This window comes from Aeribacillus sp. FSL K6-2848 (assembly GCF_038004325.1).
Taxonomy (GTDB): Bacteria; Bacillota; Bacilli; order Bacillales; family Aeribacillaceae; genus Aeribacillus; species Aeribacillus composti.
The window spans coordinates 3,926,371-3,984,041 of the sequence record NZ_JBBOQQ010000001.1; the positions used below are offsets into that span (position 1 = coordinate 3,926,371).

The window sequence follows — 57,671 nt, forward strand, 5'->3', positions numbered from 1 at the left end:
GGGCAGCTGAAAACTTACCTGTGCCCGAATCAAGTCCCAATGGGGTGAAAACAATTTCTGTTGATAAAGTTATGCAAATTGCAGAAAAAAACAACGTCCAACCGGGATATAGAATTGCATTTCCTGATGGAGAAACCGGTGTATATACGATCTTTCTAGATCCTGCTGACGTCTATCCTAACCGCCCACTGCCTTGGGCACAACAAACGCTGCATATAGATCAATACAGCGGAAAAGTTTTAGCTAAATTCGGATGGAACGACTATGGTGCATTGGGAAAATTAATTTCACTAGGCATTGCATTTCATCAAGGAGAATTTGGATTCATTAGCCAGCTGTTCATGCTTGCATTAACTATTGGCATTATAATGATTGTTGTAAGTAGCGTTATAATGTGGTGGAAGCGAAAACCGAAAGGCAAATTGGGTGCTCCGGCTTTGCCAGAAAACTTTAAAATGTTAAAGGGAGTAGCCGTCATTGTCATTGTTCTAGGTCTTTTCTTCCCATTAGTAGGCGCGTCACTATTGATAGTGTGGGTTTTGGATTATTTCGTCATTAAAAGAATTCCCATTGCGGAACAGTAGATCGGGTAGAAAGCTAAATGGGAGCATCACACGAATAATGAATAAATTGTTATCAACCATTTACTGGCATCAGAGCCAATAAATCATTTCGCCTGTCAGCTCATCGATTGCATACGTCTGATTCCGTGAATCCCCGTCAAGGGAGGAAAGTTTTCAAGTTCGTGCGCGCTGGCAGGCGCCTTCAATGTTGGTACATGCTTTGCAGCACTCCCATTTTACTGGAATAACAAGTATAACTCCTCTATCTCGTCCACAAAATTCAGGTAACTTCCTTTTTACAAAATTGACCTGAACAGCTGGCAATAGTTAGTCATGTAATGAGAGTCTCGTTCCTTCCCGCTTAAAAGGAGTTGGAGGATAGTTTCTTTTTCAGTTCATCTAGCTCTTCTTCAGTTATTTTTGTAACCGACATAATAACTTCCTCTTCTAGCCCTGAACGAAGCATTTCTATGGCTACCTGTCGAACTCCTTCTTCCCGGCCTTGCTTTAACCCTTTTTTCAGCCCTTCCTCCCATCCTGCCCGCCGTTCGCCTTGGAGGTTTGACAATTGGTCCCGAAGCCATTTCAAACGCATTTCGTATTCATAACGGTTTACCGGGTTGACGCTTAAGCTTTCCCATTCTTCCAGCGCTTCACGAATTTCCTGCTCATTCATCGCCAACACCTCCAGTTTCGATTTTTCACTTTTCGCCATCCACTGGAGACATGAAAAAAAAGAATTTAGTTCATACCTCTTTTCACATAAAATGAACTATTCTACTCATGGTCAAAAAAGTCATTCATCCAATAGTTTCTTCTTCAGCTCATCGAGCTCTTCTTCAGTTAATTTTGTAACCGACATAATAACTTCCTGTTCTAATCCGGAACGAAGCATTTCTATGGCTACCTGTCGAACTCCTTCTTCCCGGCCTTGCTTTAACCCTTTTTTCAGCCCTTCCTCCCATCCTGCCCGTCGTTCGCCTTGAAGGTTTGACAATTGGTCCCGCAGCCATTTCAAACGCATTTCATATTCATAACGGTTTACCGGGTTGACGCTTAAGCTTTCCCATTCTTCCAGTGCTTCACGAATTTCCTGCTCATTCATCGCAAACACCTCCAGTTCACTGAGCATAAACTCATCGATTTTCCCCTTTTTGGCGTCTATTGCTGACAGCATCATCAGCCACGGATACTCTGGCAATCGTTTTATTTCTCTGTTATATTTCTTCCATTTTACCATAAACTGCTGTAAATCAATGACGTGAAATTCAAGGTGCGGACTCCAAAGAAAATGTTCTTCATCTTCTCGTATATGGAAAACCGTATGAAATCGCTCCGTTTCATGAGGAAAAAGCCGATAATTAAGGATGGTAATCATAAAGGTAGGGGGAAGCATGCTGTACGGCTGTCCTTTTGCTAATGACCGGGAGAAAACCCTCGCCCAGTAATACAAAATTCGTTCCGGTAAATCGTGCTGATTAACGATTTGAATTTCCACATTAATGCGCTCGCCTCGATCCGTCAGCACCAGTATATCAAGCCGGTTCATTTTTCCATCTTCTGTCTCTTTCGTCAGCTCTGTGCTTTCAAACTGAACATCGACAATGCGATCTGCTTCGCTCCGATGTAAAATCGCATTCAAAAAAGCTATGGTAAGCGACTTGCGGTTCGGGTTGCCGAACAGCTGCTTAAACATGAAATCCATCTTCAAATCGAGGTATTCTTTCATAATGTAGATCGTCCTTTCGATGGAGAATAAAAATGAGAGGAAAACATAAGAGGGGGAAAGATTAAAAATCGTAACAGCTAGGGACAAGTATTAATATTCTTACCAAACAGAACATATGTTCTGTAAATAATATAAAACTACCTATAAGAAATGTCAACCTAAAATTTCAAACTTATTAATAGGAATTTAAATAATGAAGTTTTTTACTAGATTTTTGAACGCTTCCAGCCGCTACAATTCAAAACAGCAGAGAAAGGCATTTTTTTCAGTTTTACTGTAAACGCTCAAGTAATGCTGTTAAAGCCTCACTGCATCATATAACAATAATGAAGATAAAAGAGGAAAAACATTTAGATGAAGAAAAAAACAGAAATGACGGAAACCTTCATCGTTCCGCTTGATACAGGTGTCCAAAAGTAATGCACTTCAATAAAAAAGACCTTGCCAGCCTCCTGAAATGTCCACCTTAAACCATATAGCGTAGGTAGAAAAAAAATACTGGCAAAGTCCAAGATTCATCGTCTTAAAGTTTTCGAATCCCATAAACTGAATAGCCGATACTAAAATTGTTCTAATGAGATTGATTGTCTTAAAGTTTCGAGCCCCTCTCGATCAATCAAATTTCAAAATGGTAGGGATTTATAGAAATCAGTCAAAAAATAGGCAGATAAAAATCAGAAGGTATAGCGGCATGATGTTTCTGATTGCTTGCCGAAGCTCTAAAAAATGAATGTAAATCGTATCAGACTGTCTGTTATTTTATCGAGTCTGGAGGAAGGAAAATCAGAAGAAGGAAGCAACCCCGCGAATTCCTGCTTCATCGATCTCCAGCCCGCTATCAGCAAGATCGTGCTTTGTCCGCTATCGCTTGGCTTATATAAGATCAACAAGCTTTTCCTGCTTCATTCTGTAAATGATGAATATCGTACTGATCGCGATCAATACAAGAAAGGTGCCGATTGTAAGCATAAGCGGATGAAGAATCGCAAACAGTTCGCCAACAAGGTATTTTAAAGTACAATAGCTTAGCAGCACAACGATCGGGACAAGCGAGCCGATCAATGTGATGTAGTTTTGTGCGATCCGTGAGAAAAATACTGAAAAGAGCGCCGCAACAATGGCAACAATATAAATAGCAATCACCGTTGTGATGATATAGCCTTCAAATGTAAAGTCAAACCAAAAATAGTAAAAATTATAGAACGAATTGATGGAAAGCGGAAAAAAAGTTTGCGTACCATTCCCAAGATAGAAAAACCAAAAAATGACGATCTGCACAGTTGTGATCAATGCTGTGGCTGCTAAAGCAGCAAGAAGTTTTGCAGAAAACAAATTCCGGCCGGTTTTCGTCGTGTATTGCAGACTGATCGCATTGTTTAGTCTGTCTGTAATATGAACGCGGCTTGTTACCATGACAACGCTTATAATAATCAAAACCGCCCAAAAGCGGATGAGCTCATTGTAATTTTCATAGACAAGATATGGAAGAATAGAATTGACATCATTGTTTGCCATGATTTGTTTTACACGTTCTTGCTGATCTTCATCGGTATAAGATTCAATATCCCTCCCTTTCGATTCATATTGTTCAATGATATTTTCGAATGCTTGCAGCTCCCAAAAAACATCTGCTTGATCAGCAAACACGACTTTTTCATGAAAATCTGCATACTGTTTATTTGTTAAATCCAATTGTCGAAACTGTTCATATGTTGTAATGCCTAGTTTTTCCGCATCTTGTTGTGATTTTAAATAGGCATTGGCCTCGTCTTTTTTTTGCTTATACCAGTTTTTAAAATGTTGAAACTCTTTTTCGTCCATTTCATGCCCATATTTATTGATCATTTCTTTCGTAATCATAAACTCATCTTTTGCAGGCCGTCCATTAGGGAAATTTTCAAAATAAAAGCTTAAAAACAGCTTGTAAAACAGAAAACTGATGAACAAAATAAGCAGCAGCACCTTCCAATTGAACAATTTTCTTAGTTCGTATAAAAAAACTCTCAATATTCTTCCCCCTAATTTAATGGTTGCCGTTTAAATTTGTACATGCTGAAGAATCCTAATAGAACAAATATGACCGCCCACGCTGCTATCGTTACAGCTTCAAAATATGGAAACATCGTAAAAATGTTGTTTCCCATAAACCATACATGCGGATTCATAATTAAATAAAAAGGATTCACATGCATGATCAAGATAAAGTTACTATTCAGTGAAACAACGCTTGGAAGCCATAAACTAACACCAGCAAACAGAGCAAATGTAAAGAAAACAAGATAGCTGTTTTTCAGCCATATAGATAAGCTGAAGGTGAGCAGCATGTACAGCAGCTGGCTTAATAGTAAACAGCCGACAAATAAACAAACATACTGCAAGAATGATAGATTCCACCACGATATGTAAGGAAAAGGCGTTTCGCTATTAAAATAGCTGCTAATCGGCACAAACAGAAGATTAGAATAATCATAGACAGAAAAGTAAATGATCAATGTCGCTGCGATTAACAACATAACAGCACACACATTAGCGATTACACTTGCAGCAAGCTTGTCCCATAGCAAATTTCTCCCGCGTTTGCTCGTAAATGCAACAAAGAATGTACGGTGTTCAAATTCATAATTAGTTAGCAATGCTGTGATTAAAACGACGAGGATCATTCCTTCAAAAGCGATCGCCCGGCCAAGCTTTTTAAATAGCAAGGAGTGCATTTCATAGACTGATCCTAAATAAAAGAAATGGCGATGTTCACCGTTTTTCACTAGCTGCTGCAGCCGCTTTTCTAAAAGATTGGCTTGGTTCAGCACCGTTTCTTCTGCCTCCCCGCTTAATCCGTATTTCTTGATTTGTTGCCGGGCAAACTCTGTCGCATCCAGCTCGCTGTAAATATCATCGACGCTTTTAGCGGTTTCATAATATTGAGTGAACAAGTTGAGATTGAATAGCCTGTTTAATTCACGATCCGTAAGATGTTGGTACAGAAACGCTTCATGGCCTTTTATAAACTCATATGGAAACTGATACTGCTTCCCGCTTTTTGGATTCAGCTCATTCACCCATACCATTTCATGATCGATTTCTTTTTTCATACCTGCCAATGCTTCATCATCGATTTTCGTCCCGTATTGCTCAACTATGTTTTGTAAAACAGGTAAATTTTTCCGTTCATTTTTATGGTCGAAAATAATCAAACCATTCAACGCCACAAAAAATAATAGTAAAATGATAAAAATCGGCGACTTGACAACTTTTATTAATTCGTATTTGATCATTATGCCAGCGCTCCTTCTCCATATACATGAAGAAATACGTCCTCTAATGTCGGCTCAACACTTTTCCAATTTTCATTTGGCTGTTCGTCGCTAACAAACCGAAAGATCATCTGGCCATTTTCTTGCTTTTCCGAAATTGTTGCAAATCGCTTCCGAAAGATTTCTGCATCCTGAAAATCAGCTGCGGTCTCATAAATGCGGCCGGACAATAATTGGCATAATTCACGTATCGGCTTTTTATATAAAATCGTTTTATCTTTAATCATAATGATTTCATTGGCAATCGATTCGACATCAGACACAATATGCGTTGATAAAATAATGATCCGATTGTTTGCTAATTGGGTTAAAAGCTTGCGGAAACGGGCGCGTTCGGTCGGATCAAGACCTGCAGTGGGCTCATCAAGAATCAAAATTTTTGGATCGTTCAGCAATGCCTGGGCGATGCCGACCCGCTGAATCATCCCGCCGGAAAACTTCCTCATTTTTTTATGCATGACATCTTCAAGTCCAACGAGCTTTAAAAGCTTCGGTATTTTTTCTTTTGCTTCATGCTTTGAAATCCCTTTTAATGCTGAAAGGTAAAGCAAATATTTTGCAGGGGTGTAATGCTTGTAATATCCGAACTGCTGCGGCAAATAACCGAGAAGCTCGCGGTATTTGCTGCCGAGATGGATGATATTTTCTCCGTTGTAACGAATTTCTCCTTTTGTCGGAAAGATGAGTGTGACAAGCATTTTCATCAATGTTGTCTTCCCAGCGCCATTTGGAGCTAATAGTCCGTAAATTCCGTTGTCAAACTGTAAATGAACATTTTCAAGAGCAATAAAATTGCCGTAATATTTGGAAACATGGTCGACAATTAGCATCTTTACAAAACTCCTTTTATATTGGTTTTGACGAAAAACAGCTTAAGCTGATGAACATATATATACATCGCAGCCATCCCGATGATGATGTAAATAAAATACGGAACGTTTAACAAAAAGGCTTGATAAACATAGCTGTTCATGTAAGAAAGAAACAAGTTTGCGGCAATCCAGCTGATAAATAAAGCAATTTTCCCACTTTTTGTCGGTACATAAAGCAATACATACAAAAAAGCAGCAGCAAAAAGAAATAAAGATGCAACAGATAATAAAAAGGCAAAAGGAAAATGAATGGAAAACTCTGTTGCCAGCCAGAAAATGATGACTCCATTGGCGAGCATAGCGAAAATGCTGAACATGAACATACGGAATGCTGCTAATTGATACACATTGTATTTACAAGTCATTTCCACCTCAAACGCCGGCTTTTGCTTTTGGCAAATAAAAAAGAAAAAAACGATGACAAAATAAATAACTGGTGAAAAACAAAAGATGAATGTATATACATCCAAGGCTATCCATGAAAAATATTTTGCGGTTGAAAGAACAAACATAGCGAAAACAGCGATAGTTAAAACAATCGTAAAAGCGATTTCCGTCAGATCACGAAAGACGTTGCGGAAACCGACTTCGCGATACATAGTGAACATATATTGCCAAAAGGAAGGCTTTTTGTTCATGCCTTTTGCAATAATCTTCTGAATTTCTTGTTTGATCTCCTTATCGCTAGGAAAAGGAATTTTTTCGTTATCAATGGCCATGGACATCCTCCTTTAACTGCTCATTGATTTTTCGCAATGTAGAATAATATTTCGTTTTTACGGTTGATTCTTTTATCTGGAGCTTTGCGGCAATCTCGGCAAATGTTTGTCCTGCAAAAATTTTCATTTGCACAATTCGTCGATTCTCATGATCAAATCGTTCAAGCAGGTTTAAAACCTGTTTTACCTCGTCCTTTTGTTCGATTGTAAAAAGCACATCATCACTTTCCCGCTGATCTGTTAACAAATTGACCGTTTTCTTCTGCTGTTTATATTCTTTCGAGCGATAGTAATCGATGATTCTCGCCTTTGCGATTTTATACAGCCATGTCCGGAACGCCGCTTTCCCCTCATAATGGTGAATGCCGCGCAGCATGCTGATGAAAATCTCCTGCGTCAAATCTTTCGCTAATTCTTGATCAAACGTTTGTTTAAATACGAACGCATAAATCTCTTTGTAATAATAAGAGATCAGCTTATTTGCCGCTTTTTCACTTGCTCGCTTCTGTATTGCTTTTATCCATTTCTTCTCTTGATCCATCGTGAAGCTTCACTTCCAATCCCAAAGCTCAAAACTTCTATCACTACCTATATATTCGCAAATAATAAATAAAAAGTTTTGCGAAAATCAAAAAAATTATCCAGCCGCTAGCCTCTCGATTGTTCGAAGCTTTGCAGGCGACGCTTAACGACATATCCTTACTGATTGGACCGGTCTGCTTTATGCACACTAGCGAAAAAACGTTTCTTTTAGAACGGAAGCTTACATTACGAATAAGCGATTGTGATATAATGTGTATTCCGGCATGCAGATGAACGATATGTTTGCTTCAAAATAATGAAACGACTGCGGTTTAAAGGAAAAGCTGCTAAAAAGAATTATTAAAGTCTTCTTTATCTGGAAGCAGTAGTTTCATATTTTTTCAATTTTCCGGATAGACCCAATATATGTGCTTAAAAATCCCATAAAAGTCATTTAACATTTTGTTCCACATACATACAATTTAAATAGAGATTGTTACTAGAAAAAGGAGATCTTTATGAGCAAGATTTTATTATCGAATATGACGGTATATGCTGAAGAACGAGTTTTCAAAAATGGATATGTATTAATAGAAAATGGGAAAATTCTCGAAATTGGTCCTCAAGAAAAGCTGGCTGTTACAGACGAACGGGTTGAAAAAGTTGAAAGCAAAAACAAATATGCAGTTATTCCTGGTTTTATCGATTTGCATATTCATGGAGCAGCAGGCGCTGATACGATGGATGGGACCGATGAGGCAATTCGCAAAATGGCAGCGGCACTCCCCCGGGAAGGAACGACGAGTTTTTTAGCAACAACGATGACAAGCTCTGAACAGCGGATTGAAGAAGCTCTGATCAATATAAGAAAGTACATGGAAACAGCGAATGAACCCGGATATGCAGAAGTTTTAGGAGTCCACTTGGAAGGTCCGTTTATTTCCCCTAAAAGAGCAGGGGCACAGCACTCAGAAAATATTCTCGAACCGAACTTGCAGTTATTTAAAAAATGGCAGCATATGTCCGGCGGAGCGATAAAGCTTGTGACATTGGCGCCTGAAAGAAAAGGTGGAATAGAATTAACCGATTATTTAAAACAAACAGGAGTTGTCGCCTCCATCGGGCATTCAGATGCTTCTTATGCTGAAGCTGCTAAAAGCATACAAGCTGGCATTACCCATGCAACCCATTTATTTAATGGAATGAGCGGATTGCACCATCGCAAGCCGGGAGCTGCTCTAGCAGTGCTCATGCATGATGAGGTGTTGTGCGAAATTATCGCAGATGGCATTCATGTGTGTCCGGAAATGGTGAAATTTGCTTATCAAAACAAAGGAAATGACGGGCTTATTTTAATCACGGATGCAATGAGAGCGAAATGTCTCGGTAAAGGAATCTATGAACTTGGAGGCCAAGAAGTCCGAGTGAATGAAGATCGGGCAGTTTTGCGGGATGGGACGCTGGCAGGAAGTATTTTGAAGCTGAACGATGCAGCCAAATACATGATGGCTTACACCGGATGTACGCTTCAAGACATTATTCAAATGGCAGCCGTTAACCCTGCTAAACAAATAAACGTTTATGATCGCAAAGGAAGCATTGCAAAAGGAAAAGATGCTGACTTAGTTGTTTTAAATGACCGCCTTGAAGTAGTAATGACATTTTGCCGCGGAAAACTTGCCTATTCACAACAAGAAATGTGAATGATGCTATTGCTGCCAGCGAAAGATTACGGTGATACGAGCATGAAAGCAGCACAAATGATTAGGTAAACAAGAACTGAATTTTGCTAAAATGATCCGTTTTTAAAACAGCTTCCTTTTCCATCGTTTCAATAGTTTGATTTAAAGCATCTTGATCTAAACATATATAAGCTCTGAACCCCTTGTTTCAGCAATAATCAGTCAGTCTGGATTATTCCGTAATGACGCTTTGATCTATTTTTCATAGGATTATCTTGTTTTCCCTTGATTTTCGGTTAGAGTTCTCCCAACTGATTATATTTTACTGGATTCAATTCTTTTAAATGGCTATCACAGTGTAAATGTCAAACCCGAGTTCGACAGTCACTAGGCAAATCGAGTAGGAGGGGGTGACTAACCCCCGACCTCTCACACCACCGTACGTACCGTTCGGTATACGGCGGTTCAATTAAGTATGACGTAGTGCTTGATATCTTTCGAATAGACTTCTTAACCCTCGACGCTTCCAATAGGAGTTGTCGAGGGTTTTGTGTAGAATGGGACTGCAGGCAATCCGCCAATATTTCTTGCGTGTATTGCCCCATTCGAATGCTTTATGGCTTGGAACTTCTAATCCTCTGAGTTTCCGAATTCTTGTTTTCGGGGTTTTCCATTCTTTCCACAAACACATCCGAAGCCTTCGTCTAATCCATTCATCAAATTCTTTGAACTTACTTGGTGTTTCTGCCAAGGCAAAATATCCGCACCATCCCATTAAATACTTGTTCAGTTTCTCAATCCTTTTCTCCATTGGATACGGTTTCGACCTTGATGTAATTTCACGGATCTTGTTCTTCAAACGTTTCACACTTTCGTTCGCAATCCGTACCTTTGGAGTCTTATTGAGTGTGAAGCTGAAACCGAGAAACTTCCGTTTCCAAGGACGGTCTACCGCCGATTTCTCTTTATTTACCTTGAGCTTTAACTCCTTCTCGATAAAGTTCGTAATGGAATTCATGACACGAATTCCTGCTTTCTTTGTTTTCACATAGATGTTACAGTCATCCGCATACCGAACAAACTTATGTCCACGTTTCTCAAGCTCTTTATCCAATTCATGAAGCATGATGTTTGATAAAAGTGGACTAAGCGGGCCGCCTTGAGGCGTTCCCATGTCCGTTTCCATTACCACTCCATTGATCATCACGCCTGATTGAAGATACCGGCGAATTACCTTCAGTAGAATTCGATCTTTGATCGTTTTCGCCAAGATCCCCATCAGTTTGTCGTGATTCACCTTGTCAAAGAATTTCTCTAGGTCTATATCGACTACCCAACGATATCCTTCTTTGATATAACCCTTTGCTTCCCTAACCGCATCATGTCCCCTTCTACCTGGTCGGAAACCATAGCTATGGTTCGAGAAGGTCGGATCAAAGATTTTCGTCAACACTTGGGCAATCGCTTGTTGGATGAAACGATCCGTCACGGTAGGGATCCCTAGAAGCCTTACTCCACCGTTCGGTTTCGGGATTTCGACTCGACGGACGGGTAAGGGCTTGTAGGTTCCTTCTCTCAACGACTGTCGAATGGAGTCCCAATTTTCGTAGAGGTGTCTTCGTAGGTCTTTTACGGACATGCCATCTACTCCGTGACCTCCTTTATTCTGTTCGACTCGTTTCAGTGCCGCCAGGAGATTTTCCCGTGACAAAATCATTTCCATCAACATTGATATCCTCTCCACGTGAACGAATTCTTCTATTTGTGCCATCTTCTGCTCCACCCTCTTGAAGTCCCCCGTGGGATTCACCACTTCCTCCTTCAAGTAAGTCCTATCGGATTGTCTGCTTCCACACAGAAGATGAACGCCTAGCGATTCGTTCTCCTTAATTGTTCAGTCCTTCCTCTTCCATCTCGAGCTTGAAAGAGTACTATGACTTCTGCTGACTTCTGACTGTTCAGCTATCTATCACTAGATAGGTTACCAAGGTTACTTGGCGTGCCAGCCAGACCTCCCCGGGTAAGAGTGTAATCTTTCCTTCCATCCATCTGCTTCATTTACTCTGTATCACCTTCGGCAGAAAGGGCTTTGTTTTGTTGTGCAAACTCACCCAGTGATACCTAGCCTCATATGAAGTTCGTGTTCCGAGAGACCTTAAAGTTTGCCGCTCGCTTCCTTCAGATTCCGCGTCACCACAGACACCCTTGCGTTAAGCTAACTGCTACTTCTGCCTTCGCAGCTCGGGACTTTCACCCTATAGATTACACCCATGCCGGGCGCACACAAAAGAAAGCTTGTCGTCTTTTTCACGCAAGCTTTCTTTTACAATAGTAAAGTATTCTCTGATAAACTGTTGTAACCGCCTGATAACTTTGAACATTTTTTGCTAATTAGTAGTGGACACTTTACTGAAAGTTAGTGCTGGCATTTTGTCACTTTACTTGGAGCCTCTGCGGACAAGATTATTAGCCAGGAAGCCAGATATATCAATGAATCTGGCTCAGCCGACAAAGGCTATCATGCCCACCTCTCCAAATAAAGTGCACGTCTCTACTGGAAAAAAGTGTTCAATCTTATTCAGCATTTTTAGGTAAGAAAGTGTTCATTTCTATTTGGCGGTTACAACTGTCGGATCTCAATATTAATTGTATAAATTAATCTTTGTTTTCTGCTATTTCTTTATAATATTTTTTGAAACTATACCCTTTAAAATTAAAATTCCGTATTTTATCTGTATGTTACTTTTAATACCATTACGATTACATAATGTCTTCTTTTTTCTTTACCCACCTTGTGAGTTATTCATTTTATAGTGCATACCAATATTTTATAAAAGCGGCTATCAACTTTGACGAAAACCTGAATTATCTAAAAAGAATTCTCAAAATCTTCTTTATCCGGAAGCAGTAGTTTAATGTTTTTTTCTTCCAGTTGTTTTTTCCAATTTTTAGGGCAGTCCCAATCTGATATTATGATAGACACTTTGTCAAGTGGGCATATATGTGCGAAAGTGGATTCACCTAATTTCGTATGATCTGCTAATACGATGAGTTCTTCTGATCGTTCTATCATAATGTTTGAAATATGTGCTTGGTTCAAGTCATAGTCTGTGATGCCTTCTTTGAGAGAAACTCCGCCTGCCGAAATAAACGCTTTATTTGCTTTTAGTTTATATAATGCTGTTTCTGCAAGCGGCCCCGTTGTTGACTTCTGGTTTATATCAACTTCTCCGCCTATAAAAATAATTTTGCCTTTAAAAACTTCAGTCGCCAACAACATTGCCGGCCCTGAATGTGTAATAAGAGTAACGTTTTTTTTGTTTCCTAAATACCGTATCATTTCCAACGGAGTTGTTCCATTCCCGACCATTATGATATCTCCATCATTAACAAGAGAAGCAGCCATTTTGCCGATCACTCTTTTTTGCTTCGAGTTAATGGCAGACTTTTCATCAAATGGAGGCTCCCACGGAAAAGAAGCAGCTAGAACAGCTCCGCCGTATACTTTTTTCAACCTCCCCTCCTTTTCTAATCGGTCCAAGTCCCGTCTAATCGTTTCAGTTGATACATCGAGTGTTTCTGCTAACTCAGAAACATGTAATTTTTCTTCATCTGCCAACTTTTTTAGTATAAATTTTTTTCTTCGTTCAAACGCCAGTGACACAAAAAATCCCTCCAAATTTTCAGCATTCAGGAGCTGTCCCGTGAGTGATTATTCCGCTTATGAATACCTCTTTTAATTTCAAAAACTTGAAATAAAACATTTCTTAATTTTTAATGTCCTATTGGGACTTCCTCCTATCTACCATTCATAAAATTAGATGCTTCCATTAAGCCATAGCATCTAAGCTTTCAGGAATCGTTTGCCCTCCATCTACTATAATCGATTGTCCAGTAATGTAGCCTGCCTCTTTTGAAGCGAGAAAACATGCAGCATAAGCAATATCGTCAACATGTCCAAGTCTTTTTAATGGAATAGAAGCAGCCATTTCATTAAGATAATTTTCACCTAAATTCTCTAAACCTTCAGTAACGATATTCCCTGGCAGTACAGCGTTAATGGTAATATTGTATTTAGCTAGTTCTAGCGCAGCTGATTTCATAAATCCTAGTTGTGCTGCTTTGCTCGCTCCATAGTGAGACCATCCTTTGTAACCTGTTAAAGGGCCTGTAATGGAAGATGTCAGAATAATTCTTCCGTATTCTGCATTTTTAAGATAAGGGAGGGAGGCCTGTATCGCGTACAAACTCCCTTTGGCGTTTGTATTCATTACAGTATCCCATTCTTCACCCGTCATCTCCTCAATTGCTGCACTTGGGAAAATTCCTGCATTTGAACATAGTATATCTATTCCACCAAACATATCTGCTACAGACTGTGCAACTTTTTTCATCGAATCCAGATCTGCAACATCTCCTTGAAAGCTATTTGCACTTCCACCGTCTTTTCTAATCTGTTCAGCACATCTCTCTGCCGCTTCGGCATTTCTAGCTACGACCGCTACATTTGCACCTTGTTTTGCGAAAACGACTGAGATTCCTTTTCCAATACCTTTGCTTCCTCCAGTTACCATAACGGTCTTTCCTGCCAATGACGTAAACATGGTTCAATCCCCCTCTATTTTCAATAATCATACTTTTCAGACATCTAAATGCGGAGGCAATTTCTTAAATCCTTTTGTCTTAATTATTAAGTAAATGACTCCTATTGCCAGCCAAATTGTTCCAATGAGTTGGGCAACTGGATCCATACTGATCCAAACATAAACTATTACGAAAAAACCTAATAATGGAAGAACCAAATAGCGAAGATGCCTCCACCCTGTCGGTTTCCAATTTGGCACACTTCCTAAACTTAAAGGTGCTTCTCCTTTTTTCTTCACATAATATAGCCAAATGACTGATAAATTCAGTGTTGCAAATCCAAACAATGCTCCGTAGTTCACCAAATTAGATAGTGTCGCTATATTGGAAGAAAGACCTAAAATAAACTCAACTGCAACGATAATCACAATGCTCCAGTGAGGCGTTTTCCACCTTTTGTTGACTTTAGCGAAGATGGACTTCGGCAAAAGTGTATCTCTTCCCATTCCATATAATAGTCTTGCACCCGCAGCAGTAGCTACCAAGTTAAAAACTGCCAACTCAGTTAAATATCCTGCTGTAAAAAAGATAGCAAATCCTTCTCCTCCGGTCATTTTTGAAACTTGAAACAAAACAGTGTTCATCCATGTTTCATCGCTAATATGCTCTTTCCAATCGGGAATAGCTAACATCCCGACATACCCACACATAAACATTGTTAATGTTCCAATTCCAATACACCAATAGATGGCTCTTGGAATATCCCTTTTCGGTCTCCGTGTTTCTTCTGACAGCGTTGTGATCGCATCAAAACCAAGAAAGCTGAATACTGCAAGAGATGTAGCTGCTATTAAACTTGACAAGCTTTCAAATTGAAAAGGCTGTGTGCTGAACAATGTCCCTGTTCCAAATCCGTCAAGGTGAACAGCTTTTGCCCATACTAAAATAGAAGCCCATACGACAAATTCTCCAAGAACTAACAGCCAAAGACCCATTTTAGAAAGAAGTTCCACACCAAATAAGTTTAATAATCCTGTTCCAATGGAGAAAATCGCAAGCAGAACCCAATAAGGAACGTCAGGAAAATACTGCTGGGCGAAAAAAGCTGAGCTAGATGCCGTCACGGTTGGAATTAAAATATAGTCTAATGTTAAAACCCATCCAGCTATAAACCCAAAATACGCATTCCATCCCCTGCCGACATAGCTGTAAACCGATCCGGCAAGCGGGAAATTCCGAACCATAACAGAATAACTAAGAGCTGTTAAAAGCATTGCAATACCTGCAAGCAGATATGGAAGAGCTACCGTCCCGCCCGAAGTTTGCAATAGTATTCCAAAAATAATGGCAGGAGCAATGGGAACCATATAATTCAGCCCAAATGCTGTAAGTTGCCAAACATTCATAGTTCGTTCGAGTTCTTGTTTATAGCCGAATTTAGATAAATCGGCTGTATAATCCAACAATCCTTTTTCTTTTTCTTGGGCAAGCATATCGTTGCACCTCCAAATACTTCGTAAAATAAATTAGTAAAGTAGTTAACCGTTTTTTATCCATAGCGGTATAAATATTTTTCTGCCAATGGTACTGTTTGGAAAGTAAATTCTGCACCCATTTTTTGGGCAGTTTCATTATCTGAATGACTGCTGATCCAGCCGATTAGCATTAACCTGCGAAGCATTATAAATGTTGGAATCTCTTCTTCCTCTTCCTTTGAAAGAGTTCGAACTTTTTTATATCCTTTCAACCAGGACTGTATTAAATCAGGTACATAATCCTTATGTTCTATAAAACTTAAAGCAGCGGCCAAATCATATAAATACCAGCCAAATCCACAATCATCAAAATCAATGACTTTTAATTGATCGCTCTCTACAAGAAGATTGGCAAGCCGCAAATCTGCATGGATCAATCCGAAACGGTCCGGCGTTTTTCCAAAACGGTTCAATCTGTGATATATCGTATTAGATACTTTTTCAAACAGCTGCACAAGTTGGGGAGTGATTCCTAACCCGTCCTGCCATCTCCCCCATTTTGCTTTTTTACCTAACATTGTTTCATATTCCCATGTAGGACGGCAGATTATTTTGGATTCTTTCCAATTTTCAACATGGTTGTGCAAATGAGCCGTTATTTCACCAAGGTTTTCAAAATGAAAGAGTAATTCATTCTCATTCATTTCATCTGGAGTTTCGCCCTTTAAATAACTGAACATGACACAATGGTATGGTTGTCCACTATTATTGACGTCAGCAATCTCCTGAATGAACTGTCCATTAGCGCCTGCAATCGGTTCAGGGACAATGATGGATGTATGATTTTTAATTGCCATCATCCAAATGAGCTCAGCTTCAAGCTCTTTTTTCGTATGATAACCTGGACGGTTCAGTCGCAAAATAGCTGATCCCTTTCCATCTTTACGTTCAGCTAAATATGTTATGTTTTCTGAATAATTTAACAGGCGGATGGAAGAAACCTCCGGATAAAATAATTGAACCGCTTTTTTGGCAATTTCACTATAAAATTCGATCACATTACTGTACGAAGGACTTCTCATTGCACACATTTTTTACCCCCCATTCCACGAAATATTTTTATTGCTGAACTAACTTTGATGCTTGTTTAATACTTCTTTCAACCTTTTCGAGCAATTCATCACAGTAATCTTTGCTGCAAAGAAGCCCAGGCTTAAATTGCAGCACTCGTGGATCAAGCATTGAGTAAATAGCCCATACACCGTTTTCGTATAATGAACGCATAACATACTTTGCTCCTTCTGGATGGTTAAATTCCAGCCCCATCACAACCCCCAATTGACGTATACCTACAAAAAAGTCAGAGGTTCCACGTTTTATGACTTCCAATCCTTTTCGCAAATAGTCTGATATAAACTTAACATTGCTCCTTACTTTCTCTCTCTGGGTAATCTCCAATACTTTCATCGCAACAATGCATCCAAGTTCAGCACCCCCAAACGTAGATATATGGGCAAAACCATCTTCCATCATCCATTGGCCTGCTTTTTCGCTCACTACTGTCGCCGCAATTGGATAAATCCCGCCGCTCAACCCTTTGGAAGTGACTAGAATATCAGGTTTTACACCATAATGTTCTATCCCCCACATTTCACCTGTTCGCATTAGCCCTGTTTGCACTTCATCCGCAATATATAAGGCATCATACTTCTCACATAAAGCTTTTACGGCTGCAAGATATCCTTCTTCTGGAAGAGGAAACCCGTAAGTTGCAGGAATTGTTTCTACAATGACACCAGCAACATCATGCTTCGAAAGCTCCTTTTCCATCTCTTCCAAATCATTAAATGGGACATGTACAAATTCGTCCTTATCACCCTCGCTCAAAAAAAGACGCGAGTATCGTTCGTTTCCTAGCGCCAAAGCTAACCCTGTATGGCCATGATAACCATTTTGAATGGAAACTATTTTCTTTCTTTTAGTTGCATATCTTGCACATTTAATTGCTACATCGATTGCTTCTCCTCCGCCACTTGACAAAATCGAATACTTAAGATTATCGGGAGTACAATAATTTAGTTGTTCAGATAGTAAAGCACGAGCAACAGAAGGAAAATGGTGATTCCCTATATCGAATTCTTTTAATCCTTCCTGCAGCGCATCTATGATTTCAGGATTCCGGTGACCAAGGTTGTATGTTCCTCCATTTAAATGAACATCCATCAATTTTTTTCCATTTATATCATAAAAATAATAGCCTTCTCTTTTACCGATCACTAAATCAATACCATCTTTTTTCCATTTCAAAGTTTTTCCAGGATTCCACCACTTAATCGATTTTTCTAAAATATCTGCTTTACTAACACTGATTGTTGCGATCATGCTAATCCCGCCTTCCGATAATATTGTTATAAATTATTACATTTAATGTTATATATTATTAATAAAACCACAACTTGCAAATTGATTTTTTGTGTTTTCTTGTGGTTTCTAGTTAAATAATAATCCTGCTTTTCATCTTTGTCTTAAAATATGTCATTTTTTATTACATATATTTTGGAATTTATTTAAATGGTACTTTTTCTAACATATATTGAAGAGCGGTATCAATGATAAATGCCACAGAATTCATCATGAATTTCTGTTGCATTTTTACAGTTTTGTGATTTATTTTTTAACCAGTTTTCTACCACCTATGGAACAACAAACTGCAAACTAGTATATTATAAAATTTGTTTATTACACATTGAGATTTTTTCATAAAGTTCATCATTATATCGTAAAATGAAGGTAACCAGCACTTTTAACACGAATGATTCGTTGAAGGAAAAGCTACGGGATATAAATGACCAAGCTGCAAAAAAGAATAAGAATTGAATAGTTATTCTTTCGGTTCCTCAAATTACTATACTGAAAGACTTAAAATTCCCATAAAAGTCATTTAACATTTTGTTCCACATAAATACAATTTAGATAGAGAGTGATACTAGAAAAAGGAGATCTTTATGAACAAGATTTTATTATCGAATATGACGGTATATGCTGAAGAACGAGTTTTCAAAAATGGATATGTATTAATAGAAAATGGGAAAATTCTCGAAGTTGGTCCTCAAGAAAAGCTGACTGTTACGGACGAACGGGTTGAAAAAATTGAAAGCAAAAACAATTATGCAGTCATTCCTGGTTTTATCGATTTGCATATTCATGGAGCAGCAGGCGCCGATACGATGGATGCAACCAACGAAGCTATCCGCATAATGGCAGCGGCACTCCCCCAGGAAGGAACGACGAGTTTTTTAGCAACAACGATGACAAGCTCTGAACAGCGGATTGAAGAAGCTCTGATCAATGTAAGAAAGTACATGGAAACAGCGAATGAACCCGGATATGCAGAAGTGTTAGGAGTCCACTTGGAAGGTCCGTTTATTTCCCCTAAAAGAGCAGGGGCGCAGCACTCAGAAAATATTCTCGAACCGAACTTGCAGTTATTTAAAAAATGGCAGCATATGTCCGGCGGATCGATAAAGCTTGTGACATTGGCGCCTGAAAGAAAAGGTGGAATAGAATTAACCGATTATTTAAAACAAACAGGAGTTGTCGCCTCCATCGGGCATTCAGATGCTTCTTATGCTGAAGCTGCTAAAAGCATACAAGCTGGCATTACCCATGCAACCCATTTATTTAATGGAATGAGCGGATTGCACCATCGCAAGCCGGGAGCTGCTCTAGCAGTGCTCATGCATGATGAGGTGTTGTGCGAAATTATCGCAGATGGCATTCATGTGTGTCCGGAAATGGTGAAATTTGCTTATCAAAATAAAGGAAATGACGGGCTTATTTTAATCACGGATGCAATGAGAGCGAAATGTCTCGGTAAAGGAATCTATGAACTTGGAGGCCAAGAAGTCCGAGTGAATGAAGATCGGGCAGTTTTGCGGGATGGGACGCTGGCAGGAAGTATTTTGAAGCTGAACGATGCAGCCAAAAACATGATGGCTTACACCGGATGTACGCTTCAAGACATTATTCAAATGGCAGCCGTTAACCCTGCTAAACAAATAAACGTTTATGATCGCAAAGGAAGCATTGCAAAAGGAAAAGATGCTGACTTAGTTGTTTTAAATGACCGCCTTGACGTAGTAATGACATTTTGCCGCGGAAAACTTACCTATTCACAACAAGAAATGTGAATGATGCTATTGCTGCCAGCGAAAGATTACGGTGATATGAGCATGAAAGCAGCACAAATGATTAGGTAAACAAAAACTGAATTTTGCATTAGGTTTAGCCGCAGGGGGATCGGGCATTGCTGCTTATAAACAGCAGCCCCATATCAATAAACAAGTTCGTTCTGTGAATCTAGATGAAGATGTGGACTGCATCCATTTAATAAAAATAGTTACGATCATGATGGGGAGCACTATCCGCTAAAAGCAGATCCTCTCTTTTGTACCGATACCATTAATAACACAAAAACGAAGTGGAATTTAAGCTATGGTGGCAGAGTCGAGAAAAACTATTGTTGTAAATGATTCCATTGAAATCGCTTCAATGATGGCTCTATCCCTTAGCCATGACTATCGCTTAATTGATGGAATGTTAGCGCAAAAAGCCTTAAACGAGCCAAAAAAATTTAAGTGATTCCGACCAGTTGTTTGAAAAATAACACCATTAACCAACCGTCTTACTAGAGAAAATATGGAATAAGTGATAAAAGGAGCGGATCCCGTTAGGAATGCAAAAACATACAAAAACCCAAAAGTTTTTCGCAAACAAGCCCATTTCAGTCAAATCGATAGGTAACTATTTCAACCACTTTCGCACTTCCTCTTCCGCAAGTCCAGTGAGATCGGCAATATCTTTCGCTGCCATTCCTTTCGCCGACATATGCCGGATCATGTTCTTCCGTTCTTCCTCCCGACCTTGCTTTAGCCCTTGTTTCAACCCTTCCTCCATCCCCGCACGCCGCTCGCCAAGAAGATTGGACAATTGATCCCGCAGCCATTTCAGCCGCATTTCATACGCGTAGCGATTTTCGGAACTGACGCTTAGCTTCTCCCACTCTTCCAATGCTTCGCGAATTTCTTGCTCGTTCATCGCCAACACCTCCAGTTCCTTGAGAATCGTCTCATCGATCTCTTGTTTCCGGGCATCCACCGCTGACAGCATCATTAACCAGGGCCACTCCGAAGATCGCTTCACATCACGTCTATATTTCTTCCATTTTACCATAAATTGTGATAAGTTCTTTTTCCCTTGAAAATAGATCCTAATTATTTTCTAGATGAGTAATCCTTCCTTATTTTTCAAATGGAGGCGGAAATAAAGGAGTTATTTTATTTGACTCGATCGAAATAGCAGACAGGATCTGAGAAGAGGCAAGCATGATCCGTGCCTTTCCGCGAAGAAGCATTAGACTAAGTTTCATCATAGTCCGAATCCTTTGACTGCATGTACTTATTGAAAGGGAGAGTGTATGAATGGGTACGAAGACTTGCGGCAAATCAAAACACGTATTCAGGCTGTAACAAATATTCTTCTTCATGAATTCATCAGGAAAACTCTTGCATTCTATGAAAATAAATCTCGCGACTCAAAAAGCTGTTTTCTGCAAGAAAAAATACAGAGTGTTGCAGTATACCTATATCAAAATTATGTATAAATATACATATATGTGATCTATCCATCAAGGGCTTGGCGTGAATCCTCTGTAGCCATGATTCTTTAGTCAAGCGTCAGCTTCAATAATTTTGGAAAACCAAAAAGCCCTCTCTCCATGTATAGCCCCTTTGCATATCACTGCATAAGGATTTTTCGATTCTCTGCCCTTTTATTTTGGAAAAAAACAGAAACCCTAATGAACTGGAAGCTGTACTATGAAGTGCCCAGTTATCAACGATACTAAACTTAGGTTGTGGAAATCCAAATATTGATACCTGAACCATTTGAAATTTAGAGAAATTAAGAACAAAAATAAAAAAATTTTAACTTCTAATCAAGTTTTTTATTTGAACATTTTACATTTTTTTGTTCTAAGAGAAAGAAAAAAGGACTTCACCCCTCATTTGTAGAATTTTTGATGTGACCTAAACACAATAATTCGCTAGGGGGAAGTCACTTTGTACATTCTACAAGAAAGTCTATTTTCCTTTTTGAAGAACTGTAAATTTTAGATTCTAAAGAAAATTTGCCAAATCTTTTTTAGTGCTCTTGATTTACGTCCCTTTGCTAAGCAATTCTTCACCCCAAGGGGGGCTGAAGGTCATTCTAAGGAAAGGAATTTTAAGAGCTCTTATTGCTGCTCCATTAAAAGGTTTTGATACGTTTACAGCCCTTCGTAACCGATTGGATTAAGACATTCATTCCGTTATCAATGCGGTTTAAATCGGTCGACCTGCACCATCTACCTCTACTTTTAGTACAGTATTTTCCATGAACACACCCAAAAAAATCTAGCAGAAAAAATCTTTATATGATCTTGTCCAGATAGGCCAAGCTGAAGGCGTATCAATGGAGGGCATCAGGCTATCGATAGTGCCGCCATTAACGCCTATGAAAAGAACAAGCCTAAAAAATAGAGTGAACAAACAGGGAGCAAAGTTTGATTCTTTTAGCAATAAAATCACTTGGTTTGGCCATAAAGTGCATCTTTCTGTAGATACCATCAGTGAATTACCGATTGCGATTGAAGTAACTCCAACTCATGTAAACGATGGAGAAGTCGACCCAACATTGATCGGAAATGTGACAGATTGTATAAATTTCCAAGTCGAATTCCTGATCATGGATGGTGGATGTAACCAACTTTATGAAAAACCGATTAGTTTCTATCAAATTGAAAATTAACAGATGTTAAAAACTCCCTGCAAAAAGTCTTTTATTTATAAATATCCCCTATTGACAAATATTTCGTTTCCAAATACGGTTCAATGCCTTCCACTCCACCTTCACGGCCGATTCCGCTTTCTTTCATTCCTCCAAAAGGAGCGTGGGCAGCAGATGGAGAACCGTCATTCCAGCCGATAATTCCGAAATCTAAATGCTCATGCAGATAGATGCCTGTTCTATAGTCATTTGTAAAAAAGTAAGCGGCCAGACCATAAGGCGTGCTGTTTGCAATATTAACAGCTTCTTCTAATTCCTGAAACGTTGTGATTGGCAAAATGGGGCCAAATGTTTCCTCTTGCATAATCTTCATGTTCTCATTGACATTTTTGAGAACCGTCGGATAAACAAAGAAATAGCCTTTTTCCCTATTTGCATTGTATTTATTGCCGCAAAGAACTTCAGCACCTTTACTGATTGCATCGTTGACCTGCGAGACAATCTTATTAAAGCCTTTTTCATTAATAACTGGCCCAATTTGAGTTCCTTTTTCCAAACCATTTCCAACTTTTAATTTTTTAACTTCATTTGTTAATTTTTCAGCAAATTCCTCTACAATGCTTTCATGCACTAGAACTCTGTTTGCACAAATACATGTTTGACCGGCATTTCTGAACTTGGAAGCTATCGTTTGTTCTACCGCCAAGTCAATATCAGCATCATGTGCAACAATGACCGGTGCGTGGCCGCCTAATTCCATTGAAACATGTTTAACCGTACTGGCACTGTCTCTGATCAATAATTTTCCTACAGGGGTCGAGCCGGTAAACGTAATTTTTCTGACATATTTGCTTTCCGTAAATATTTTTCCTACCTCACTGCCATAGCCATTCACACATTGAATTACATCCGCTGGTATTCCGGCTTTATGAGCGAGCTCAATCAATTTCATCGTTGTTAACGGGGTATCTTCTGCTGGTTTCACAACGAATGTACATCCAGCTGCCAATGCCGGTGCAGCTTTTCTTGTCATCATTGCGGCTGGAAAATTCCAAGGAGTAATGGCTGCAACCAATCCTACCGGTTGGCGGCTGACAATGATACGTTTGGATTCCGTATTTGCAGGAATTGTTCGTCCATAAAGCCGTTTCGCCTCTTCTGCATACCAATCAATGTAACTAGTTGCATAGTCAACTTCACCCAATGATTCGTGCAAAGGTTTACCGCTTTCCATTGTCATGATCTTTGCAAGATCATCTTTATGTTCTTGGATTTTTTTAGACCAAAGCTTTAATAGTCTCGATCGTTCATGTGCATTTATTTTTGACCACTTTCGGAAACTTTCATGCCCTCTCCGCAATGCAAGATTAATCTCTTCTTCTGTATCTGCCTTTACTTCCTGGATCAACTCACCTGTTGCAGGATTCGTGACTTTAATCGTCGCTGCCATCAAGGTTTACCTCCCTCTGGGTTTTTCTTTGCCGGGATATAATAATATATAACGCCACTGGTTAATGGATTCCCGGCAATTTTATCCTCAGTTTCTTCACCCAGTTCATTGAGCAAAAGCTTTTTCCAATATGGATAACCCTTTATTTAATTCCTCGTCAGTAATAACCAACGGAGCTAAAAAGCGTATAATATTTCCATCAATACCAGCTGAAAGCAATAAAAGACCATGTTCATTCGCATATTTCAGAATTTGATTCGTTTTCTCTTTATTCGGTCGTTTGTTCTGACGGTTATCTACGATCTCCACCGCTACCATAGCACCTAAGCGGCGAATTTCCCCCACAAACTCATGTTTCGCTTGTAATTCCAGCAGTTTTTTCTCAATCTTTTGTCCCAGTATTTCTGATTTTGTGAGCAAATCCTCTTCTTCGATGATATCAATGACTGCCAGTGCGGCGGCACAAGCTACAGGATTCCCAGCATACGTTCCACCCAGTTCACCCGGATCGGCAGCATTTAAAATTTCCGCCTTGCCTACTACACCGCTTAAAGGCAACCCGGCAGCCAATGACTTGGAAACAGTAATCAAATCCGGGACAACATCAAAATGTTCAATTGCAAATAATTTGCCTGTACGGCCAAAACCAGTTTGAATTTCATCTGCCACAAAAACAATACCATGATCATCACAGAAGTCCCTGACAAATTTGACAAATTTCTTCGGCGGGATAATAAAACCGCCTTCCCCTTGAACAGGTTCCATTACGATACAAGCAACCGTTTCAGGTGCCACAGTAGCAGCGAAAAACTTCTTGAATTCTTCAATCGTCCAATCAATATATTGTTCATCTGTCATATGATCCGGTTTTCGATACAAGTATGGATAAGGAGCTTGATACACTTCTGAAGCAAAAGGGCCAAATCCGAATTTATATGGTTTGACTTTGCTCGTCATGCTCAACGTCATATTCGTTCTTCCATGAAACCCTCTGACAAATGAAACGACCGCTTGTCTGCCTGTAAATTTACGGGACACTTTAACTGCATTTTCGACTGCTTCCGCACCCGAATTAAAAAGAATAGCTTGTTTATCAAAGTTGCCTGGCGTAATCTTGCATAATTTTTCTGCCAGCTTAATGTATCCTTCGTACATGATCACATTAAAACCAGGATGCAAAAATTTATCGACCTGCTCTTTTACAGCAGCCGTTACTTTAGGATGACTATGCCCTACATTTAAAGTTCCGATTGCCCCTGCAAAATCTATCCATTCATTCTGATCAATGTCTACGATGGTAGCCCCTTTTGCATGATGCGCAATACTTAAATTTCCATTGCTCACCCCTTTAGGAACATACTTTTTCCGTTTAGCCTGCAAGTCTTCCATCGTTGTCGATGATGCCATTTTTTCATTGCCTCCTCAAAATCAATATATATACGAATTATGCCAATTTTCTGTTATAGTGAAAAGCACCAGTTTTCTGATTTTTCAGGTACCAGTTAAAACGTTAAACACTCTTTATAAAGCTAGGGGGTATGGTAAAAACTTAAAATGCACACTGTTCTCATTTACCTTCCAATTCACTTTCTATATAAATTAGAAATCCTTCAAAGGGGATTCTCGTCAAAGGCTAAGTCGACGAGACATCTTTAAATTTTTTCACAGAGTCTTTTCTAGAACCAAACAGATACAAGATTGTTCCGATTCCATACCACCCAAACACAATTAACCATTCCATAGGCCAAACAAGCGCAGATGGCATTCCAGGTAAATAAAAAGTAATAAATATAATACTTAAAATTATGGCGATAACTCCAGTTAATTTCCAATTTCGTATCTTATATGGACGTTCTAAATCAGGTTCTGTTTTTCTAAGTTTCATAAATGAGATGGAAACAAGCATATAACCGATGACAATTCCAATGCCACCAGCATTTACAAACCAGTTTAAAGCTGAATGCCCTAAAAATGGTGCAAAAAAACCAAGTAATCCTAAAAAGATAATGCCATGTGTCGGTGTCTTATATTTTGGATGAATGTAAGCAAACCATTTTGGAATCATCCCTCTCTCCGCCATGGCAAATAAAATTCGACTTCCACCAATAATGAATGCATTCCAACTTGTCACGATTCCGGCAACCCCACCAATCACAAGAATTGTTCCAAACACTGGACTTCTAAATAGATTCGTCATTGCATCAGCAGTAGCAAGTCGGGTAACCTCGAGTTGAGACGGTGTTAATCCAACTGATACCCCATATGCAATTAAAATGTAGAAAACAATGGCCAGTATAATAGAAAAAATAAGTATCCTACCTATTACTTTTGGTGGTGCTTTTACTTCTGAAGCGATTTGCGGGATAACATCGAACCCTACAAATAGGAATGGAATCATGATAAGAACAGTCATCACTCCCCCCACTCCTTCTCCAAGAATTGAATTCGTATGCTCTGAACCTCCATTTGCAAATGCTCCAAAAACTAAAACTAAGCCTATTAAAATAACAGCAATAGTTAAAATATTTTGAAAAATAGCAGCCGGTTTAATTCCAAAATAATTCATCGATGTCAACAACAGCGAACCAAAGGATCCAATCAAAACCCAAGTTAAATAAATATCCCATCCTCCGAGATTCCATAAAAAGAGTTGGTGATCAACAGGAATTATATAATCAATGACGGTAGGTAATGCAACTGCCTCAAAGGTAATAACTGATACATATCCAAACAAGACACTCCATGCAGCAATATATCCCAACCTATCATTAAAGGCTCGCTGGACGAACACTAATCCACCGCCAGTTTCAGGTATTGCAGCTGCTAACTCTGCATAGGTCAGACCAATAAAAGTAACAAGCAGCCCACCAAACAAAAAGGCAATTGCCGTTCCTAGAAAACCTGCTTTACTTATCCAATCACCAGAAAGAACAACCCATCCCCATCCAAGCATTGCTCCAACAGAAAGAAATAGAACATCGGCTCTTGACATTGATTTTGAAAATTTATTACTCATTACTCTCACTCCCTTTTAAATTTATTAAGAAAGTATTATTATAAAACATTGTAGAAAACAAAAGCTTTGTTCCGTCACATACGAATACATAATTAGAAAATGCACATTTCTATAACCATCTCCACAGCTTTTGCATTAATAACGGAAATCGCATAGACTAAAAACAATTCTAAGGAAAAATAAAAGCCTGAATCCCCCTTACATTTTTATTTTCTTTTTATGTTACTATTTCTAACATCATTTATCCTGATAATTTACACTGATAATAAATAATATTATGATAAATATATTAAAAGAAAAGTACCAGTTTTCTGATTTTTCAGGTACCAGAGGGAGAGATAGATCATGATATTTTTTCAAATAGATAAAAAGGATAAGTCAAATCATATCTATCAACAAATTTATAAATCGTTAAAAGAAGCGATTTTAGAGAGAAAGATTCCTACCAATGAGAAATTGCCTTCCAAAAGAAAATTAGCAGAAAAATTAGGAGTGAGCATTAATTCGGTTTCAAATGCGTACGAGCAGCTCCTGGCTGAAGGATATATTTACGCAATTGAAAGAAAAGGCTACTATGTGGAAAATATTACACAGTTCAACAATCAAAAAGAGGCTAAAATGAACTTTCCAGATGATTTAAAAGAAGAATTCTCCAAGAAAGATGAGGGATGGCTTTCCTTATCACATATGACGGCTGACATCTCCATGTTCCCGTTTAAAGAATGGATGAAGTGTGAAAAAATAGCAATAAAAAATCACAAAAACGAACTTTCGGACATTTCTCATCCTCAAGGTCCTTACCTTGTGAGAAAAACCATCTCGCGTATGATTGCGCTTACACGCGGTGTTAAATGCGAACCAGAACAAGTGATTATCGGCCCCGGGACACAGCCCTTGTTACGTCAAGTGTTGGGCATGCAGAGGGAAAATATAAAAGCTGCAATTGAGAACCCTGGGTATTCTCGCATCTACCAATTATTAAAAGATATGAATTTTGAAGTTTTTCCAATCGATCTTGATAAAAAAGGAATAGACATCAAGAAAGTGGAAGCTTTGAATCCACATTTCCTTTTTATCACCCCGTCACACCAATTCCCGACCGGAATCATTATGCCTATTTCAAGAAGAATTGAACTTTTGAATTGGGCCTCGGCTTCTGAAGGAAGGTATATTGTAGAAGACGATTACGATAGCGAATTTAAATACGGAACGGACAATATTCCGTCGCTGCAAAGCCTAGATCGGAATCAACGCGTGATTTATGCAGGAACATTCTCCAAAACGATCATGCCAAGTTTCCGAATCAGTTATCTCGTTTTGCCTCCCGATTTATTAAGAGAGTACAAAAGACATTTTTCATATTGGATACAGGGAAGCAATACACTGAATTTATTTACGCTTCACTATTTTATTGAAAGCGGCGAGTACGCAAAACACGTCAAGCGCATGAACAATCACTATGAGATGAAAAGAGAAAATCTGATTAAGGAATTGAAATGGAAATTTCGAAATAGCATTAAGATTAAAAATGTGCCGGCAGGACTTCATTTCATTGCGGAATTCAAAACAGATAAAGGGTATAAAGAAATTGAAGAAAGAGCAAAAAAAGAAAAACTTGAAATATACTCCATGAAGAGGTTCAATTTACTAGGCAATATCGAAGAAGGAAAAAAAATTATTTTGGTTATCGGATTTGCCAATATAAAAAATGAAGACATACCAGTTGCCGTAGATAGATTGTACCGTGTTATTTATTAACTTTACATCGGACGAATAGCCGCTTTAGGAACAATGCCATAATGTTTTAAAATGATTCATCTTGGTTAAGAATGCTCAATTTCTATTTTCCGCTGTGACCTTTCCCCTTTCACTTATAATATCTGTCCGTAGTTAAAAGAGAACTATCAGCTTTTATACGCACAACCCATTTAAGAGCAAAAGAAATGATTTTATTTAAAATTTTTCGATCTGACATGACTAAATGGGGAAGGTTCTTAAAAGCCTTTTTTTCTTCTCCGATCGGACCTACAAAGTCATTAAACTGGCTCATGAAACGTTGACAAGAGCTGGAAAAGAAAACCCAAGCATCGCCGTGTGCGGCATCAACCCTCACGCTGGAGAAAACGGACTGTTTGGCAATGGAGAGGAAGAGGAAAAACTCATTCCCGGCATCCGAAAAGCACAAGTGGAAGGAATCAATGCAACCGGACCATATCCGGCAGATACATTATTTTACCGTGCGGTGCGCGGAGATTTTGATATTGTTGTCGCTTGCTACCATGACCAAGGGCACGCCCCTATTAAAGTGCTGGGGCTGGAAGCCGGAGTAAACATCACCGTCGGCCTCAAAGGCGGTATCATCCGCACATCTGTCGACCATGGAACAGCCTTTGATATCGCAGGAAAAAATCTGGCGGACGAACGCAGCATGCTCGAAGCCATTCGCGCCGCTGTCGAACTGGCTCCGAAAGTTTAAACACCAACCTTTTTGCTTTATTTATCTGTTTTTGGCAATTAAAAAATGTATGAATGACAAAATACGAATATTCCATTCCCTGTATAAAATTTTAGGTCTATATCGCTTGACACGGAGCTTCTGCGGACATGTTTCCTAGCGAAAGGAGCGAGCGCCAATCCTTGCTTCGCAAGGCATCAAGCCTAACATGTCCGCCACTCCATGTAAAATTTCTATTCGGATCATTTATGCTAAATAAGCAGTATGCTCAGATATGGTTGTTCATCTACTTGACCTTAATTTTTGTCCGGTTAAGTCAATTCATTTTAGAACCAATTTTTAAAATAAGTTCTTCATAAATTTTTAGCGATGAGGCAACAAGAAAGACGAACAAGAGCGCCCAGATGGCGGCTGGTAGTTATTTCTGTTTCCATGATTTCAATGACGGAATAGCTTTCGGCAATGTCCTCCTTAAAACCTCTCATCAGCTTTTCGGCGCGGCAGGCTTCTGTGGCTTTACCTTCAGCAAAAAGAAAATGCCAAGGAGCACCATCATCAAAAGCGATCCCATCGCCAACCGATTGGCAATGTTTCCATATGAATGAAAAAGGAGGGTAATGCTTCCATAAATCGCTGGACCAATGATGGCTGACACTTTTCCAGAAAAAGCGAACAGTCCGAAAAATTGCCCTTGCTTATCTGGCGGGGAAAGTTCGACTATATATGTTCTCGAAGTGACCCACATCGCTCCTAAACTGACGCCGAACAAATTCCCAGCAATCCAAAAGATAGCTTGGAAAAAGCAAGCACCCCTATCGCCAGTGCGATGCACATCACGATGCCGACATACAAAACCGCTTTTTTGGCTCCCTTGCTTCTCGTAATATAGCCAAAAAGAAAGGAACCGATAATACTTGAAACTGTGGAGACTAAATATAAAAGGATGAACTCCCCTGCCGTAAACCCGGCAATGACTTTAGCATAAACGGACATGATGGCGATCGTCGTCGCCACCGCATCATTCAAAAAGAAATAAGCAATCATGAAAGTAAAAATGTTTTGATACTTTTTCATTTCTTTCAATGTTGCATAAATATCCCGATAGCCTGCAAAAAATCCGGCCTTTCGCTTTAAGGCATCGGCTTTTTCGGCTTCTTCTTTGACAAAGAAAAACAGCGGGAAAGAAAAGAGGAGAAACAAAAGGGCGCTTGGAATAAAAGCCCGATAGTAATCCATTTCTCCAACAAACGGATACACAGCGAGCCCGACAAGCGTTCCGACATATCCGACAGCAACGCCAAAACCGGAGATAAGCGGTATTTAGAGCATGCAGTGCGCCAATTGCCATTGGATCGCTTCCGATAATAAAAGCCGTCGGCAGGCTTCCTTTCTTAATCGCCTGTTTCATGATCTTGTAACCTTCACTCGTCAGCCAGTCGGCAATGTATACATTTTCTTCCTTGAATAGTTTTCTTTCTTTCATGATTTTTTCAAACGTTTCTATTCTCGGATCGCGATTTTCAGACTTGCTCAAATTGTCGAGAGTTTTAATTTGCTGCACCCCGCCGATATAGCCGATATTTTGATGATTTAATTGAAATAAATAGTCAAGCACTTTGGCGGTGGCTTTCTTAAAATCTGAAATCACGACATCATATTTTACATGCGAGTCATTCGGGTCATAATCAATAAAGACGACATTAGAATTATGGTTATAAAATTCCTCCAAATTTTCGATATCTAAAGAGCCGATGACAATAATGCCGTCCAAGTTGCTCAGTTTTGAGGGATCACCATTGCTGTTTACCCGGTAAATCGTCGAAATTTCCATCCCAAGATCTTGGCAAGTTTTTTCGCAGCCAACTCGAATGGACATAAAATAAGGATCGTTATACTCATATTCTTCGGAATATATGATGACAAACCCAATATTAAAAGATTTTTTTCCCTTCTACCGGAAGTTTTTTCGTTTTTTTCCGCAGAGGTGTATAGTCCAATTGTTTTGCCGTATCCAAAATACGTTTTCTCGTATCCTCGGCCACAGATAATGTCGGGTCATTATTCAATACTCTTGATACAGTGGCAGTTGAAACATTTGCCAGCTTCGCAATATCTTTAATTGTCGCCATCTCCACAACCTCATTCTAAACATCTTTTTTACTAAATTTTTCTGTCATTTTACCAAAATTTTAATTTACAAACAATAAAAAAGTCCGCGAAAGTGGGTAATTCTATTGCTGCACATTTTCCCTGAAAAATGCAAAAAAGAATGCCTGAACATGTTTTTTGTTTTAATGGAGCCTTGGAAAATGCTTTTCAATAGCTTAACCCACCTTGTTGATCAGAGACGATTACGCTTATGGGTTCCCTATGTTTCAGCCTTTCAAAAAACTTATGAACTATCCAATCGTTTTAAACAATCGGCCAATTTAGAATGCCAGCTTCTTAGCAGCCATTCAATAAAGGGCCTAAACGGATAGTTTAAAAAATAACAAATAATCGCCTTATAAAATCTTTATAATTAGAAGTTACACTTTCATTACGAGATTCATGAAATGTTTGAATCATAGGAAGTTGAATCGTGATTGTCTTTTGAAACTGGAGTAAACATTGAAACAGCCACCTTTTTGTTTCAGCAACACACACCTCTTTAAAGTTTCTTCAAGAGAAAGGGGAATCGAAAATGGAGAAATACATTTTGAAAACTCACCATTTGAGTAAATCTTTTGGCAAACAGTTAGCGGCAGACAATGTTTCTTTAAAGGTGAAAACAAACACGATCTATGGACTGCTCGGGCCAAATGGAGCCGGAAAATCAACGACTTTAAAACTGTTAACAGGGCTTTTACATCCCACATCTGGCGAAATTATATTTAACGGTCATCGATGGAGCAGAAAAGATCTTAAAGACATAGGTGTACTTATTGAATCACCGGGTCTTTATGGCAATTTGACCGCTTATGAGAATCTACTTGTTCATACAAAGGTACTAAATTTACCAGAGTCAAGGATACAAGAAGTGCTGAAAATAGTTGGTTTAGAAAATACCGGTAAAAAGAAAGTATCGCAATTTTCGTTTGGCATGAAGCAAAGATTAGGTATTGCTAAAGCACTTTTAAATCATCCAAAGCTTCTTATTCTCGATGAGCCAACAAACGGGCTTGATCCACTAGGTATACAAGAATTGCGCAAGCTTATAAGATCCTTCCCATTGCACGGAATGACTGTCATTTTATCAAGTCATATCTTATCAGAAGTGGAACAATTAGCAGATCATATTGGCATCATTCATCATGGAAAACTCAAATATCAAGGTGAAATCGAGAAAAATAAAGATTTAGAAAAATTGTTTATGGAAGTAGTCAGTGAAAAAACGAAATAGGGAGGAAATGAAATAATGCTCAATATGATACAGTCAGAAAATTTAAAATATAAACGTACATTTACAAAAAAAATTGTATATATTTCTCCTTTCTTTTTTATATTATATGCCATTCTTACAATGCCTACTATTCATTCAAAATATAATTATTTCGAATATACAGTATTCAATTGGTGGCCATTACTATTTATGCCGTTAGGGACAGCCTTGATATCTTCACTTTCTGCAATGAGGGAAAAAAAGTCAGGAAACTACAGAGTTTTACGATGTCATGATATGAGTTTAACACATATGTGGTTCAGTAAAATCATTGTGATTGCCCTATATACATTGTTATCATCTATTGAACTCATCTTCTTATTGTTCATATTAAAATTTTTTCTTCCTAACAGCATTACATCAGCAGTTGTAGTAATACAAGCAAGTCTTGCAGTTTGGGTCACATCTTTGGCATACATCCCTATAGGCTTGTTTTTGGCAGAACGATTCGGAACAGCGGTTTCTATTATTGTTAGTGTTTTAGGCATCGTCATAGGAGTAGTGATGGCCTCAGAACCTTATTGGATTTATATTCCGTGGAGCTGGGGAATGAGGCTAATGTCTCCTATTGTAGGTGTTCATCCAAATGGAACCCCGCTGGAAACAGGAAGTCCATTGTTAAATTCTTCTGTTATTCCAATGGGAATTGTCGTCTCGATTGTATTTTTTATTTTGCTGTCATTTGCGACAGCGATTTGGTTTTCTAAAAAAGAGGTGAACTGAATTGTCTTTTCTTCAAGTTCTATCTTCCGAATGGATAAAGACGAAGCGAACGGCGATTAGACTTATCGTGTTTGTCACACCAATCGTTTATCCAGTTTGTATGTTATGGTATTTTTCTAAATACAGTAATCCTTCATCATGGCAAATTAAGATATATAGCGGCTTTTTCGAGGTGTTAACAGTCTCTATACCTATCATTGTCTCTCTACTTACAGGTCTTATATCGTTTCAGGAAGAAAAATCAGGAAATTTTATCGGCCTGTTAGCAGAACCAGTTTCAAGAGCAAAACTTTATATGAGTAAACTAGTTTTGCTGATTTTATCAGCAATCATGGATATATTCTTGGCCACTTTCCTTATGCTGTTAGGGATGAGTTATATATTACATGTAGACGATGTTCATTACGGATTATTTTGGCAAGGTGCACTGTTATCAGTGATTGGCTCGCTTTTTCTTTTTTCAATGCATATATTTATTAGCTTTGCATATGGGATGGGAGCGTCTATAGCTATTGGAGGGGGCGGTTTCCTTATTTCAGCTATCATTGGAGCAACCGTTGTTGGGGATGACATGTGGCCATTTATACCTTGGGCTTGGGCTGTTAGACTTGCAAAAATCCCCATATTGTTGATGCCTGAAGCAAAGCTTGCTAATGGAATACAGCCATCAGAGCTCTTTCTTCAAGAACTGATGAAAGGCATGATACCGGCGATTATATGTTTTGTGTTCGCAACAATCGGCGGAATAATATGGTTTAATCGATGGGAAGGAAACAAATCATATGAATAATAATAAAAACAATCTTGTAAAGCACGATGAAGCAGGAAAGGAGAAAATATGCATTGAAAAGAAAAAATTCTATATTTTCCCTTTTATTGATCGTTTCAATTTTTTTGGGAGGTTGTTCGCTTATAAGCGAGTTAAAACATACCGCAACAAAAAATATGGCGATTGATAAAAAACTACCGATATATGAATTAAACAAACAAAATTTTAAGGAAATAAGCTATAAAGATAAGACTTATATTATCCAAGAATCTGTCATTAAGCCTAGTTATTTACAAGAACCTATTGGGAGAGTTTCCGAAAGTATTACAATTAATGAAGAACATGAAATATTAAGCAAAAAAGAACTTAGAAAAGTTGAAGTTCTTCCAAATAAAAAAGAAGAAAAAAGATTTCATTATAACTTTGGCTGGGTATACAGCATAAAAAATACAAACCCAGACGAAGAAATAGCAGTTGTCGTGAATAACCAATATCGTGTGGCAAAAATGCAAAAATAAAATTCGCCACAAAAAGGTGGAATCAAGAGCGACGATAGAATGAATTGATTTTCTATATGGACAAAAAAGATGGAAAAATGAGCGCAAGCGCCGCATGAATAATGGGATTTAGAGTCAAAATTCAAGAAGGAAGCCGAAAACATTAAGCGTTATTGAAACTTATTACAAATTTATGATATTTTCCTGTTCCTTTATATAAAACTCTACTGTCGCTCCACCTTTTTCGTTATTATAAGCCAAAATCTCTCCACCAAAATTGTTAACAATTTTTTTCGAGATATAAAGGCCTAAACCGATATGATTTTTGTATTGTTCATCTTGATAAAATGCCTCGAACAACATGGACGCATCCTTTTGTTTAAATCCGATTCCTGTATCCATACATTTAAAGAAAATTTTATTGCTCTCATCACCTAGTTCATCATGTACCTCAAGTTTAATTTCTCCATTCGTTGTAAATCTCAGGCTGTTATATAAAATATTATCTAAGACCCTCATTAACATTGACTCATCAAGTAAATAAAATTGTTTACTTAAATTGATATCAAACTTAATATCTAAGTTCCTTTTATTATAGGCCACTGCTGATATTTCTTGCTTTTTCTCTATAAGCATTTTATTCAAATCCAATTTCTTAATATTTAATAAAAAATTCGCCTTTTCTACTTTATATAACAGCGATAAATTATCTGTAAGCATGACCATCTTATTACAATTATTACGAATAATATCTAGATGGGGAATGATATCAAAATCATCATGGTTCTTCAAATCAGCAATCAAATCCATTTGTCCTTGGATCACCGTTAAAGGGGTTCTTATGTCATGGGCAATTGATGACATCATCATCTTGCGTTCATCATCTAACTTTGATAGATTTTCAATGGTTTCTTTCAGTGCGTTGATCATTGTATTAAAAGAATTTTGTATTTTGATAAATTCCCATCTTTTAAGCCCGTGCACCTGAAAGTCAAAATCACCATTCGAAATCTTCTCTGCAGCCTGAAGCAATACTTTGATATTATTAAATAATGACTTATATAGTTTAGATGTAAATAAAATCAAATAAATAATAAAAAATATTAACGGCGAGATCAGCAGCAAAATATAAATCAATACCACTCCGGGATTATCCTTTATATTATTAATTAAGAACCCAAAAGGAGCCTTTATGACATAGACAGCTTGGATAGAGTTATTATGCTGAACAGGTACATATCTATAAACATACTTTCCTTTTACAATCTCATGATTTATGACTTTGCTGAAATTTATTTTATTTTCTACAACCCCCTTATCCCCATACATATGATTACCGTTGATATCCAAAACTTCACCTTGGATGTTTTCATGATAGGACTTTAAATCAATTAATTGTCCTTTTAAAATTGATGATGAATTTTCTTCGATCTTTTTTTCAATTAAATCTATATACTTAACATAATAGTTAGACGGTTTGATGGTATTGTTGTTTGTTATCACAAATATCAACAGAAATAAGCATATATATGTGATAAGCGTTGATATAAAGGTTGATAGGAAGACCTTAACAACCAATAAATAAAAATCTCTTTTTATCGTTTTATCCTTTTTCATATGTCACATCCCATTTATATCCTAATCCATATAGCGTTTTAATATAAGAATGTTCCGGATCTAAAGAACGAATTTTCTTTCTAATATTTTTGATACTCTCTGTAACTGTTTCTAATTGACTTTCTGAATCGAATCCCCATACGCTTTCAAAAATTCTTTCTTTAGAAAAAACCATATTCTTATTCAACATTAATAGTTTAATGATTTCATACTCTTTTTTTGTTAAATGTAATTTAACACCTTTACAAAAAATTTCATTAGCTAAAAGATCTATAGTAATATTTTTAGAGCTTAGAAGATGCCTTTCATTCGATCTTATTCGCTCTTCTCGTCTTAAATGGCAATCTATTCTAGCCTTTAATTCCTTTAAGCTAAAGGGTTTACTAATATAGTCATCTCCACCTACTGAAAGAGCTTGAATCTTATCTTCTTCTAACGTTTTTGCACTTACAAATATGATAGGACAATCCAAACTGTCACGGATCATGCTACACAATTCCATTCCATCAATGCCTTCCATCATAATATCCAATATAATTAAATCAAAATTATTATTGATAATCTGCAATGCCTCATTCCCGCTATGAACAGTTTCAACAAAGTAATTATAAAGCTCTAGGTATTGTTTTATTGTAAGGCAAATATCTTCATTATCATCAACCACTAAGATTCTCTTTTTTTTATTCATTATCCCCACCACCTATATGAATTCTTGGAATAATTCGGGACAATATAAAAAATAATGATGTAACCGAATAGAAACTCGAAGTTATCTGTCTTAATGGCAAATAACAACATTCCATTCCCTATATAAATTGAGAATCTAAAGTTTTTCTAATGTTTTTGGAAATTTTTTATTGCAATTGAAAAGTGCAGAAAAATGCAATGAACATGCGAATGTTTGCTGCCATATTAATTCCTTTTAATATCACACGAAGACAGCAAATGTTAGGTAAACTCACATATCAAAATATTTTAAAATTTCAAAGAGTTTTTAGAGGTTTTTTAGGAGTGAAGGAAACGATTTTAAAAAAAGTGAATCTAATGGAAGAATGGTTAAGATAATTATTGTTGCGGATGCATCGAAATAAGAAAAATTACTTGTCGACGTTTATGAAGACAGGGAAATATAAATTAGGGATGGAGGCAGCTTGTTTAAAACAAAGACCTTGATGCTATAATCAAACCTCTTGTAAAGTGCAAAATAAAAATTCAGAGTTTTGCAAAGAAATACACAGGTCTGAACTGTCGCCAAGTGCAAACAATGATCCGAAATGAGGATCGAAGGAAGCGAATTCCCTCCCTTTCGCTGATCATACCTTTAGTCCCTCAACACTCTCTCAGCAAGTTGGACAGATGACTGGCGCCATACCCAACTACTCTTTCAACAAATGACAGATTTTTCTTCCGTCAAATCCAGCATGCGCAATTTCTGTTACGCTCAGTCCTTTTTCAGCCACTTTCGCACTTCCTCTTCCGCAAGTCCAGTAAGATCGGCAATGTCTTTCGCCGCCATTCCTTTCGCCGACATATGCCGGATCATGTTCTTCCGTTCTTCTTCCCGTCCTTCCTTTAATCCTTCTTCCCGTCCTTGCTTTATCCCTTTTTCCAACCCTTCCTCCATCCCAGCGCGCCGCTCGCCCAGAAGGTTGGACAATTGATCCCGCAGCCATTTCAGCCGCATTTCATATGCGTAGCGATTTTCCGGACTGACGCTTAGCTTCTCCCACTCTTCCAACGCTTCGCGAATTTCTTGCTCGTTCATCGCCAACACCTCCAGTTCATTGAGAATTGTCTCATCAATTTCTCGTTTTCGGGCATCCACCGCCGACAGCATCATCAACCAGGGCCACTCCGAAGATCGTTTGATCTCACGTCTGTATTTCTTCCATTTTACCATAAATTGTGATACATCAATGGCGTGAAATTCAAGATGCGCGCTCCAAAGAAATTGTTCTTCATCCTCTCGGATATGAAAGATGGTGTGGAAGCGATCGGTTTCATGCGGAAAGAGCGGGTAGTTGAGGATGGCAATCATAATCGTGGGCGGAAGTTCGCTGTACCCTTGTCCTTTGAAAAGCGACTGGGAAAAGAGCCTCGCCCAGTAATACAAAATCCGCTCCGGCATATCGTGTTGGTCAATGATTTGAATTTCCACGTTGATCCGCTCGCCTCGGTCGGTCCACACGAGCACATCCAGCCGGTTCATTTTCCCCTCTTCTATCTCTTTTGCCAGCTCCGTGTTTTCAAACTGCACATCAACAATCCGGTCATGGCCTGTCCGATGCAAAACCGCATTCAAAAAAGCGATTGTTATCTGCTTTCGGCTCGGGTGGCCGAACAATTGTTTAAACATAAAGTCCAGTTTTAAATCGAGGTATTCCTTCATAACAGGGATCATCCTTTCGAGGAGAATTTGGAGAGGAATAGAGGTTCATCTAAAGAAAAGCCAAAACCATTGACAGAGTTTTCAGACAAAAAAGAGCCCATCGCCTTTCTAATACGCACTTCTTGACAAATCCCAACCGGCAGCCGTTCTAATGAAAACTTTGCCACCAGATATATCGGGAACATATGTTCTGTTAATGCTATTGTAATATACATGATCTTCTCTTTCAACCACCAACATTTCGACAAATTTCGAACCAGCCAAACACCATTCCAAAAGGGTTAACTCCCACTCCCTTGGAAATAGATCCCAATTGTCTTCTGAAAACAGGAGGATGAGTAAAATTTTCCTCATTTTCCTTAAATGTAAATGGAGGCGGAAATGAAGGCGTCGTCTTTATTGGAATCGATCGAAAGAAAAGACAAGCACTAGCCATGATCCGCGCCTCATCCGGAGAAGATTGTACGAGTTTCATCATAGTCCGCATTCCTTTACTGTATGTCCCGCATTAAAAAAAGGAAAGGGGGAGTGTATGAAAAGAGGTACGAAGACTTGCGGCAAATCAAGACCCACATTGAAGCGCAACAAATAATCCTCCGTGAGATCATTAGAAAAACCACTCGCATTTGGCGAAAAATAAATCTTATGATTCGAATAATTTCGGAAGTGCTGAAAGATGTGCGATGAAGAACCCGGTTACAAAGGAAAAGGCATATATAGATGGCGGAAATCAAATATTTGCACCTGAACAAATGAAATTGAGACGTAAAGAGCAAAGAGCCTTCCTCATAAATCGATTTTCGACTTATAGCTGTCCCCTTTATGGAATAACGTTGAAAGATCATGCAATTCAGTCAAGCCCTAATATTGTGTAAAAGCCGACTCCCAGCTCAGCAAACTTATGCCTGCGAAATAGAACCGCTTTCCGCTCGCTCCTCTTTCCATAAATTATTAGACTCATCATGGAATTCCCCTTTTTGTACAGTCCCTTCAACGGCCAAATCCAAATTATTGTGTAAAATCATACTCCCAGTCTAGCGAACTTAGAGCGAACTTAGGCTCCCGGCAAATCAAACCGCTTCCTTTTCACACAAAATTCAGGACTAAATCGCCTCCAACAAGTTTTTTAGCTTTACTTATACAAATTCCAGCCGCAATCAACTAAACGCAACAGGCAAAATTCAACCCACCATTTCATATCCTAAAGGATGAGAAATGGTGGTTTAATATTACTGTGTTGTATACCGCTTCCTTCCATTAAAAAACAAACTCCACTGTCGGATTTTTCGTTACACAATCAATATGGACATCTGCTTTAACCATTCCGCCAAAGGTGTGATTGGAACCGAATGCAACGTGGACGGTATTGTACGCTTTTTCATCTTCCAAAATAACGCCTGTGATTCTTGCTGCATAGTTTGTTCCGATGCCTAACTCGCCTAACAAACGGCCGTTTCCATCCCCGAGCAGCGCCAGTAATTGAGCGCCTGTCTCACCTGTGGCATCTACCAACCTCCCCTTTTCAATCGTTAATACAACAGGTTCATCGACTAAACCTATACCTGCAATCGAACCTGTAATTTCAATTTTTCCTACCGCCTGTTCTTCTAATGGAGCTATATACGCCTCACCTGAAGGAAGATTTCCGGATGCCGCTTTTCCGCGGAAAACACCTGTACTTGGTATACCATCTCTGCCTTCAACAGGAATCTTTAATTCATAGCTGTCGCCGGTTTTAATAATAACCATTTTTGCCTTTGTTAATTTTTCCGCTACTTCATTTGTTTCTTTTTCAACAATGCTATAATCTGCACTCATCGCACCATTCAAAAACATATCTTCTGTAATTCCCGGCATGGTAATGACACTAACTCCATGTTGATTGGCCGTTTTCCTTGCAGCAGTATGGGTCAATGAATGTTTCGTTAAACAAAAGACAAGATCAAATTCCAGCATTTTTTCTGCCGTTTCCTGCGGAGGTTCTTCCCCTGATTTACTCCGATCTTCCATTACATGAATTTTCGTTTTCCACCCATCATTTTTTAGAGCCTTTTCAAATTTTCTCCCTAACGATTCCGTACTATTATCCGTTAAAACAAGGATAGATATATTTTTGTCTACTGAAAAATTATTTTTCATTAAATTATGAACGGTTTCTTGAAAACTGCTCATACCTTTTCACTCCTTATTTTGCGTAAAATATATACTTGCCAAAACAAAAATGAAAGCGATGATCGTACCGAAACCGAGTGGTTCATCCAATAAAAAAACACCTAACAGAATCGTGGTAATTGGCATCAAATAGGTAATAAATAAGGCAAAAATGGCGCCGCCGGATTTAATTAAATAAAAATACAACAGATTCCCGATACCCGAATTAAATACGCCTAACATGACAAAATAGAAAAAATTATTTCCACTATTTCCACTAAATAAATATTGATAGCTATCAAGATCAAATAAAAGCATAAAAATACCGGAATAAATACTGCCGACAGCCATTGAAACAAAGGACAATGTGTAGACAGAAACCGAACTCAAAAACTTGCCTGTCAAAATCGAAGACAATGTATAAAAACTGACTGCTACTAACAGAAATATGGCACTCATAACCTGAAATTGCCCAGAAAATCCAAAAACAAAAGATAATACTATACCGATAAAGCCAATGGCGACACCTAATAGTTCTTGTCGATGAACCTTCTGTTTTAATAGAAAAACACTAAATAAAACGCCAAAAATCGGACCTGTTGCATTGATAACCGCACTAATGGTTGTATCTAAACCCTTTTGGCTAAAACTCATAAATACCCATGGAACACCTGCGCTTAACAAGGTAATTCCAATTAAGGCACCCTTATTTTTAAAGTCTGTTTTTTTCTTTTTCAATAGAACGAATGGCAACAAAACCAGACCGCCAAATAAACAACGATAAAAAACAATAGAAACCGCATGAAAATCTGGTAAAAGCAATTTTGTAAAATAAAATGTCGATCCCCAAAGGAGGCTTAATACAAATAAAGCCAATACTGGCATTTCAGATTACATCCTTCCATGCTATAGGAAAACGAAAGCGCCCATTAAGCGATCTGCTTCCAGGCCTAGAGCCGCAGGACTGTGAACAACATCGGTGAAACAGCATCGCATAAAGAAAAAGCGAATGCTTTTTCGGGGAGATAAAAGGCACGATGGGGCTTGTGATCCGATGTTGTCCAAATCGTACGGAGGCGATGGAAACCTCGCTCCTGCTAAAGCACTTCAGCATTTAAGTTCAAAATGTAATTTCTTACTTTAAAAAGAGATCCGGATAGATCCGGATCAACTAAAAGACATATTCTGCAGCAATCCGTGCCACAAGTGTACGTGGAAGAATCACCGGCAAACCGCTCCCTTTTTTCGCTTCAAGTTTATGGGTTTCATTGTACCCCATACAATCCAACACAATTAACTCTGCACCCTGTTCTTTTAAGGATGCAGCCGCTCCGGCGATATCGCTTTCTTCATAAGGAGAAGCGGCTGCCGTTACCAATTCCAGTCCGACGCCCTCCCATTTTTTCGCTAATGAATGCCGCTGCTTTTCTAATGGAACCACTAACCCTAATTTACTGCCGCCCGTCATAATGGCTTGAACTGTATGCACTAAAATTTTATCCGGATAAATGATTGGTTTTGTTGTCACTAATGTTGGAAAATCACCGGTACATAACATAATCACTACTTCCACATCTTGTTCCAATTTGGTCAATTCATCCTGTAATAATGGAAGCAGCTTGCTTTTTCCAATCTCGACTGATTGACCATTGCGGAGTCGGGAAATATAAACTGTGTCCGAACCCTCAGGTTTGATGGCATCCATCGTTTCTTCCGTTAGCCGATCCAATCCGCCTCTTTCCACGATTTCTACATCCGCACCGAAAATTTTTTGAAAGGAAGGAGTGGCATCTGTGCGAGGGGATTGGCCGATTGTTAGTACACCAACCTTAGCCATGATTACTCATCCCCTAAAGTTTGCAAATGTTTCATGGAACCATAGAGTTTCACTAAGCGTTCATATTCTTCTTTATCATAAAATTCAAAGTTGCCTTGAGTATATTCTTTTGCCACTTCAATGCAAAATCTTACAGCTTGGGCAATATCGACTTCATGGCTAGCACCAGTACCGCATCCCGGTACAGCTGTTTTGGCAGTGATAGCGACGCCGACAACCGGTGCATCTGTTGCAACGGCAGGCTGAAGAATGCTATTTAAGTGGTAGACGCCATTGCCGTATGGCGTAATATCTTGCGTTGTGACAGCAAACGTGACTGGTAAATCACCCGTTGTCATTTCCATAATTCGCAGTAAATCATCATTGAATTTTAAAATATATCCTGATTTGACTGTTGGAGAAATCGCAATGCCACGGTGGTTTATCACTTTATTTCCTTTCGTTGTATCAATCGATAAAACGGCGTCCATTTCCGGGACTACTTCATATCGATTCATTGTTAATATATCAACAGGAGAATCCATAAAATCTACAGGTTCATGCGGCCGTGTAGGCGCATCCGGACAAATATGTGTCGTTACATAAACATCACCGGGCAGCCGATCCCCTTTTTCGGACATGATTGCAAGTTTTAAAGCTATTGTTACAGCCGCAGCTGCTCCATCACCGTCGGAAACAAATCCAATCCGATTTGGACGTGCGCCCAAACCGCCAAGTCTTCCGACAACACCCAATGTCGGAGCATGTCCGCCGCTCGATTTCCCATTTGTCCCTTTAATTAATATTTTGACAAAATCTGTTGACCCATTTTCGCCAGTTACTGTTGTGTAGCTTGCTTCCACATATTTTTTTCCTTCAAATAAGCGGACAACCGCTTCTCCATTAACTGAAGCATCATCTAGTAATTCCAAAACTTCCATTGTATATTTTAAAGACATCCCAATCTCTCCTTATACAATTTTTTTATTAATAACAGGTTCAATGGTTTTTAACAAATTGTGGTTATACATGGTTGAGCTTAATTTCAAATTCTCTTTTGGAACGGAAATGACGGCTACTTTCAGTCCCTCTTTCACCTCAGCACTGACAACCGGCATTCCTGTTTCGGCATTGAAAGTCATAATTAAATCAGGAAATGTCCCTTTTCTCTGGCCATTGACTTCGACTGTCATGTACTCATTCCAAAATGTTAATTCCAAGTCATCAACTTTTACAAACCCTACATCAAAACCGCCTTTTTCTTCAAGCTCGCAATAACTAACCGTTCCGGAATGAATAACACGCCCTTTTAAATGGGACGCAACGGCTTCAATTCTTTCCGGTCCCTCCGGTGCTGACAAAAAGACTTCGCCGAGTTCAATTGCTTGAGTAATGCCGCCTACTGCTGCATTTTCTTTTACATAATCAACAGTTACCGGATTTCGGCAAACGGCAACCATTCCGCCCGCTTCTACTGAAATACTTCTGACAATTTTACCGGCTGATTCCAGGGATGATTTTACGACACCTTCCACTTGTCTTTTCCCTTTTCCGCCGGCAAATGACTGGATCGAAACATAACCGTCAACTTCAGACAAATTCATGGAGCCCATCGCCCCTGTTGGATGGGCGCGTCCGTTGCTTGGCGCATCAATAACCGGCAGCCCGGTTGCCGCTGCCTGCAGCCAGCCATTTATCGTTGTTGCTGCCCCATTTTCATTTGTCATAAGCGCTTTAATAGGATGGTGAAACTCCTTTTGCATCCGGTTTACAGTCTCAACAAACTGGTCGGAACTAACAGAAGCTTCCTTAGAAGACGGAGCCCCTACTAATGAAACATTGACTACATAATCGCCGCCCTGTAATTCATCAATTGAAACTAATTCCGGCTGGCCAATGGAAAAAGTAGACTCGGCTTTTTGGAGACCGTCATGAATCCAGCCTCCGCCTCCCCCGCCGAGAATACAGCCGCCGTAAACGGCTTTTTTCGCATCTTCCATCGTTAATGTTTTTCTAACCATTCTATCACCTCATTATTTCGCTTTAAACACGGATGAGAAGAAACTATATAATGCATCGCCGGCAATAAATCCAGCTGCGGTCGTATACATCTTATTTTCAGCTTCAGATCCTATAAATTTGATAACAAGAACGCGAATTATTAAACCGACAATAACAGCCCATCCTGCTAAAGGATTCATAATAAGCAACCCAGTAGCCAGCATAATGCCCAATTGTCTTTCCGTACCGCCAATCAGCTGAATGATCACCCCGGGAATGGCCCATAAGAGCAACATAAGACCAACATTCCCGCTTAATCCAGACTTAATGGTGGATGCATATACATGATCAACCGGCGGAACTAAGCCTTGTCCAAAAAAGTTCTTGGAAAATAGGGCAACCATCACAATCGCGATAATGAACCCGATAAATGCACTTTTCAATTGTATTTTCCGTCCATATAATTCTTGTTCAACGGAAACGCCAGTCCGAATGATGTTGCCGGATTTCAAATCATATCCAAAATCTGCAAAAGCAGGTCCTGTTGCTGCTGTAAAACCGGTCAGCAATGCTAATGCAACTGGCGGGAAGCCGAGTATCATGCCGATTAACAATGAAATAAGTGTTACCGCAAATGCCGGGAACCAACCGGAGTGCATAGCCGCAATCCCGACTATAATTTCATGCACTAATGCAGCAAAAGCAGCAAATATAATGAAAAGAATCAATTGACCAAATGGCATTTCAGTAATGAGCCCGCCCATGACGGCAATTAGAATAGCGATTCCTAAGTAAAGCAGGAATCCAAAACCAAAACCTTTTTTAATATCGTCAGCACCGCGGGTATATTCGTATCCGCTTGTGTCTGTAACTTTTCCACCTTGTTTTCTCGTTTTCGTAAAAGTAATGATAAACTGAATAAGAGCTACGAGACCTGCGCCGATCATCATGCCATGTGGGATATAATAGTCTCCTAAATTCAAGCCAAACAACGGTTGCGAGTATCCGTTAAGTAATAAACCAATACCGAACATGCTCAAAGCCCAAAAATTCCCGATGAATGCAACACCAAAGGCCGACATGGAAATGCCGAAGTGGGATCCAACTAATCCGCCAAGAATCCCCAATCCAAGATATTTTGCCTTTTTACCGCCTTCATCACCGGCTTTCAAAGCTTCGGCCGTTGCAACACCTGGAGGCCATACTTCGTTTGCCCCGAAAAGTTTCGTATCGAAAACTTTATAAAGGATAAGGGCATCGGTTAAAAGCGCCAATCCGGCTCCGATTAACATTGGGATAATAAGGTCCGGCAAGCCCATTACAAATGGAAGTCCAATTGGTATTAATAAACTATTGGCAGCCCCAAAAGTGGCAGCTGAAATGGATGTCTGAACTAAATTTTGATTTTCCAACGACTTAAATTGTTCAAAAATTTTAATTGGAATTCTCGCAAATAACATGGCGATTAATGCGCCAATAATGGATGTATTTGGCGTAATACCGAGCGTTGTAATTAGTTGCATCCCGATAATGGCGCCAAAAATAGAAATAAGAACAGAAAAAATAAAAAAGGTTAAATTGAATGTCCTATTTTGCATCTTTATGACCCCTTTTTAATTAATTGATAACCAATCCCTTGCGCCTCCACTAAATCGATAACAGGTACGGAAATTTTTCCGTTTAAATAATCTTTAAGTCCAATAGTGGAAAAACCTGTACAAGCAAACAGGATACAATCGGCGCCAGAGTTGATGACATCCTTTACTACTTCTAATAATTCATCTTTTGCCGTGGAAGCGAATAAATCGGTTGTTTTTCTAAGAGAAGGATGATAGGAGTATGAATGGAATTTCCTTCCCAATTCCTCTTTCATTCGTGCTGGAGGTGCGTCGGTAATGCCAATGATGCCAATACGGTTTCCTACCATACTTGCAGCATGCGCCCCACAACCCCCCGCGCCTAAAACCGGCAAATCAATTTCATTTCTTGCTTCATCCAAGCCTGGATCTGCAGCACAACTAATGGTAATGGCATCAATGTTCGGTTTTTCCGCCAATTCTTTAGCTAACTCAACGATTTTGGGTATGGCTTTTTTCTCCGATTCATCATCGTATATTCCATTAGGTTGCGATGGAATACAGCGTGTGACCGATTCTATGGAAAAATATTCTTTCAATTTCTTCCCGTGTTCATTTAAAATTTTTTCATCATCAGTTGTTAAAACACGAATAATTCCTAACAATTCAACCACCTCTATCGGATTTTTCACCATTATAAATTTTTCAACTATTTCTATAAATGCAAAAAGAGTGAAATCATTTTCTTTCTGAATTATCCATATTGTGCATTGTTGATCTTTACGCAAATGATCTATTTGATAAAAAAAGAGTCTCATCACCATATTCTGTGATGTTCACACAATTCCGGCAATAAGTTAGCGAGATTGATACTCAATCTAGAGTAGCTCCTTCGTCAGCTTGCAGACCACTAAGTGGGTAGAATGGAAGAGGTCAAGCGCTTTCCTTGACGGATTCCATTCTACCAACTACAATGCGGAAAGCTGATGAAGGGCATGGTTAAGCAACCTGATTTTTATAAGTTTTACCTGTACATTCCAAAAATACACGTAGCCGAAATCTTTCAAGGTTTCTGAAGCCAAAAGCACGTCTTTTGATGTTCTTACTCTTATGGTTTGTACCTTCAATCCGGCCATTCGTAAAAGGGGTAAGAAAATATTGTAAAATTTGTGCCTTCCAATTTTCTATCGTCTTGGCAACTTGATGAAATGAAGGAAATGGGCTGCTCCATGCGAGTTGAATCTATTCTTCTAAGAGTGAATCAGCTGTATCATAGTCATTCACTTGGTATATTTTTCTAAATAGTTCTTTTAGAAAATAGGCATATGACAATTCTGAATGCTCTTTGAGCATCTCGTCTAATTGTTGTTTTTCATTAGCCGTTAACTTTTCAGAACCTTTCAAGAGTTTAAACCGTCCCTTTTTTAGTCCAGGAGTTTTCTTTCTAACTTGGTCAAGTGCATGTGTCACCTTTTGCACCACATGATATTTATCAATGACGATACAGGCCTCTGGGAATATAGATTTAACAGCTTTATGGAAGGGATCCCACATATCCATAACAACGGTATGAACGCATTTATCAGACAGAATCTTCTTGGCAAGTAAGATCTGAGTTGAACGATAACTCCGTTGATGTTCCATACCAAGCACACTCCCGGATTGGGTATCCATAAGAACTGTTTCATATCGGTGACCCTTTCGGACAGCGATCTCATCAAGGCTAAGGATTAATTCATTGTCTTCTAAAACACTTTCAAGAGTTTCTAAATGCTCCTTCTCTTTTTCTTTAGCAACGGAATAAAATATTCTCTCAACGGTTGTATAAGGTATTTTTTCCTTTCGACTCACTTCTTGGATAGTAGAGCCAATGCACATTTCGTACAGATATTCTCTGTACCGATTGGTCTGATGCTTATTAGGACGGATACATTCAAATGTTTGTGAAAATCCCTCATTACAGTTGTGACAACGGTATCTATACACTCTGACAAATAAGAAAAGGGGCTTACCTAATACGGACAAGTCACGAACCTTTCTTGTCCGCCAGTCATGGGCATGACTAGAAAAAAAACCGCAGTAAGAACAGCGTTCTTCTGTAGTATTTTTCTCAACATGTAACAAACTGCAATCTTCAAGAAACACTTGTTTAACAACTTCAAATTCTGGCAAATCTAGTGATACGGAAAACACTTTAGAACCTCCTGTTATGTTAAGTCACGCTAACATTATTGCCAGGAATTCGTGAGTGTTTTCCTTATTTTTTGGGTTAAATCACAAAATGTGGTGATGAATCTTTTTTTCTTAAAGTACAAATACTGTCCATGTCTTGATGATAATGTAATAGTGTTATCACTCAATATTACTAAATTGAGGATGAAAAAATGACTAATCAGAAACCATTCCGAAGTAAAAGTTTTTATTTAAAGGATTTTTATTCCATTATTTCTGTACCCTAATTTTATGCATTGTACCTTATTACATCTTTTTTGTGTTTAATTCCATATAGTAACATATATTTAGTTTCTAAAATTGAAATTTTTTGTCGGAATGGAGGATTTTCATGGACGAGCAACAATCAAAATCGCTTCGAATTTTGTCATTATATGAACGTCTTTGCCAAGGAGATACGATTTCGAAAAAGGAAGAAGCGGTTCGTTTTGGTGTGAATGAAAAAACAATTCAGCGTGATATTGATGAATTGCGTACATACATCGCCAATAATTTTGAAGCATCAATGGTATTAGAATATGATCGGAAGAAAAATGGCTACGTATTAAGACGAAATGAAAACATTTGGTTAACGAATGAAGAAATACTCGTTTTAGCAAAAGTATTACTGGAAAGCAGGGCATTTCAAAAAGCAGAAATGGATCAGTTATTGGATAAACTCATTTTGCAATCACAGCCTGAAAATCGACGATTTATCCAAGAAGTGATTCGCAACGAGCGCTTTCATTATGTCCCGGTGCAACATAATCAATCGCTGATAAACATGATTTGGGATTTAAGTTATGCGGTACGAACGAAGCGAGTGACAATTATCGATTATCAAAAGGAAGGAAATGATTCTCCTGTTAAAAGAAAGCTCAAGCCTGTTGGAATCGTTTTCTCTGAATATTATTTTTATTTAGTAGCGTTTCTCATAGACTACGATTTTAGTTTTCCGACAATTTATCGAATGGATCGAATTGTCGATTACTGTATTACTGATGAGCGTTTTAAAGTTGACTATAAAAATCGATTTGAAGAAGGAGAATTTCGAAAGCGAGTCCAGTTTATGTATGCAGGTGAACTAATGAAAATTACGTTCCGTTTTTGGGGACCTTCCTTACAAGCTATTTTAGATCGATTACCGACTGCAAAGATTATTGCAAAAGATGAACAATCCGTCACAATTGAAGCAGAAGTTTACGGCCGTGGCATTAAAATGTGGCTTTTAAGCCAAGCGCAATATTTAAAGTGTTAAAACCTGAAGAATTTCGGAATGAAATGAGAGAAACGATAGAAAAAATGTTGAAGAACTATAAATAAGAATAAATATACACATCGTTATTTAAAAGTAATTTTGTCGAAATTTATCGTTTTTTTGTAGATTTTATCCTAAAAAATTATAGTAAAATATACCTGCAAATTTTTAATTATCAAAAGCCTGTTTATAAATCTAAAAAACATCTGTATTTTCTACTCAATTCTTTAACTATGATTATAATTATTCGCTAGGAGGGCAACACAGTGACAAAAGAAAAAATAAAAACTCTAGAAGTGCTAGATGAAAAAACGAAAAAAGTATACACGCGCGTGTTAATAGCCTTCATAAAAGAACAGGGAGAATTACATCCAAAGCAACTTTCTGATTTATATTTATTTATGTCCCAAATTGGACTGAGTTCTGAATCACGGCATGACCTTCGTGCTTTTCTGAGCAATGATTCAAACGTATCTTTTGTTGATGTACTTCATTGTTTGATGAGTGAGATGCAAACGTTAAATAGTGAAGAACAAGAAGCAATGAAATTTTCAATTATTAAAGATTTAGCACGTTTAATAAAAGCAGCAAATTATAACCCTCGTTTGGATAACAATCTAATAATTACAGCTGAAAAGTTTTATCCTGAAAAGGCTGAAGAAATTCTAGCACTTGTTATTAAATCTATAGATAACGACGAAAAATTTCTTAAAGATGAGATTTCCATAAGTGAATTTGAAAAGAGGACTAAAGATTTAGCTTCAAAAGCCGCAGCAGTAGGGGTTCCCATTGCAGCTGTATATTTTTCTGGAAGCGTTGTTGGATTAAGTGCAGCTGGCATTACTTCAGGCTTAGCGGCGCTTGGATTTGGTGGATTGTTAGGTCTCAGTTCAATGATTACTGGAATTGGGACAGTTGTCATTTTAGGAGTCATGGCTTACAAAGGAGTTCGTTGGATACTTGGCAAGAACGAACGTGAGTTACGGAACAAACGTGAAAAGCTAATCCAAGACATATTAAAAACACATCAAAAAGCAATAAATATACTTATAGAAGATATTAATGAACTTGCAAATAAATTGGAACAATACATGAGTCAATCCAATCGGAATGAAGAACTGCTTGAAAAATTGAAACGTGAGCTTGAGATATTTAAAGCTGCACTTAATTCTTTAGAAGAAAGGAAAGAGCAATTTGAAATTTAACAAATATGAGCGTATTGTAGCATACCAGAGACTTGAACTTCTTGATTTGAGACGGTTATTTTCCGAAGTTGAAGTCGATTTGCAAGATTATTTATCTCGTGAACAACGAATTAATATAGAAGCAAATATAATTCAAGATGAATTATCTAGTATAAGACAACGCCTAGAAGCATTAGGTGTCGATTTCAATAAATTCGAAACGTCTACATCACCTAGTGTGAAAAGTATACATATCCCTGTAAAAACGTACCGAAAAATTGAATCTACGGATTTTAATAATGATTTCAATCGTTTATTACAACTGGCTGATCAACGGTTGAGTGATGCCGGCATCGATTTAAAACGAGATCCTTTATTACAAATTATCAGCCAAAATGAATTAAAACAGAGTCAAGATGATTACTTAAAAAATTTCGGAAATATCGAATGGACAAAATCTGACTACCTTATTGTTTTGATTGCTGGGCTTGTTGCAACCCTTCTTGATATTTTTTTAGTGAAAATTCCAACTGATACTAACTTTTTAGGTAATATGCAAGAAGGTTCTCCAATCACAAAGTGGATTAAGGAGAAATCTTCAGAAATTCACAAATCATTTTTTGAGGATTTGGAAAAGAAAGCGAAAGTGGTCTTTGATGCTTCAACTGACGTTTCTCTTGATCAAGAAGTTGCCGGTTTAAATCCACATTTTCATCGACTTATGAGTTTTGGGCACGATCCCATTCTTGGTTTTATTTTTGGAGTTATTGATGTTATGAAAGGAACCGGGACATTTGTAGATAAGTATGGAAATCTTATTGTTGCTAAAAATAATGGATACTCACCGGAAAGTAATTTTTTCATCGCAATCATTAAAGTATTTCTTCATTTACTTTCTGATATTTTTACAAAGGCAGGGATTCAACCGCCGTTTTTCACACTTGTTCAGCTTATTAAAGCTAAATCTCCATTTGTACTTGGTCCTTCTGGTGAAAAGGTTAGTTGGACCGATGTTGCTCGCTATATGTACAAGCATGGATATGATTTTCGTCATTTTTTAACTACGGGCATTGTACCAGCATCAGTTGATATTATTATCCGTTTATACTGGTACGCTTCAAAAATGTTTTCTGATGATCCAGAAACCCACTTTCCAAAAGCAAAGCTAGCATCTTTGTTAATGCTGGGTCACTCTATTGCTTTATCTGGAAATTTTATAAAAACAGGGTTGATTTACCATATGAATCCCCTTGCACTTAATTGGTCACAAATTCTTCGCATGGTTCCAATCGTTATTTCTTATATAAAAGAAAAAATTGAGAGAGATAAGAAGATACGTAAATCTATAGATAAGGAATGGATATTATTGTATAAGGGGATCTAGGCTATGGTTATTCAATGACAAGGAAATGTTTTAAAAATAAAAAACGAAAAAGCAATTGTAAGAAATATCCAAATAGCGAAATCGTGATAGAAAATGTCAATAATATCACCAAAAACATCTAAAGTTACATTCTCATTAGCCCCCTAATGAATTTGGACACTCGATAAGGTGTTTTTTATAATCGAAGTGACCAATGAAGGGGACTTTTGATGTACATGAAACGAAGAAAACATTCGAAGGAATTTAAGCTACAAGTAGTGAAAGAAGCATTAGAAGTTGGAAATAAAGCATTGGTAGCTAGAAGATACGAGCTTAGCCCGAATCTCGTGCAAAGATGGGTGAAGGCATACGAAGAAGGACAGCTAGGACAAGAAACAGTTACCCATTCCTCTTCAGCTGAAATCAAAAGGCTGGAGGAAGAAAATGAACAGCTCAAGAAGCTATTAGGGGAAAAAGATTTAGAAATCGCGATTTTGCGTGATTTGATAAAAAAGAAGAACCCTCACTTACTGAAAAATTGGAAGTAGCCGAGCAGTGGAGCGAGAAAGGATATCCGATTACAAAAGTATTGGAGATTCTAGAAATGAATCGCTCAACCTACTATTTTTACGGAAATGAAAGAGTTTTATAAAAATATTTTTAATCGAGTAGGAGGGAGCGATTAACTCCCGTCCTCTCACACCACCGTACGTACGGTTCCGTATACGGCGGTTCAATTAAGATAATTGACGCAAGTCTTTATAACTTCCGTGAATAGCTGTTCTCTTTATGCCAGTGGTCACTCCACCCTCCAAGAGATCTCCCACGGGATTCACCGCTTCCTCCCTCAAGTGAGGTACTACGTTTTCTGTGTTCATCATGACTCACTGAATGCCAAGGGCTATTCTCTCTTAATTGTTCGGTCCTTCTTAGTTGTTCTAGACCAACTAATACTATGACCTCTGCTGACTTCTGACTGTTCAGCTATCTATCACTAGATAGGTTACCAAGGTTACTTGGCGTGCCAGCCAGACCTCCCCGGGTAAGAGTGTAATCTTTCCTTCCATCCATCTGCTTCATTTACTCTGTATCACCTTCGGCAGAAAGGGCTTTGTTTTGTCTTGCAAACTCACCCAGTGATACCTAGCCTCATATGAAGTTCGTGTTCCGAGAGACCCAAAGTTTGCCGCTCGCTTCCTTCAGATTCCGCGTCACCACGGACACCCTTGCGTTAAGCTAACTGCTACTTCTGCCTTCGCAGCTCGGGACTTTCACCCTATAGATTACACCCATGCCGGGCGCACAAGTAGAACCACATAATGCATAATGAAGGAATATTTTCATCTAATTTCAAGATATATCGTTAATTTCTTTGTTTCATTACTAAATATATCCTCTCCTATCTTTTGATAGGGGAGCTTTGTTTTGCGTGCTTATGGTTTTAATTTCCAAGGACTTTTTATTGTTTTTCGTATCATTGAGGTATTTCCTTTAAAAATCAAACAACTATTTTTTAACACTGATATCTATCCCGCTCCTATTATTTTTACCAAAGGGAGCGGGATTTTTTGTTCTATCACTATTGTTATATTTTTGATAGGAAAGAAAAGGAGAGGGAGAAGTTTAAATCCATTCTTTGCAGAAAAGCCATCAAATCAAAAATCACTTCCTGCAGCAAGAACTACCCCTAACCCCAAAAAAGTAAAAAACGCGTAAGGTTCGCTCCGATAAAACTCACGAATAGAGAACAGAACGCGTACTGTTGCGTAAAGATAAACAAATATAACTGTTGTAATGCCGGCAATTGTTCCAACTGATATAACTCCTGCAACAAAATTTTGTCCGACTGCATGAAACGTAAATTTGTAAATACCTTGATATTTCAAAAATTTTTAATTAAAATTTAATTGTAAATATTGTATATTATGTATATGGTGTATATGTAATACATATACAGTTAAAAGAGGTTTTTCTATGAAAATAATACTTAAAAACAGTTCCGAACAACCTTTATACCAACAAATAAAAGATCAAATTAAGGGTGCCATTCTCCGTCAAGAATTAAAAGAAGGAGAAAAACTACCTTCCATTCGTTCACTAGCAAATGATTTGCATGTTAGTGTTCTTACAACGAAAAGAGTATATGAAGAGTTAGAGAAAGAAGGCTTTATTATAACTATTGTAGGAAAGGGGTCATTTGTAGCGTCTGAAAACATGGAAATGTTATTGGAATCTAAAAGGCATCTGGTGGAAAAAAAGCTCTCAGAAGTGTGGCAAATGGCTAGAACTCTTGGAATAAATAAAGAAGAACTTTACTCAATGATGGATATCATTTTTGAAGAGGATGATGAATGATGAAAGCCGTTTTAGAGGTAAATAACTTAAAAAAAGAGTTAGGTAGTTTCAGCTTAGAACAATTAACTTTTTCACTAAAGGAAGGCTGCATAACAGGATTCATCGGTGTAAATGGTTCTGGGAAAACAACAACAATTAAAACCATTCTTGGACTTTATCCCAAAGATGACGGTAGCATTAAATTTTTTGGTAAAGATATGGAAAAAAATGAATGCGAAATAAAAAATCGCATTGGTGTAGTTTTAGACGAAGGCTATTTTTATGAAGAGATGACATTGAAAGAAATGAAGAGTATTATTGCCCCAGCATATACGAATTGGGATGAATCTGTTTTCTTAAACTACATAAATCGTTTCAATTTAAAATTAAACCAGAAAATTGCCACTTTATCGAAAGGTATGCGTATGAAATTTGCTATTACTTTAGCTCTATCTCACCATGCGGATTTATTAATAATGGATGAACCAACAAGTGGGCTTGATCCATTAATTCGTAATGAGTTAATGGAAATACTTTTAGATTTCATGGAGGAAGAGGGGAAAAGTGTTTTCTTTTCTACTCATATTACGTCTGATTTAGAGAAAGTAGCTGATATGCTTATTTTAATCGACAATGGCAAAATCGTATTCAATGAAAGTAAAGACGAACTATTAGAAAGACACGCTTTGATAAAAGGGGATAATCGTTTAATAAATGAACACTCGACTAAATTATTTTTAAGATTACGTCAAACACCATTTGGATTCGAAGGAATTACCAATAAAGTAGATCAAGTATGTGAGCAAATGAAAGATATTATTATAGAAAGACCCTCCATTGAAGATGTAATGTTGGCTTATGTAAAGGAGAGATAAAATTGTTGCTTCATCTCGTTAAAAAAGATTTAATTTTAGCAAAAAAGTATCTATTGGTTATGCTTATTTTTGCAATTGTAGCACCTATATTTAACAATTCAAAATTAGGATTAAGTAACGGCAGCTTTATAAGTTTTCTTACTACTGTTTTATTTGTGGAATATATTTTGTTTAATATGATTTCGTTTCAAGAGGATAAATATAAAGGGGCAGCCCTTCTTTGTACAACTCCATATACTCGAAATGGTGTTATTAAAGCAAAATACGTATTTATTCTCGTCATTTTTATTGCGTGCTTTCTTTTATATAATCTTGCTGCAGCAATTGGTGCATCATATGGGTTAACACGGTTAAGTATTTATAGTGTAGGAGTAGCTCTTCTTATTATTTCTATTTTTTTCGGTTTATTAATTCCTGTTCAAACTAAATTTGGGTATGAAAAAACAAAATATATCTTTTTTATTACGGTCTTTTTAACTCCATTTATACTGCCAACTATTATTGAATGGTATCAATCTATTGATATTAATATCAATTTTAACTTACCAATACCTCAATCTATAAAGGATTGGATACCTTTTGCTATAGCTGTTTTAATGGGATTAATTTCAATGATTATATCAATCCGAATCTATTCAAGGAAAAACTTATAATCATTTTTTGAGGTGAATATGAATGAAAATAATCATATTTTTATTTCGTCTCATCACCATATTCTGTGATGTTCACACAATTCCGGCAATAAGTTAGCGAGATTGATACTCAATCTAGAGTAGCTCCTTCGTCAGCTTGCAGACCACTAAGTGGGTAGAATGGAAGAGGTCAAGCGCTTTCCTTGACGGATTCCATTCTACCAACTACAATGCGGAAAGCTGATGAAGGGCATGGTTAAGCAACCTGATTTTTATAAGTTTTACCTGTACATTCCAAAAATACACGTAGCCGAAATCTTTCAAGGTTTCTGAAGCCAAAAGCACGTCTTTTGATGTTCTTACTCTTATGGTTTGTACCTTCAATCCGGCCATTCGTAAAAGGGATAAGAAAATATTGTAAAATTTGTGCCTTCCAATTTTCTATCGTCTTGGCTACTTGATGAAATGAAGGAAATGGGCTGCTCCATGCGAGTTGAATCTATTCTTCTAACTCAAGTTTGACAGAGTACACTAAAGAAAAGCCCGAAAATACTGGTGTTTTGGACTTTACCCACAACACGTACCACTACACTTGTTAGTGGCACGTGTTTTTTTCTAATACTCTAGGAGGCGCTTGTGTGACAAGTGCTTCAAATGCTAGATTTGCTTGACCTTGTAATTCTGTACGAACGATTTGCTCTTCACCATTCACGCGTATTTTCGAGGCCTTCATCTGGCTTACATCATGCAAAATATCCTTTACACTTGTTTGGCATCCTATTTCTTTTAGCTTATAGGCCAAAAAGGATTCCATGACAAGCGCAAGGAAACAAACCATGATATGGCCTCGAATACGAGATTCCACTCGATGGTACATCGGGCGAAGTTCTAGATTCGACTTCAGGTTACGAAAGGCTTGTTCCACTCTCCACAACTCTTTATAGGCAAGTGCTGCCTCTTCATCCGTTAATGACGAGTTGGTCCGAATGGCGTACTTTCCGTCAAACTTTTCGTCATTGGATACCTTCTCTTCATCAATTTTGGCCGATGCTTTTTCTATCGTTAAAAACTTGGAATACGCACGGTTTTTGACGAGTCCAGATGGACCGAGTTCATCAAGCTTCGATTGAAGGTTTTCTAACACGACTTGACGACTCGCTCGATCACGTTCTTCAGCGTCCGGATTGTAACAGAGTACATACGTTTCGCCATCGATTTTCTTTGACTTCACTTTTAGATTCGGGAGAACCTTCTTATATGGCCCACGGATGGATAATAGCTCTTGGGCTTTCTTCGACTTTCGTAATTTGACACCCACAATATATTCCATGCCCAGTTCACGAATTTGATCTAAGTTGGCTTCACTAACCATTCCGCGGTCTCCCACTAGAATGACTTTCTGAATAGGATAGCGCTTCTTCAGGTCTCCAACCACCATGCCAAATGTCTTCGTATCATGCATGTTTCCAGGGAAGACTTGATGCCCAATCGGAATCCCTGTTTTGGTCATTAATAAGCCAATCACGACTTGTTTTCGATCTCCACGATGATCTTTGGAGTAACCATAGTGAGCCAGCAGTTCGTCTGCTTCCTCTCCTTCGAAATAGGTGCTTGTCGTGTCGTAAAACACGATATCTACTTCTAATGAGG

General features: G+C 38.2%; 47 protein-coding genes and 6 pseudogenes (2 of these 53 only partly in view). 19 read left to right on the plus strand and 34 right to left on the minus strand.

Annotated features, from left to right (window positions below):
- Positions 1-584 carry the 3' portion of a PepSY-associated TM helix domain-containing protein gene (locus NSS70_RS18815; RefSeq protein WP_340882261.1) on the plus strand. The gene continues 829 nt to the left of window position 1, outside the view, so the window shows 584 of its 1,413 coding nt (coding positions 830-1,413); its start codon lies beyond the left edge, outside the window; it ends in the stop codon at positions 582-584.
- A gap of 340 nt (positions 585-924) precedes the next feature.
- Here the strand turns inward: NSS70_RS18815 and NSS70_RS18820 are convergent, their stop codons facing one another.
- The 7 genes from NSS70_RS18820 to NSS70_RS18850 form a co-directional block, all read right to left on the minus strand.
- Positions 925-1,239, minus strand: coding sequence for a hypothetical protein (locus tag NSS70_RS18820; protein ID WP_340882263.1), 315 nt, complete (start codon positions 1,237-1,239; stop codon positions 925-927).
- 120 nt (positions 1,240-1,359) lie between these two features.
- On the minus strand, positions 1,360-2,295 hold the full coding sequence (locus tag NSS70_RS18825) for an Rpn family recombination-promoting nuclease/putative transposase (RefSeq protein WP_340882578.1): 936 nt from the start codon (positions 2,293-2,295) through the stop codon (positions 1,360-1,362).
- Positions 2,296-3,165: 870 nt separating this feature from the next.
- A complete protein-coding gene (locus NSS70_RS18830) occupies positions 3,166-4,299 on the minus strand; it encodes a hypothetical protein (protein WP_340882265.1) in 1,134 nt (377 codons plus the stop codon).
- An 11-nt stretch (positions 4,300-4,310) separates the two neighbouring features.
- Positions 4,311-5,564, minus strand: coding sequence for a hypothetical protein (locus NSS70_RS18835; RefSeq protein ID WP_340882267.1), 1,254 nt, complete (start codon positions 5,562-5,564; stop codon positions 4,311-4,313).
- A complete protein-coding gene (locus NSS70_RS18840) occupies positions 5,564-6,433 on the minus strand; it encodes an ABC transporter ATP-binding protein (protein ID WP_117017573.1) in 870 nt (289 codons plus the stop codon). Before NSS70_RS18840 ends, NSS70_RS18835 begins: the two co-directional genes overlap by 1 nt.
- A gap of 2 nt (positions 6,434-6,435) precedes the next feature.
- Positions 6,436-7,194, minus strand: a complete 759-nt coding sequence (locus tag NSS70_RS18845; protein WP_340882270.1) for a hypothetical protein — start codon at positions 7,192-7,194, stop codon at positions 6,436-6,438.
- Positions 7,184-7,735 carry an RNA polymerase sigma factor gene (locus NSS70_RS18850; RefSeq protein ID WP_063388899.1) on the minus strand — a complete coding sequence of 184 codons (552 nt, stop codon included), beginning with the start codon at positions 7,733-7,735 and terminating at the stop codon, positions 7,184-7,186. Before NSS70_RS18850 ends, NSS70_RS18845 begins: the two co-directional genes overlap by 11 nt.
- A gap of 499 nt (positions 7,736-8,234) precedes the next feature.
- Here NSS70_RS18850 and nagA (NSS70_RS18855) point away from each other — a divergent pair, with 499 nt between their 5' ends.
- Complete coding sequence (gene nagA / locus NSS70_RS18855) at positions 8,235-9,419, plus strand: N-acetylglucosamine-6-phosphate deacetylase (protein WP_340882272.1); 1,185 nt, start codon at positions 8,235-8,237, stop codon at positions 9,417-9,419.
- Between the two features lie 448 nt (positions 9,420-9,867).
- On the opposite strand, the gene ltrA is transcribed toward nagA (NSS70_RS18855), so the two are convergent.
- The 6 genes from ltrA to NSS70_RS18885 form a co-directional block, all read right to left on the minus strand.
- Positions 9,868-11,127, minus strand: a complete 1,260-nt coding sequence (gene ltrA, locus NSS70_RS18860; protein ID WP_094245397.1) for a group II intron reverse transcriptase/maturase — start codon at positions 11,125-11,127, stop codon at positions 9,868-9,870.
- A 1,140-nt stretch (positions 11,128-12,267) separates the two neighbouring features.
- Complete coding sequence (locus tag NSS70_RS18865; RefSeq protein WP_340882274.1) at positions 12,268-13,062, minus strand: DeoR/GlpR family DNA-binding transcription regulator; 795 nt, start codon at positions 13,060-13,062, stop codon at positions 12,268-12,270.
- A 166-nt stretch (positions 13,063-13,228) separates the two neighbouring features.
- A complete protein-coding gene (fabG, locus tag NSS70_RS18870; RefSeq protein WP_340882276.1) occupies positions 13,229-14,002 on the minus strand; it encodes a 3-oxoacyl-ACP reductase FabG in 774 nt (257 codons plus the stop codon).
- Between the two features lie 36 nt (positions 14,003-14,038).
- On the minus strand, positions 14,039-15,475 hold the full coding sequence (locus NSS70_RS18875; protein ID WP_340882278.1) for an APC family permease: 1,437 nt from the start codon (positions 15,473-15,475) through the stop codon (positions 14,039-14,041).
- A 56-nt stretch (positions 15,476-15,531) separates the two neighbouring features.
- The gene (locus NSS70_RS18880; RefSeq protein WP_340882281.1) at positions 15,532-16,548 is read right to left on the minus strand and encodes a phosphotransferase enzyme family protein; all 1,017 of its coding nucleotides are present in this window, start codon (positions 16,546-16,548) and stop codon (positions 15,532-15,534) included.
- A gap of 28 nt (positions 16,549-16,576) precedes the next feature.
- Complete coding sequence (locus tag NSS70_RS18885; protein ID WP_340882284.1) at positions 16,577-17,839, minus strand: class-III pyridoxal-phosphate-dependent aminotransferase; 1,263 nt, start codon at positions 17,837-17,839, stop codon at positions 16,577-16,579.
- A gap of 623 nt (positions 17,840-18,462) precedes the next feature.
- On the opposite strand from NSS70_RS18885, the gene nagA (NSS70_RS18890) reads away from it, so the two are divergent.
- Both nagA (NSS70_RS18890) and NSS70_RS18895 read left to right on the plus strand, forming a co-directional pair.
- Complete coding sequence (nagA, locus tag NSS70_RS18890) at positions 18,463-19,647, plus strand: N-acetylglucosamine-6-phosphate deacetylase (RefSeq protein WP_340882287.1); 1,185 nt, start codon at positions 18,463-18,465, stop codon at positions 19,645-19,647.
- Between the two features lie 304 nt (positions 19,648-19,951).
- A complete protein-coding gene (locus NSS70_RS18895; RefSeq protein ID WP_130157655.1) occupies positions 19,952-20,098 on the plus strand; it encodes a 2-oxo acid dehydrogenase subunit E2 in 147 nt (48 codons plus the stop codon).
- 162 nt (positions 20,099-20,260) lie between these two features.
- Here NSS70_RS18895 and NSS70_RS18900 read toward each other — a convergent pair whose 3' ends face one another.
- The gene (locus NSS70_RS18900) at positions 20,261-20,629 is read right to left on the minus strand and encodes an Rpn family recombination-promoting nuclease/putative transposase (protein WP_232515589.1); all 369 of its coding nucleotides are present in this window, start codon (positions 20,627-20,629) and stop codon (positions 20,261-20,263) included.
- A gap of 1,338 nt (positions 20,630-21,967) precedes the next feature.
- On the opposite strand from NSS70_RS18900, the gene NSS70_RS18905 reads away from it, so the two are divergent.
- Positions 21,968-22,303, plus strand: coding sequence for a hypothetical protein (locus tag NSS70_RS18905; protein WP_340882289.1), 336 nt, complete (start codon positions 21,968-21,970; stop codon positions 22,301-22,303).
- Between the two features lie 31 nt (positions 22,304-22,334).
- Here NSS70_RS18905 and NSS70_RS18910 read toward each other — a convergent pair whose 3' ends face one another.
- The 3 genes from NSS70_RS18910 to NSS70_RS18920 form a co-directional block, all read right to left on the minus strand.
- Positions 22,335-23,732 (minus strand): NAD-dependent succinate-semialdehyde dehydrogenase, encoded by a 1,398-nt coding sequence (locus NSS70_RS18910; protein ID WP_340882291.1) that lies wholly within the window; start codon positions 23,730-23,732, stop codon positions 22,335-22,337.
- 105 nt (positions 23,733-23,837) lie between these two features.
- Positions 23,838-25,139 carry a 4-aminobutyrate--2-oxoglutarate transaminase gene (gabT, locus tag NSS70_RS18915; protein ID WP_339197835.1) on the minus strand — a complete coding sequence of 434 codons (1,302 nt, stop codon included), beginning with the start codon at positions 25,137-25,139 and terminating at the stop codon, positions 23,838-23,840.
- A gap of 226 nt (positions 25,140-25,365) precedes the next feature.
- Complete coding sequence (locus NSS70_RS18920) at positions 25,366-26,748, minus strand: APC family permease (RefSeq protein WP_339197838.1); 1,383 nt, start codon at positions 26,746-26,748, stop codon at positions 25,366-25,368.
- Positions 26,749-27,090: 342 nt separating this feature from the next.
- On the opposite strand from NSS70_RS18920, the gene gabR reads away from it, so the two are divergent.
- Positions 27,091-28,506 (plus strand): MocR-like transcriptional regulator GabR, encoded by a 1,416-nt coding sequence (gabR, locus tag NSS70_RS18925; RefSeq protein ID WP_445206716.1) that lies wholly within the window; start codon positions 27,091-27,093, stop codon positions 28,504-28,506.
- A 259-nt stretch (positions 28,507-28,765) separates the two neighbouring features.
- A pseudogene (locus NSS70_RS18930) lies at positions 28,766-29,224 on the plus strand (4-hydroxythreonine-4-phosphate dehydrogenase PdxA); the annotation flags it as partial.
- 463 nt (positions 29,225-29,687) lie between these two features.
- Here NSS70_RS18930 and NSS70_RS18935 read toward each other — a convergent pair.
- The 3 genes and pseudogenes from NSS70_RS18935 to NSS70_RS18945 form a co-directional block, all read right to left on the minus strand.
- Positions 29,688-30,523, minus strand: a pseudogene (locus NSS70_RS18935) (MFS transporter); the annotation flags it as partial.
- 46 nt (positions 30,524-30,569) lie between these two features.
- A pseudogene (locus tag NSS70_RS18940) lies at positions 30,570-31,079 on the minus strand (transcriptional regulator); the annotation flags it as partial.
- A 55-nt stretch (positions 31,080-31,134) separates the two neighbouring features.
- Positions 31,135-31,332 carry a LacI family DNA-binding transcriptional regulator gene (locus NSS70_RS18945; protein ID WP_339197844.1) on the minus strand — a complete coding sequence of 66 codons (198 nt, stop codon included), beginning with the start codon at positions 31,330-31,332 and terminating at the stop codon, positions 31,135-31,137.
- A 554-nt stretch (positions 31,333-31,886) separates the two neighbouring features.
- Between NSS70_RS18945 and NSS70_RS18950 the strand changes: the two genes are divergently transcribed.
- The 4 genes from NSS70_RS18950 to NSS70_RS18965 are packed head-to-tail and all read left to right on the plus strand — an operon-like array spanning position 31,887 to position 34,634.
- Positions 31,887-32,585, plus strand: a complete 699-nt coding sequence (locus NSS70_RS18950) for a lantibiotic protection ABC transporter ATP-binding protein (protein WP_339197848.1) — start codon at positions 31,887-31,889, stop codon at positions 32,583-32,585.
- A gap of 15 nt (positions 32,586-32,600) precedes the next feature.
- Positions 32,601-33,347 (plus strand): lantibiotic immunity ABC transporter MutE/EpiE family permease subunit, encoded by a 747-nt coding sequence (locus tag NSS70_RS18955; protein WP_339210554.1) that lies wholly within the window; start codon positions 32,601-32,603, stop codon positions 33,345-33,347.
- A 1-nt stretch (position 33,348) separates the two neighbouring features.
- Positions 33,349-34,137 carry a lantibiotic immunity ABC transporter MutG family permease subunit gene (locus NSS70_RS18960; RefSeq protein WP_339197851.1) on the plus strand — a complete coding sequence of 263 codons (789 nt, stop codon included), beginning with the start codon at positions 33,349-33,351 and terminating at the stop codon, positions 34,135-34,137.
- Positions 34,138-34,190: 53 nt separating this feature from the next.
- Positions 34,191-34,634, plus strand: coding sequence for a NisI/SpaI family lantibiotic immunity lipoprotein (locus tag NSS70_RS18965; RefSeq protein WP_339197854.1), 444 nt, complete (start codon positions 34,191-34,193; stop codon positions 34,632-34,634).
- A gap of 162 nt (positions 34,635-34,796) precedes the next feature.
- Here NSS70_RS18965 and NSS70_RS18970 read toward each other — a convergent pair whose 3' ends face one another.
- The 12 genes and pseudogenes from NSS70_RS18970 to NSS70_RS19025 all read right to left on the minus strand — a co-directional run bounded on the left by NSS70_RS18970 (position 34,797) and on the right by NSS70_RS19025 (position 48,357).
- A complete protein-coding gene (locus NSS70_RS18970) occupies positions 34,797-36,230 on the minus strand; it encodes a HAMP domain-containing sensor histidine kinase (protein ID WP_339197857.1) in 1,434 nt (477 codons plus the stop codon).
- Positions 36,217-36,918, minus strand: a complete 702-nt coding sequence (locus tag NSS70_RS18975) for a response regulator transcription factor (protein ID WP_339197860.1) — start codon at positions 36,916-36,918, stop codon at positions 36,217-36,219. Before NSS70_RS18975 ends, NSS70_RS18970 begins: the two co-directional genes overlap by 14 nt.
- A gap of 753 nt (positions 36,919-37,671) precedes the next feature.
- Positions 37,672-38,619 carry an Rpn family recombination-promoting nuclease/putative transposase gene (locus tag NSS70_RS18980; protein ID WP_339197863.1) on the minus strand — a complete coding sequence of 316 codons (948 nt, stop codon included), beginning with the start codon at positions 38,617-38,619 and terminating at the stop codon, positions 37,672-37,674.
- Between the two features lie 108 nt (positions 38,620-38,727).
- On the minus strand, positions 38,728-38,895 hold the full coding sequence (locus tag NSS70_RS18985; RefSeq protein WP_339197866.1) for a hypothetical protein: 168 nt from the start codon (positions 38,893-38,895) through the stop codon (positions 38,728-38,730).
- Between the two features lie 981 nt (positions 38,896-39,876).
- Complete coding sequence (locus NSS70_RS18990) at positions 39,877-40,791, minus strand: aminopeptidase (RefSeq protein WP_339194180.1); 915 nt, start codon at positions 40,789-40,791, stop codon at positions 39,877-39,879.
- A 6-nt stretch (positions 40,792-40,797) separates the two neighbouring features.
- Positions 40,798-41,655: a DMT family transporter gene (locus NSS70_RS18995; RefSeq protein ID WP_339210557.1), complete on the minus strand. Its 858-nt coding sequence runs from the start codon at positions 41,653-41,655 to the stop codon at positions 40,798-40,800.
- A gap of 286 nt (positions 41,656-41,941) precedes the next feature.
- Positions 41,942-42,607, minus strand: coding sequence for an AroM family protein (locus NSS70_RS19000; protein ID WP_339197875.1), 666 nt, complete (start codon positions 42,605-42,607; stop codon positions 41,942-41,944).
- A gap of 2 nt (positions 42,608-42,609) precedes the next feature.
- Positions 42,610-43,545, minus strand: coding sequence for a DUF1177 domain-containing protein (locus NSS70_RS19005; protein ID WP_339194183.1), 936 nt, complete (start codon positions 43,543-43,545; stop codon positions 42,610-42,612).
- Between the two features lie 12 nt (positions 43,546-43,557).
- Positions 43,558-44,607: a DUF917 domain-containing protein gene (locus NSS70_RS19010; RefSeq protein WP_339197878.1), complete on the minus strand. Its 1,050-nt coding sequence runs from the start codon at positions 44,605-44,607 to the stop codon at positions 43,558-43,560.
- Positions 44,608-44,619: 12 nt separating this feature from the next.
- Complete coding sequence (locus tag NSS70_RS19015) at positions 44,620-46,185, minus strand: OPT/YSL family transporter (RefSeq protein ID WP_339194185.1); 1,566 nt, start codon at positions 46,183-46,185, stop codon at positions 44,620-44,622.
- 2 nt (positions 46,186-46,187) lie between these two features.
- Entirely contained in the window at positions 46,188-46,829 is a 642-nt protein-coding gene (locus NSS70_RS19020) for an aspartate/glutamate racemase family protein (RefSeq protein WP_339194187.1), read from the minus strand.
- 334 nt (positions 46,830-47,163) lie between these two features.
- Positions 47,164-48,357 (minus strand): annotated as a pseudogene (locus tag NSS70_RS19025) (ISL3 family transposase).
- Between the two features lie 370 nt (positions 48,358-48,727).
- Here NSS70_RS19025 and NSS70_RS19030 point away from each other — a divergent pair.
- From NSS70_RS19030 to NSS70_RS19070, 8 genes and pseudogenes are all read left to right on the plus strand, one after another.
- Positions 48,728-49,698, plus strand: a pseudogene (locus tag NSS70_RS19030) (helix-turn-helix transcriptional regulator).
- 201 nt (positions 49,699-49,899) lie between these two features.
- Complete coding sequence (locus NSS70_RS19035; protein ID WP_339197883.1) at positions 49,900-50,838, plus strand: hypothetical protein; 939 nt, start codon at positions 49,900-49,902, stop codon at positions 50,836-50,838.
- Positions 50,828-52,201, plus strand: a complete 1,374-nt coding sequence (locus tag NSS70_RS19040; protein ID WP_094245847.1) for a hypothetical protein — start codon at positions 50,828-50,830, stop codon at positions 52,199-52,201. The genes NSS70_RS19035 and NSS70_RS19040 overlap by 11 nt, the downstream gene beginning before the upstream one ends.
- 209 nt (positions 52,202-52,410) lie before the next feature.
- A complete protein-coding gene (locus NSS70_RS19045) occupies positions 52,411-52,728 on the plus strand; it encodes a transposase (RefSeq protein WP_232515537.1) in 318 nt (105 codons plus the stop codon).
- An 877-nt stretch (positions 52,729-53,605) separates the two neighbouring features.
- Positions 53,606-53,896 carry a hypothetical protein gene (locus NSS70_RS19050; RefSeq protein WP_339200065.1) on the plus strand — a complete coding sequence of 97 codons (291 nt, stop codon included), beginning with the start codon at positions 53,606-53,608 and terminating at the stop codon, positions 53,894-53,896.
- A 258-nt stretch (positions 53,897-54,154) separates the two neighbouring features.
- Positions 54,155-54,535: a GntR family transcriptional regulator gene (locus NSS70_RS19060; RefSeq protein ID WP_066251550.1), complete on the plus strand. Its 381-nt coding sequence runs from the start codon at positions 54,155-54,157 to the stop codon at positions 54,533-54,535.
- On the plus strand, positions 54,535-55,389 hold the full coding sequence (locus tag NSS70_RS19065) for an ABC transporter ATP-binding protein (protein WP_066251558.1): 855 nt from the start codon (positions 54,535-54,537) through the stop codon (positions 55,387-55,389). Before NSS70_RS19060 ends, NSS70_RS19065 begins: the two co-directional genes overlap by 1 nt.
- A 2-nt stretch (positions 55,390-55,391) precedes the next feature.
- Positions 55,392-56,042 carry an ABC-2 transporter permease gene (locus NSS70_RS19070; RefSeq protein ID WP_339192839.1) on the plus strand — a complete coding sequence of 217 codons (651 nt, stop codon included), beginning with the start codon at positions 55,392-55,394 and terminating at the stop codon, positions 56,040-56,042.
- Positions 56,043-56,277: 235 nt separating this feature from the next.
- Here the strand turns inward: NSS70_RS19070 and NSS70_RS19075 are convergent.
- Positions 56,278-56,520: pseudogene (locus NSS70_RS19075) on the minus strand (transposase); the annotation flags it as partial.
- 96 nt (positions 56,521-56,616) lie between these two features.
- Positions 56,617-57,671 carry the 3' portion of an IS1634 family transposase gene (locus NSS70_RS19080; protein WP_339192846.1) on the minus strand. The gene runs 556 nt beyond the window's last position, so the window shows 1,055 of its 1,611 coding nt (coding positions 557-1,611); its start codon lies beyond the right edge, outside the window; its stop codon occupies positions 56,617-56,619.

What these genes read in the sequence shown, in the direction of transcription:
- NSS70_RS18840 (WP_117017573.1), bottom strand. Translation starts at nt 6,433, where the DNA reads ATGCTAATTGTCGACCATGTTTCCAAATATTACGGCAATTTTATTGCT.
- NSS70_RS18980 (WP_339197863.1), bottom strand. Translation starts at nt 38,619, where the DNA reads ATGAAGGAATACCTCGATTTAAAACTGGACTTTATGTTTAAACAATTG.
- NSS70_RS18995 (WP_339210557.1), bottom strand. Translation starts at nt 41,655, where the DNA reads ATGCCAGTATTGGCTTTATTTGTATTAAGCCTCCTTTGGGGATCGACA.
- NSS70_RS18970 (WP_339197857.1), bottom strand. Translation starts at nt 36,230, where the DNA reads ATGAAAAAGGATAAAACGATAAAAAGAGATTTTTATTTATTGGTTGTT.
- NSS70_RS19005 (WP_339194183.1), bottom strand. Translation starts at nt 43,545, where the DNA reads ATGTCTTTAAAATATACAATGGAAGTTTTGGAATTACTAGATGATGCT.
- NSS70_RS18945 (WP_339197844.1), bottom strand. Translation starts at nt 31,332, where the DNA reads ATGGCGACAATTAAAGATATTGCGAAGCTGGCAAATGTTTCAACTGCC.
- NSS70_RS18835 (WP_340882267.1), bottom strand. Translation starts at nt 5,564, where the DNA reads ATGATCAAATACGAATTAATAAAAGTTGTCAAGTCGCCGATTTTTATC.
- nagA (WP_340882272.1), top strand. Translation starts at nt 8,235, where the DNA reads ATGAGCAAGATTTTATTATCGAATATGACGGTATATGCTGAAGAACGA.
- NSS70_RS19015 (WP_339194185.1), bottom strand. Translation starts at nt 46,185, where the DNA reads ATGCAAAATAGGACATTCAATTTAACCTTTTTTATTTTTTCTGTTCTT.
- NSS70_RS18975 (WP_339197860.1), bottom strand. Translation starts at nt 36,918, where the DNA reads ATGAATAAAAAAAAGAGAATCTTAGTGGTTGATGATAATGAAGATATT.
- NSS70_RS19060 (WP_066251550.1), top strand. Translation starts at nt 54,155, where the DNA reads ATGAAAATAATACTTAAAAACAGTTCCGAACAACCTTTATACCAACAA.
- NSS70_RS19065 (WP_066251558.1), top strand. Translation starts at nt 54,535, where the DNA reads ATGAAAGCCGTTTTAGAGGTAAATAACTTAAAAAAAGAGTTAGGTAGT.
- NSS70_RS18905 (WP_340882289.1), top strand. Translation starts at nt 21,968, where the DNA reads ATGGAGGGCATCAGGCTATCGATAGTGCCGCCATTAACGCCTATGAAA.
- NSS70_RS18900 (WP_232515589.1), bottom strand. Translation starts at nt 20,629, where the DNA reads ATGATGCTGTCAGCGGTGGATGCCCGGAAACAAGAGATCGATGAGACG.
- NSS70_RS18875 (WP_340882278.1), bottom strand. Translation starts at nt 15,475, where the DNA reads ATGCTTGCCCAAGAAAAAGAAAAAGGATTGTTGGATTATACAGCCGAT.
- NSS70_RS18880 (WP_340882281.1), bottom strand. Translation starts at nt 16,548, where the DNA reads ATGTGTGCAATGAGAAGTCCTTCGTACAGTAATGTGATCGAATTTTAT.
- fabG (WP_340882276.1), bottom strand. Translation starts at nt 14,002, where the DNA reads ATGTTTACGTCATTGGCAGGAAAGACCGTTATGGTAACTGGAGGAAGC.
- NSS70_RS18950 (WP_339197848.1), top strand. Translation starts at nt 31,887, where the DNA reads ATGGAGAAATACATTTTGAAAACTCACCATTTGAGTAAATCTTTTGGC.
- NSS70_RS18850 (WP_063388899.1), bottom strand. Translation starts at nt 7,735, where the DNA reads ATGGATCAAGAGAAGAAATGGATAAAAGCAATACAGAAGCGAGCAAGT.
- NSS70_RS18920 (WP_339197838.1), bottom strand. Translation starts at nt 26,748, where the DNA reads ATGAGTAATAAATTTTCAAAATCAATGTCAAGAGCCGATGTTCTATTT.
- NSS70_RS18820 (WP_340882263.1), bottom strand. Translation starts at nt 1,239, where the DNA reads ATGAATGAGCAGGAAATTCGTGAAGCGCTGGAAGAATGGGAAAGCTTA.
- NSS70_RS18910 (WP_340882291.1), bottom strand. Translation starts at nt 23,732, where the DNA reads ATGGCAGCGACGATTAAAGTCACGAATCCTGCAACAGGTGAGTTGATC.
- ltrA (WP_094245397.1), bottom strand. Translation starts at nt 11,127, where the DNA reads ATGTTGATGGAAATGATTTTGTCACGGGAAAATCTCCTGGCGGCACTG.
- NSS70_RS18845 (WP_340882270.1), bottom strand. Translation starts at nt 7,194, where the DNA reads ATGGCCATTGATAACGAAAAAATTCCTTTTCCTAGCGATAAGGAGATC.
- NSS70_RS18895 (WP_130157655.1), top strand. Translation starts at nt 19,952, where the DNA reads ATGGTGGCAGAGTCGAGAAAAACTATTGTTGTAAATGATTCCATTGAA.
- gabT (WP_339197835.1), bottom strand. Translation starts at nt 25,139, where the DNA reads ATGGCATCATCGACAACGATGGAAGACTTGCAGGCTAAACGGAAAAAG.
- NSS70_RS18990 (WP_339194180.1), bottom strand. Translation starts at nt 40,791, where the DNA reads ATGAGCAGTTTTCAAGAAACCGTTCATAATTTAATGAAAAATAATTTT.
- nagA (WP_340882287.1), top strand. Translation starts at nt 18,463, where the DNA reads ATGAACAAGATTTTATTATCGAATATGACGGTATATGCTGAAGAACGA.
- NSS70_RS19045 (WP_232515537.1), top strand. Translation starts at nt 52,411, where the DNA reads ATGTACATGAAACGAAGAAAACATTCGAAGGAATTTAAGCTACAAGTA.
- NSS70_RS18955 (WP_339210554.1), top strand. Translation starts at nt 32,601, where the DNA reads ATGCTCAATATGATACAGTCAGAAAATTTAAAATATAAACGTACATTT.
- NSS70_RS18885 (WP_340882284.1), bottom strand. Translation starts at nt 17,839, where the DNA reads ATGATCGCAACAATCAGTGTTAGTAAAGCAGATATTTTAGAAAAATCG.
- NSS70_RS19000 (WP_339197875.1), bottom strand. Translation starts at nt 42,607, where the DNA reads ATGGCTAAGGTTGGTGTACTAACAATCGGCCAATCCCCTCGCACAGAT.
- NSS70_RS19010 (WP_339197878.1), bottom strand. Translation starts at nt 44,607, where the DNA reads ATGGTTAGAAAAACATTAACGATGGAAGATGCGAAAAAAGCCGTTTAC.